36 protein-coding genes are annotated in these 40,979 nt (G+C 66.6%); 16 read left to right on the top strand and 20 right to left on the bottom strand.

Going from position 1 to position 40,979, the window contains the following annotated elements; genetic code table 11:
* Positions 1–186: 186 nt before the first annotated feature.
* From VJS38_RS18410 to VJS38_RS18375, 8 genes are all read right to left on the bottom strand, one after another.
* Positions 187–717 carry an aromatic-ring-hydroxylating dioxygenase subunit beta gene (locus VJS38_RS18410; RefSeq protein ID WP_324089608.1) on the bottom strand — a complete coding sequence of 177 codons (531 nt, stop codon included), beginning with the start codon at positions 715–717 and terminating at the stop codon, positions 187–189.
* The gene (locus tag VJS38_RS18405; RefSeq protein ID WP_324089607.1) at positions 710–2,086 is read right to left on the bottom strand and encodes an aromatic ring-hydroxylating oxygenase subunit alpha; all 1,377 of its coding nucleotides are present in this window, start codon (positions 2,084–2,086) and stop codon (positions 710–712) included. The genes VJS38_RS18410 and VJS38_RS18405 overlap by 8 nt, the downstream gene beginning before the upstream one ends.
* 120 nt (positions 2,087–2,206) lie before the next feature.
* Positions 2,207–3,496, bottom strand: coding sequence for an MFS transporter (locus VJS38_RS18400; protein ID WP_324089606.1), 1,290 nt, complete (start codon positions 3,494–3,496; stop codon positions 2,207–2,209).
* An 8-nt stretch (positions 3,497–3,504) separates the two neighbouring features.
* Positions 3,505–6,078 (bottom strand): TonB-dependent receptor, encoded by a 2,574-nt coding sequence (locus tag VJS38_RS18395; protein ID WP_324089605.1) that lies wholly within the window; start codon positions 6,076–6,078, stop codon positions 3,505–3,507.
* A 341-nt stretch (positions 6,079–6,419) separates the two neighbouring features.
* Positions 6,420–7,472, bottom strand: coding sequence for a FecR family protein (locus VJS38_RS18390; protein ID WP_324089604.1), 1,053 nt, complete (start codon positions 7,470–7,472; stop codon positions 6,420–6,422).
* Positions 7,469–8,017 (bottom strand): RNA polymerase sigma factor, encoded by a 549-nt coding sequence (locus VJS38_RS18385; RefSeq protein ID WP_324089603.1) that lies wholly within the window; start codon positions 8,015–8,017, stop codon positions 7,469–7,471. Before VJS38_RS18385 ends, VJS38_RS18390 begins: the two co-directional genes overlap by 4 nt.
* Before the next feature lie 184 nt (positions 8,018–8,201).
* On the bottom strand, positions 8,202–9,089 hold the full coding sequence (locus VJS38_RS18380) for an alpha/beta hydrolase (protein WP_324089602.1): 888 nt from the start codon (positions 9,087–9,089) through the stop codon (positions 8,202–8,204).
* A gap of 193 nt (positions 9,090–9,282) precedes the next feature.
* A complete protein-coding gene (locus VJS38_RS18375; protein ID WP_324089601.1) occupies positions 9,283–9,966 on the bottom strand; it encodes a helix-turn-helix domain-containing protein in 684 nt (227 codons plus the stop codon).
* 212 nt (positions 9,967–10,178) lie between these two features.
* Here VJS38_RS18375 and VJS38_RS18370 point away from each other — a divergent pair, with 212 nt between their 5' ends.
* The 6 genes from VJS38_RS18370 to VJS38_RS18345 are packed head-to-tail and all read left to right on the top strand — an operon-like array spanning position 10,179 to position 16,899.
* Complete coding sequence (locus tag VJS38_RS18370; RefSeq protein WP_324089600.1) at positions 10,179–11,771, top strand: hypothetical protein; 1,593 nt, start codon at positions 10,179–10,181, stop codon at positions 11,769–11,771.
* Between the two features lie 14 nt (positions 11,772–11,785).
* Positions 11,786–12,283: an SCO family protein gene (locus VJS38_RS18365; protein ID WP_324089599.1), complete on the top strand. Its 498-nt coding sequence runs from the start codon at positions 11,786–11,788 to the stop codon at positions 12,281–12,283.
* Entirely contained in the window at positions 12,284–12,814 is a 531-nt protein-coding gene (locus tag VJS38_RS18360; protein WP_324089598.1) for a hypothetical protein, read from the top strand.
* Positions 12,802–13,911, top strand: coding sequence for an NAD(P)-dependent alcohol dehydrogenase (locus tag VJS38_RS18355; protein ID WP_324089597.1), 1,110 nt, complete (start codon positions 12,802–12,804; stop codon positions 13,909–13,911). Before VJS38_RS18360 ends, VJS38_RS18355 begins: the two co-directional genes overlap by 13 nt.
* 4 nt (positions 13,912–13,915) lie before the next feature.
* Positions 13,916–15,442: a class I adenylate-forming enzyme family protein gene (locus tag VJS38_RS18350; protein ID WP_324089596.1), complete on the top strand. Its 1,527-nt coding sequence runs from the start codon at positions 13,916–13,918 to the stop codon at positions 15,440–15,442.
* A gap of 11 nt (positions 15,443–15,453) precedes the next feature.
* A complete protein-coding gene (locus VJS38_RS18345) occupies positions 15,454–16,899 on the top strand; it encodes an aldehyde dehydrogenase family protein (RefSeq protein WP_324089595.1) in 1,446 nt (481 codons plus the stop codon).
* Positions 16,900–16,960: 61 nt separating this feature from the next.
* On the opposite strand, the gene VJS38_RS18340 is transcribed toward VJS38_RS18345, so the two are convergent.
* Both VJS38_RS18340 and VJS38_RS18335 read right to left on the bottom strand, forming a co-directional pair.
* The gene (locus VJS38_RS18340) at positions 16,961–18,340 is read right to left on the bottom strand and encodes a hypothetical protein (protein WP_324089594.1); all 1,380 of its coding nucleotides are present in this window, start codon (positions 18,338–18,340) and stop codon (positions 16,961–16,963) included.
* A gap of 151 nt (positions 18,341–18,491) precedes the next feature.
* On the bottom strand, positions 18,492–19,244 hold the full coding sequence (locus tag VJS38_RS18335) for a class II aldolase/adducin family protein (protein ID WP_324089593.1): 753 nt from the start codon (positions 19,242–19,244) through the stop codon (positions 18,492–18,494).
* Positions 19,245–19,649: 405 nt separating this feature from the next.
* On the opposite strand from VJS38_RS18335, the gene VJS38_RS18330 reads away from it, so the two are divergent.
* The 4 genes from VJS38_RS18330 to VJS38_RS18315 all read left to right on the top strand — a co-directional run bounded on the left by VJS38_RS18330 (position 19,650) and on the right by VJS38_RS18315 (position 22,893).
* Positions 19,650–21,038, top strand: a complete 1,389-nt coding sequence (locus tag VJS38_RS18330) for a sensor histidine kinase (RefSeq protein ID WP_324089592.1) — start codon at positions 19,650–19,652, stop codon at positions 21,036–21,038.
* Positions 21,039–21,257: 219 nt separating this feature from the next.
* A complete protein-coding gene (locus VJS38_RS18325; protein WP_324089591.1) occupies positions 21,258–21,866 on the top strand; it encodes a sigma-70 family RNA polymerase sigma factor in 609 nt (202 codons plus the stop codon).
* 78 nt (positions 21,867–21,944) lie between these two features.
* A complete protein-coding gene (locus VJS38_RS18320) occupies positions 21,945–22,304 on the top strand; it encodes a response regulator (RefSeq protein ID WP_324089590.1) in 360 nt (119 codons plus the stop codon).
* 34 nt (positions 22,305–22,338) lie between these two features.
* Positions 22,339–22,893 (top strand): SOS response-associated peptidase, encoded by a 555-nt coding sequence (locus VJS38_RS18315; RefSeq protein ID WP_324089589.1) that lies wholly within the window; start codon positions 22,339–22,341, stop codon positions 22,891–22,893.
* A gap of 6 nt (positions 22,894–22,899) precedes the next feature.
* Here VJS38_RS18315 and VJS38_RS18310 read toward each other — a convergent pair whose 3' ends face one another.
* From VJS38_RS18310 to VJS38_RS18300, 3 genes are all read right to left on the bottom strand, one after another.
* On the bottom strand, positions 22,900–23,106 hold the full coding sequence (locus tag VJS38_RS18310; protein ID WP_324089588.1) for a DUF3126 family protein: 207 nt from the start codon (positions 23,104–23,106) through the stop codon (positions 22,900–22,902).
* An 80-nt stretch (positions 23,107–23,186) separates the two neighbouring features.
* Positions 23,187–24,017, bottom strand: a complete 831-nt coding sequence (cysE, locus tag VJS38_RS18305) for a serine O-acetyltransferase (protein ID WP_324089587.1) — start codon at positions 24,015–24,017, stop codon at positions 23,187–23,189.
* Positions 24,018–24,041: 24 nt separating this feature from the next.
* Complete coding sequence (locus VJS38_RS18300) at positions 24,042–24,656, bottom strand: NUDIX hydrolase (protein ID WP_324089586.1); 615 nt, start codon at positions 24,654–24,656, stop codon at positions 24,042–24,044.
* Between the two features lie 81 nt (positions 24,657–24,737).
* On the opposite strand from VJS38_RS18300, the gene VJS38_RS18295 reads away from it, so the two are divergent.
* The gene (locus tag VJS38_RS18295) at positions 24,738–25,349 is read left to right on the top strand and encodes a nitroreductase (RefSeq protein ID WP_324089585.1); all 612 of its coding nucleotides are present in this window, start codon (positions 24,738–24,740) and stop codon (positions 25,347–25,349) included.
* Positions 25,350–25,649: 300 nt separating this feature from the next.
* On the opposite strand, the gene queF is transcribed toward VJS38_RS18295, so the two are convergent.
* On the bottom strand, positions 25,650–26,105 hold the full coding sequence (gene queF, locus VJS38_RS18290) for a preQ(1) synthase (protein WP_324089584.1): 456 nt from the start codon (positions 26,103–26,105) through the stop codon (positions 25,650–25,652).
* A 269-nt stretch (positions 26,106–26,374) separates the two neighbouring features.
* Between queF and VJS38_RS18285 the strand changes: the two genes are divergently transcribed.
* On the top strand, positions 26,375–27,073 hold the full coding sequence (locus VJS38_RS18285; protein ID WP_324089583.1) for a TorF family putative porin: 699 nt from the start codon (positions 26,375–26,377) through the stop codon (positions 27,071–27,073).
* 213 nt (positions 27,074–27,286) lie between these two features.
* Positions 27,287–29,227, top strand: a complete 1,941-nt coding sequence (locus VJS38_RS18280) for a nucleoside-diphosphate sugar epimerase/dehydratase (protein WP_324089582.1) — start codon at positions 27,287–27,289, stop codon at positions 29,225–29,227.
* Between the two features lie 122 nt (positions 29,228–29,349).
* Here VJS38_RS18280 and VJS38_RS18275 read toward each other — a convergent pair whose 3' ends face one another.
* On the bottom strand, positions 29,350–31,194 hold the full coding sequence (locus VJS38_RS18275; protein WP_324089581.1) for a phosphoenolpyruvate carboxykinase (GTP): 1,845 nt from the start codon (positions 31,192–31,194) through the stop codon (positions 29,350–29,352).
* A gap of 235 nt (positions 31,195–31,429) precedes the next feature.
* On the opposite strand from VJS38_RS18275, the gene VJS38_RS18270 reads away from it, so the two are divergent.
* Positions 31,430–32,443 carry an NAD-dependent epimerase/dehydratase family protein gene (locus tag VJS38_RS18270; RefSeq protein WP_324089580.1) on the top strand — a complete coding sequence of 338 codons (1,014 nt, stop codon included), beginning with the start codon at positions 31,430–31,432 and terminating at the stop codon, positions 32,441–32,443.
* 74 nt (positions 32,444–32,517) lie between these two features.
* Positions 32,518–32,733, top strand: coding sequence for a hypothetical protein (locus VJS38_RS18265; RefSeq protein WP_324089579.1), 216 nt, complete (start codon positions 32,518–32,520; stop codon positions 32,731–32,733).
* A gap of 1 nt (position 32,734) precedes the next feature.
* Here VJS38_RS18265 and VJS38_RS18260 read toward each other — a convergent pair whose 3' ends face one another.
* The 4 genes from VJS38_RS18260 to parC form a co-directional block, all read right to left on the bottom strand.
* Positions 32,735–34,024, bottom strand: coding sequence for a nucleotide sugar dehydrogenase (locus tag VJS38_RS18260; protein WP_324089578.1), 1,290 nt, complete (start codon positions 34,022–34,024; stop codon positions 32,735–32,737).
* 115 nt (positions 34,025–34,139) lie between these two features.
* Complete coding sequence (locus tag VJS38_RS18255) at positions 34,140–34,991, bottom strand: flagellin (RefSeq protein WP_324089577.1); 852 nt, start codon at positions 34,989–34,991, stop codon at positions 34,140–34,142.
* A 299-nt stretch (positions 34,992–35,290) separates the two neighbouring features.
* The gene (locus VJS38_RS18250; protein WP_324089576.1) at positions 35,291–36,160 is read right to left on the bottom strand and encodes a DUF2189 domain-containing protein; all 870 of its coding nucleotides are present in this window, start codon (positions 36,158–36,160) and stop codon (positions 35,291–35,293) included.
* 287 nt (positions 36,161–36,447) lie between these two features.
* Complete coding sequence (gene parC / locus VJS38_RS18245; protein ID WP_324089575.1) at positions 36,448–38,688, bottom strand: DNA topoisomerase IV subunit A; 2,241 nt, start codon at positions 38,686–38,688, stop codon at positions 36,448–36,450.
* A 207-nt stretch (positions 38,689–38,895) separates the two neighbouring features.
* Here parC and VJS38_RS18240 point away from each other — a divergent pair, with 207 nt between their 5' ends.
* On the top strand, positions 38,896–39,837 hold the full coding sequence (locus VJS38_RS18240; protein WP_324089574.1) for a GNAT family N-acetyltransferase: 942 nt from the start codon (positions 38,896–38,898) through the stop codon (positions 39,835–39,837).
* A gap of 755 nt (positions 39,838–40,592) precedes the next feature.
* Here the strand turns inward: VJS38_RS18240 and recO are convergent.
* Positions 40,593–40,979 (bottom strand): DNA repair protein RecO (gene recO, locus VJS38_RS18235; RefSeq protein ID WP_324089573.1); only part of this gene is annotated, 387 nt, incomplete at its 5' end.

Genomic DNA, 40,979 nt, shown 5'->3' with positions numbered 1-40,979 from the left:
AGGCGATCGATCTGAGACCGCGGCGGCCTGTCCATCTGGTCGCCCAGACCAGGCGTATGGGTCAGGCCGAACGCCGCGACTATCCGCCCACCGGCTGCATCTGCCATTATCAAGATCCTCGATCAGTTACGATTTCATCTGGTTCGCTCTGCGCCTCGGTGGTTCAGGCGAGAGGCCGCCACGGCGTTACAGAAAGACGCCGAGATTGGGCGTCCGAAGCATGGTGTCCGCGAGCAACGCCCGACGCTTCAGAAGTTTCACTTCGGCTTTCGCAACTCGCAGCAGGTCGTAGCGTCGCACCGGAATCAGATCACCCGGCTCATTGTTGCTGCGCTGGCGATAGAGCATTAGCGCGCTGTCCACCTCGATGATCCGTGGATCGTCGGTGAGGCTCGCTAGCACGCTGCCCACGATCCGGACCGTGCGAGACGGCGGTGACTCCGACCAGCAATCGCCGCAGTTGAGCCGGTCGATGCGAACCTTGATGCGCCGCTTGGTGTCCGAAATGATGTGCCCGGCGCCGCGGGTCTCATCTTCGAACTTCGTCATCGCCAACCGGATCGGCACCTCGTAGAGCAGCTCGTCATCGAGAAGCTCGTACCATTGGTCGAACCTGCGTTCGTCAAGCAGCCGGGCTTCATGCGCCAGAAACTTGGAGGCGATCAGAAATGCGTCGGCTTCCGTCATCGGCTGATCTCTCACGATCGTGTCAGCCATTGTGCGATCCCCCGCCGTCCGCCCCGCGTATGTCCTTCACCCAACGACGCCAGAAGCCCTCCTGCATGTATTCGCCGTAGGTCGTGGTGAAATGCTGTCCCGGGCCTTTCCAGTCGGGGTCCGGATCGCTCCGCTTCTGCTTGTAGTGGAGCGGAATCGCGTCGCGTCGAGCCAAGGGACTGCGGGCGAAGCGGGCTATGCCCTCCCACAACACGGTGTCGTCCTCCTCGATCATCCCGCCCGCGCCGAAGCCGAACTGCCCGGCGATGTAGGACGTGCGTTGGTACTCTTCCGGCATGAAGGCGTACTCCAGCTGCCAGTGCCACATCTCCATCACGCCCGGCTCGAGGGGTTGCCACACCCGGACGTCGGTGTAGGCGCTCGGGGCCTCGCCCGGCGAGGCGGCGGAAGGGAAACGGACGAAGCTGAAATTCGGAAAGATGGTGCCGATGGTCGGCGGCACGGTCTTGAGCATGTGCAGTTGAACGTCGTCCAACCGCGACAAATCGAATTGCTCGCGAAGCTCCGGCGGATAGCCCCAGAATTCGAACTCCGGCCCAAACCACTCGGGGAACCGATGTCCGATAAAGCTGTGGCCGTTTTCGAAGAGAAAGCCGTCCGCCTTGTCGCCGTTGTTGCGAAGATCGCCGGCGGCAAAGCCGGACAGCGTCGCGGAATAGTGCGCAGTTCCGACATGATAGGAGTCGCCGCTGAAATTTTCCGCGCCGCTTTTCCAATCGGCTCGAATTATAAAGCGTTCCGGCGGCGCAAGCACACGCAATCCGTCCGGATGAAGTCCGAAGATCGCATCGAACATCCATCCGGCGCCGCCAAGATACGCCTTCAGATCAGGGCCGTCTTCGGAAAGGCAGGCAAAAATGAAGCCATAAACGCTTTCAACCCGCGGCGCCCGGATCAGCCCCCAGATCTTGCGGTCCGGGCGCTCGCCATAAGCCATGCTCAGTTCCGGCGCGCCCACGAAATCGCCGTTATTTTTGTACGTCCAACCGTGATAAGGGCAGCGAAAATGCGTGCTGTTGCCAGCGTCTTCCATGCAGACCGGGGTGCCCCGATGGCGGCAATGGTTCAGCAAGACGTTAAACGCGCCGTCGCTGGTGCGCGTGACGATGACCTGATCGAGACCGATCCGGCGGCTGACGAAGTCCCCCGATCGCGGAAGTTCGGTCTCATGGGCGACGAACACCCAGGAGCGGGTGAAGATACGCTCCATCTCCGCGCGGAACACCCGGTCATCCTGGAATGCATCTACCGGCATGTAACCCGCGTCGAGGCTTGCCTCGATGCGATCGCACAGGTTCTCGATGTAGCTCGCTTCGCTTTGCAGGGTGATCGGCTTGTATCCGTACATTTCACCTATCTCCAGAACTATTCCTGCTCGATGCCGCAGCTCTATCAATTAGAACGGCTGTAAATACGAAACGCTCGGCAGTTCACACCTGGTATTGAAGTCCACCCGCTAATCTTCCGGTCACGGCCCAGCCTCGACTTCGATTGTCCTCGCCGTCCCGCGAACGCGCCCGCCGTCGGCCTCGCCGCCATGGTCTCGCGCCTCGGCCGAGCCGAACTTGATCCCGGCGAGCAGCCAGAACGCCGCGCCGGCGTACAGGAGGTTCGCCACGGCAAGGGGCCGCACGCCATCGCCCGTCCGATCGAGCGCCATCAGCGGCAGGGCCGCCATCGGCGAGAAGAACTGACCGACGAAAAACGCGGTGCTCCAGCCCCCGCCGCTGGCGCCGCGGCGGTGCGCAGGTGCGATACGCAGGATCGCCGCCATGGTCAGCGGGCACAGCATGCCGCAACCGAGCTGATTGATAAACGCGCCGAACACGAGCGCCGGCGCCCCCGGCCAAAGCGCCGCCAGCAGCAGGCCAAGCCCCGACAAGGCCGTGCTGCCGCCCAGGAGGACAGCGAACGGCGCCGTCCGCAGGTGTCGGAAGCTGAACGATCCAATCGGATTGCCAAGACCCGCGAGGGCGATCAGCAGGCCGATCGTGCTAGAGGACGTGACGCCTCGCGCCTCGAGAAATCGGCCCAACTGAAGCGGAACGACGTAGAAGAACATCGACCCCACGAACGTCGCCGTAAGGATCGCCGCCAACGCCCGGCTTGGCGAGCGAGGCTGGCCGCTCCTCCTGGCGCTCGGCGCGACGGCGTCTTCCGCCCTGGCGGCTCGCGGCTCGAAAATCGTGGGAATTGCGGCCAGGAAGATGACGGCCGCAATCCCATAGGCCGCGAAGGGAGCCTTCCAGCTGATGCTTCCGAGGAAACCGCCGGTGATGTAGAACAGCGTGCCGGCGAAGGCCGCCACCGCCATCATCGAGGCGATCCATCGGTCCCGCGTAGCGCCGGAGAAATAGTCGGCGACCAGGGCGATGGTCGACGCCAGGATGATCGCCTCCATCATGCCCAGGCCGAAACGCGAGACTATGATCAGGTAAGGATTGTCCAGCCACAGCGGCGCCGCGCCAAGCAGCGCATAGATGAAAAGCGCTGTCAGGAAGCAGATACGTCGTCCGATGATGTCGAGGAGATAGCCTCCGACTGGCGAGAACAACGCAATAGCCAGCGCCGGCGCCGTCAGCACCAGAGGCGCAAGGCTGATCCCGCCAGGACCGGTTCCGACTTCCTGCGGCAGCCGTTGCGCCACCGGCGAAAGGAGAACGACGCCCATCACGGGAAGAGCGGACGCCACGAGGATCAGAAGACCCTGAGCGGCGCCAGCCTCCCGACGTGTGATTCCTGCGCGGGGAACCTTCATGCCGATCCTCAGAAGCTGTAGCGAACGCGAACGCCATAGGTGCGCGGCGGCGCCAGGAAACCGTTGATCGGGTACCCTGTCAGATTGGTCGACTGATAGGCGGTCTCCAACGTCTTCTTGTTCGTGACGTTGTTGACGAACCCGGTCACCTCCAAACCGTTCGGCGCCCGATAGGCGAGCGAAAGATCGAGTTTGGCGTACGCCGGCTGCGAGATCTCCGGAATGTTGAACTCATCGAAATAAGTTCGTGACGACCAGATCGCCTGGGCGGAGCCGATAACCGATCCGGAACCGACCGGAACGCTGTACTCCACGCCGCCGCTCACCGTGAACTCTGGCGACTGCGGCAGGCGATTGCCGGATAGATCCTGCAGCCCCAGGCTGAGGCGACCCTGGTCCGAATTGAAGAAGTCCGTGAACCGGGCGTGCAGCCAGGCGCCATTGAGGTTCAGGGTCAAATGCTCGATCGGGTTGTAGGTGGTCTCGACCTCAATCCCGTAAATCCTGGCCGACGCCGCATTGGTCAGAACAACGTTCTGCCCGTCGATCTTCGTCAGTTGTAGGTCAGAATAGTCATAATAGAAGCCGGCGATGTTCAGACGAAGCCGATTATCCGCCAGCTTGGTCTTCATGCCCGCCTCGTAGGCCCAGACCGTCTCCGGATTGACCGGAGGATTTTTGAGGACGACGCCGCCGCCGGCGACGGGAATAACCTGCGTGCCGCCCAGATTGAAGATGCCGGCCTTGAAGCCTTTTGAAATCGAAGCGTAGAGCAGCGTTTGCGGCGTGTATTGGAAGTTCACGCCGAACTTCGGCGTGAACGAGTTCCATCGCTTGGACGACTTAAATGGCGCGGCGAACGGAGGATTTGGATGCGTGAAGTCCGCGGCATCGAGGAAACGGATCGAGGTCACGAAATCGGTGTAGAGATCGTTATCCGTCTTCTTTTCGGTGCTGTATCTGCCGCCGACAATCAGCGTCAGCCGATCGGTCGCCCGATAGGACAGTTGGGCGAAGCCGGCGATCGCCGTGGTGCGCAGATCGCCGCCCGCTGCGTAATTTGCGCGCCAGTCGCCCGGCGACAGGGCGAAGGTGGTCGGGTCATACGCCAAAGGCGTCCAGAACGAACCTTTCAGATCCTCTACAAACAGATAGGCCCCGGCGGTGACGTCGACGCGCTCGCCGGAATGATTGAGGTTCAGCTCCTGCGTATATGTGTCGGAGCGTTCGTTATAGAAGATCTGGTTTAGGGGCAGACTGGCGCCGTCAAGGTCGCTGTTCAGACTGTACCTGACATGACGCCAGGCGCTGATCGACCGAAGGGTCGTCGCCCCCAACTCCAGCTTGGCGTCGACGGTGACGCCGCCGGCGTGGCGCTCGTAGCGCGGATCAATGTCGCTGGCGACGTCATAGTCGTCAAGAACGGCGACGCCGCCCAGCTGGATGCCGGCGACGGGCAGGCCGGACACGCCCGGCTCGCCGGTAAGGCCCCGCTGGGCGATAAGGTGGATTCCGTGGGCGGAGGATCGCTCGCGCCCGACATCGCCGATCACCGTCACGGTGAAGTTGCTCGTCGGCTGTAGCGCGACCGTCAGGCGCCCCGCGCGGGTTTGGGCGTCATCGACATCCCGGCCCGAGATGATGTTCTTGCCGTAGCCGTCGCGATCCTCGCCGAAGAAGGCGAGACGCACCCCGACCTGATTGTTCACAGGGCCGCCGACGCCGCCTTCGACGATCAAGTTGTTGTAGTTGCCGATCGTCATCTGGCCGAAACCGGTCCATTCGTTCGTCGGACGCTTGGTGTAGATATTGATGAGCCCGCCGGTGGCGTTACGCCCGTAGAGCGTGCCTTGCGGTCCGCGCAGCACTTCGATGCGTTCCACATCGTAGAAGTTGCCGATCTGTCCCGCCGGACGGGCTATATAGACGTCGTTCAGGTTGTAGGCGACGCTGCCTTCGGCGCCGGTCGACAAATTGCTGTAGCCAATTCCGCGTATGGCCAGCTTCGCGGAGCCGAACGCCTCGCCGAAGTCGAAGTTCGGGACCAAGTCGGCGAGCTTGGAGATGTCATTCACGCCGCTGGCGGCAAGTCGCTCTCCAGTCAAGGCGGTGATCGCGATCGGCACCTTCTGCACGTTCATCGAACGCTTTTCCGCCGTTACGATGACATCGCTGAGCTGGTAGGCCTCGGACGAGCTCGGCGCAGGCGCGGCGTCCCGTGGAGCGGCCGGCGCGACGGCCGCCGGCTCGCGCATGGCCACCAACCGGACATTGCGCGGCTTGATCACCAAAGTGTGCTCGCCAGACCATTCCGCCGCCAGCGGGCTTGATCCAAGGAGCGTTTCAAGCGCGGCCGCCGCCGGCAACTTGCCGAACACGTTGTGCGAGCGGTAACCCCGGACGTCCGATGGATTTAAGACGAGCTGGACACCGGCCTGTTGCGAAAATGCGAGCAGGCCTGTCGAAAGATCCTGTTCCGGAATACTGAACGACTTCCGCGCGCTGCTCCATTGCGCGGGCGCGGCGTGCGCATATGCCGGAAGACCGGCCAGAGCGATTGCGGCTGCCGAGTATAAGGACAAGCCGCAGGATAATCCGACCCCATTACTACGTTTTGGTCCGAGCGACCCCCTCGAACGCCGCAGCACCCTTTTCATATTCGGCTCTCCCGCAGGCACCCTTGTTTTTTTGGGTATAAGGCTTCAACGAATGCGCGGGTGGATTTGGGAATGAAATCTATATTTTTTCTGCTTTGCGTATAAATGGCCGCTACATGGGCCGCGCTTGAGAATAGCGGCTACTGGCAATAGGCGGGTCGCGCGAGACCAACCGCAAGTAGAACGAGCGTTTACACGGCGCCGTCACGGACGTGTAATCAGCGCGTCAGGGCTTCCGAACGCAGACCGTTCTTGCTCGATCCAACTTACGCGCCTGCTGTGGTGTTCGCCCGCGGAGAAACGCTGGCCCGACGAAGCGGCTGGTGACGGGCCTTGAGTTTAATGACGGCAGGGTCCTGGATTACCTCGACCCTCCCTATGCTCGCCAACCCATTAAGCCACTCGACGATGCCGTCTGTGTTCACCGATCCCGTAATCGGCATCAACCCGATCTCGCTATCCTCGATGACAATAGGCTTGGGCGAATAGCGATTAAGATCTGCGACGACAGCTGCGAGCGGTTGCTCGAAAAAGTTCAGCTTGTTGCGTTCCCAGCCCAGCACGACGGGCAGTTCGACCTGCCGCACAGGCCCCATGCCCCCGTTGCGGAAATAGCTGACTTGCATGGCTTGTCCCAGCCGCGTCCGGATTTCCGAGCGAGCACCTTCCGAAACCACGTCGACGACGCCGCGGACCACGGTGACTGTTGTTCCTCCGATGTCGCGATGCACGTTGAACGCCGTTCCGACCGCGGTCGCCGATCCGCTATCCGTCGTTACGACGAAGGGACGTCGCTGGTTGTGCGCCACCGCAAAGAGCGCCTCGCCGCGCGTCAATGCGACTTGCCTGCTCTTTCTGTTGAAGGAGATGGATATCGCACTCCCTCCGGCCAGTTTGACGCTCGAACCGTCAGGCAATGATACGCTGCGGATCTCGCCAACCCGGCTCGCATATCGGGCTTGCGCGATGGGCTCGTCGGGGCGCCACGAGAATTGGCCGGTCAACAGGGCTGTGACCGCCGCGAAGACAAGCGCGATGCTCGCTGCAACGGCCGCAACAGGAAACCAGCCCCGCCGGTCGCCCGGCGACGCCCCAACGCCGACCTTGGCCGCTGGACCAGGAAACATCGCGTCGTGCGAGGGGTCCGACCGGGCGCTGTCGCAGGCAAGGAGAAATCGATCGGCGCGATTGAAGGCGGCCTCGCTTTCGGGCGTCGCATCGATCCAGGCGAGAGCTTCGAGAATGTCCTCGGGCGAGGTGTCCGGATCGCGAAGCATGAGCGCCCAGCGGGCGGCTTCAGTGTCGATTGAAGGCCTCATTCCCAGCCCTCCAGTTGTTCGAAGCGGATTGCGCAGTGAGCTACGGCTTTAAGGACATATTTTCTGGCCATGCTCTCCGTAACGCCCAACTGATCGGCAATCTGTAGGTAACTTTGGTGGTGGAAATAATAGCTGACAAAGGCGCTTCGGCACTTGGCGGGCAGCTCATCCACGAGTTTGGCGACCAAGGCGAGATCTTGTTTCGCGGAGAGGACACGCTCGGCTCCTGCCGCCTGGTCCTCAATAGTCGCCGCCTCGTCCCATTCGCCGCCGGCATCGAGAGATGTTCTGCCTTTCCGCGTCCGCTGCCGCAGGTGGTCGAATGCGAGGTTGCGGGCGGTGACGAATATCAGCGCCTCCAGATTTTCATTGTTCAGAGAATCCCGCCGCTTCCATAACCGCAGAAAGGTCAATTGAGCCAAGTCCTGCGCTTCAACTTCCGAGCGCAGGCGAATTCGCAAAAACTGCAATAGACGCCCTTGCTGCTCCCTGAACACGGTCTCAAGATCGGCGGCGAGCGACCGCGAACCCGGGAACGCCACCACGCGCCCCGTCTCATTCCCTCGGTCCGGTCGTCCGTTGCCCATTCGCGTTCCTCATCGGTAGAACGATCATCGCCGCCGGTTTGGGAACGTCGCCGCAAATTGGGTGAAGCTCGCGCCGGAGCCGGCGATGCCGGCCCGCGAACCGTCTCAGCCGGGACCGACCAGCCTGAAGCGAGGGGGTCGTTCAGCCGAGGTGGGGGGATCCCGTGCGCAGGAATGCTTGCGCGTGCCGGAGCCAGGGATGCTGATCCTCGACGCAGCGCGAGCTGGTGGCGAAGTGGTCGTGCCCGGCATAGATCTCATGGACCGTCGGCGCTCCGACGTCCCGCAGCCGCGCGCTGAAGATCCTCGACTCTTCGGCCAGCGACCAAAGATCCGCCTCGCCGGCCGACACGTGAAACGGCGGGGCGTCCGCCGTGATCCGGGCCAGCGGACTGACGAGCGGGATGTCCGCGTCACGCGGGGCGAAGGTGCGCCGCATCGCCAGCGCCTTCGCGTCGGCCGGATCGTTTTCGTCATACCGCATGTCGAGCGGGGCGCTGACGATGAGCGCGCCCTTGATCGCATTGCCAGGCGATCCGTACCGCGCCAGCCACCGGCGATCGAGCGCGACCAGGGCCGCGAGATTGCCGCCCGCCGAGTGGCCGCCGATCAGCATGCGGTCGGGATCGCCGCCGAAACGCGCGATATTCCGCTGCGTCCAATCCACCGCCGCCGCGGTGTCTTCGACCGGCGCCGGAAAGGGGTGCTCCGGGGCAAGCCGGTAAGAGACGGAGACGAACACCGCCGGCGTGCTGACGATGGCGGGCGCCATGAACCCCATCCATTCCTTGTAGCCGCCGATAAAGGCGCCGCCGTGAAGGAAGATCAGCACCGGAAGCGGTCGCGAGGCCTCGAGAGGCGCGTAGACATCTACCCGCTGATAGTAATCTGGACCATAGGCCAGGTCCCCGAAGAACTTGACGGATCCGCTTTCGGCAGCCTCGCGGGATCGCTGTAGAACGGTCCGCGCATACACCTTCGCAACCTCGAATATCGGTTCGGGTCGGGGGGGCAGATCATCGAACGACATACCGGTCCTTTGCGTGATGCGAGACAAGCCCGAGCGCGCACGACGACGCTCGGACGTCCATCGACCCGGCCCCGCCGAGGCGGCGGCTCCCTTGTCGCGCGCGCCGGCGAGGAAGGGACGTCCAATCCAACGCTGCCGCGGAAAATGTGCATGTGCAACTAATTCCTGTGGACGCCGCGCGATGCGCGATGACCTAGGCGCTGGACGAAAACGTCTTCATCAAAGTCGAACGACCGGTAAGGTCCGCTGCTGAGGGAAGCGGTGCGTACGCCACGTGAGCGGCGTCGTCCGACGTAAGTCCCAGCGCCATCAGCAACATGCGGGTCGTCTCTTCCGGATAATTCGAGCTTCGACCTGCTGTGAGCACCGCTTTCATGGCCGAAATCGTCGCGCCGACGATCATGTCCCGCGCGGCCTCAAGGCAGGCGATGCGAAAGCATCCCTGCTCAATGCCAAGGTTTAGATCGACCATGGGATATGACCCGAGTTCATGCTTGCCGATCTGCTCGGTGCCGGCCAGGGCTATCACCAACCAGCCCCATGCCGGATCCGTCGCGGCTCGACGGATCGTGAGCCTTGCAGAGATGCTGAAACGCTCTGCGGCGGATGAGACGGTCTCCTGCGCATCCTGGATGGATCTGAAGGGATCGTGGCCCACCTTGTCCCACAGATCGTTGAGCAGGTCCTCCCGCGAGCACCAATAGTTGTAGAAGGTGCCGCGGGCGACGCCGGCCTCGGCGATCAACGCCTCGATGGTGGCGCCGACCTCGCCGCGCTGCGCGATGACCCGCGCAGCCGTGTCGAGCAGGTGCGCACGCGTCTTCTCGCGCCTGGCGCGTCCGATCTCCGCGCGTCGCTCTCTGGTCGGCCCGCTCACCGCGCCTCCTATAGCCCGAACCTGCGCATGTCGATGCGCATGAAGTTGATGACACCTACCTGAATCTCGGATTGACGGAAGTCGTCCATTTTAATAGCCATACCAGCATGTGCTGCCGGTTCAGGCGATTGCGGCCTCCAAAAGGTTCGCAGCGGCTGGGTCTGATAAAATGACGTTCGGCGAAAAGCATTATTTAAGGTGAGGAAGCGCGCATGAGCGTAGCTGCAGACGTCGGGTCAAGCGCATTCCCGAATATCGGCACTGCCGCGCTTCCGCGCCTGGATGATCGGCAAGTCGGCGCGATCAACCATATCCGCAATCTTTCTCGCCTGCCGCCAAACGACTGGTCCCATATGATGGGACGCGCGCCAATGCAGGAAGATTATAGCGCGTATAGATATCAACTTGCGTATATGTATTACGCGTCGGCCCTTGCGTACAAGCACAGGCTCCCCGCAGCCCCCGGCTTGTTCAAGGACACCAGCAATCGCCTTATAGAAAAAATGCTCCTGCCGGAGGTCTGGCTCTACTGGCGCAATGCGAGCCAGGGCAAGGGCCCTTTCACCTTGGACCTTCCCGCGCTTGGCGTTGAAACAAACCCGGTCATCCGGGACAACATCATGTACAGCGGCTATCTTCAGACGATGGCCTTGATGCACCACTTGCTGTTCGATGACGCAAGGTACGCCCAGCCAGGATCGTTGACGTTCGAATTTCGGCCGTTTCTTAGTATTCTGGATCAGAGCGCAGATTATACGTACGACGAAAAATCTCTGAACGAACGCATATACTGGAACATGGTTGAAAACGGCTACCTCGGGGTAGCCTGCGAACCGGGGTGCGTATTCCAAATCTGCAACCAAATTCCGATTCTGGGATTCCGGCTGCATGACGTTCTCTATGGAGGGGAAATCGCGCGCGAAGTGACCGAAGGATATCTTGCCGCGTGGAGCGATTTCGGCGGCGTGATCGGGCCGGATGGGCATTACACGACGCTGGTGGTCACCTCGAACCGCACCCCGATCCCCGGGTCATATTCGGGCCCCTGGAGCGACGCCTGGTGCGGCATGTTGATGAACATGTGGAATGGAGAGGCGGTGAAGGCGAACTACGAACGCCTTCGAGACGCTTGGATCGTAGATGGCCCGTCCGGAACGAAATCCGTCAGGCTTCCGCCGGCGCCGGAAGGCGCGGGCGCCCTACCAGAGGGGTCGACCGCCGACCTCGGGTGGATGTCGGCATGGGCGTCCGAGATGGGCGATCGCGAAACCCTCGACGGACTGCTTGCGCACGCTGACCGCTTCATGAAGCCGCGCTGGTTGGACGGCGGCTACTACTATCCTCGGTGCGACACCAGCCGTGACTCCTTCGGCAACCTCACCATCATGGACCCGACGACCGGGAACGCCCTGCTAAATTACGCTCGGCTGAACGTTCCCAACGGCCTGCGCAAGCTCTACGAAAATCCGCGCGGCGCCTTGGCCTTGAAAGAGCCGGTCATCACCGGGATCTCGAACGACGCGGCCCTTCGCTGCGCGATGTTCCTTCCGGACTCGAACGCCTTGGTGTTCACGCCGACCGCGGGATGCGAGGAGGCGGACACCAGCATCTTCCGCATCGAAAACATCGCCGACCGCGGAGCCTGGTCGCTTTCAATCGACGGCCAAACGGTGGCGACAGGTGACGAGCGAACCTGTCAAGCCACGGGGCCCGTGCCCGTCAGGGTGGAGAACGGCGCCATCTCCATCGAGGCGCCGCTTTCGAGCGAGCCGAACATCGTGGTCGCCTGGCGTCAACAACACTAATGAAGAGTGCGGTCGTGGCCGAACCGGAATGCGTATTCGACCTCATCGATTTTAACGGCGCGCCTGCCACGCCCGCGACGTATGCCGGCCGGCATTTGCTCGTCTTCTTCGGCTTCACCCATTGCAAGGTGGTGTGTCCGCGAGCGCTGTCTCGCATCAGCATCGCGCTGGACCTTCTCGGTCCCGACGCCGAGAAGATCCAGCCGATCTACATCACGGTCGACCCTGCTCGCGACACGCCGGCGGTGATGAAGGCATTTCTCAGCGAGCGCTACCCGCGGTTCATCGGCCTGACCGGCGGCGCCGAAGCCGTGGAGCAGGCGCGCAAGGCGTTCAAGGTCTTCGCGTCCATACGGCGCGACCCGAAAGACCCGGACGACTACGATGTGCCGCATAGCGCCTTGACCTATTTGATCGGACCGAACGGCGCGTACCTGGCGCATTTCCTCGACGTGATCGCCGCCCCGGAGCTGGCGGAGAGAATTCACTCGATCTTGAACGCAGGCGCCTAGGTGCGCGACGCGGCCACCGCAGGCGCGCCATATTGGGCGCCGGTCCTCAGCCTGGCGCTCTGCACGGCGTCGATGACGGTCGGATACGCCGTCGATGCGGCCCGCCTTGGTTATACGCCAGGGACTATCTGCGCCAACTCCATGCTGACATGCATGGCGGCCCACGTCCGCCTCTTGCCGGCGACTCACTTGCTGAGCCTCGTCGCCGCCCTCGCCTGTGCGGCCCGCTGCGGCGCGCGCGCACAGTCGAAAGCCCTGGCCCTCAAGTACGCCGTCGAAGCCGCCGCCGGCCTTGCCGGTATGATGCTCGCCGATCCGCTTGCTCAAGCGGCAGGCCTGAGCATCCAAGCGATTTTCGGCTTGCTGCTCATGATTGTTGGGATGACCTGCGGCGTCATGGGCGTTCGCCTCGCGGCCGCCCTGGCGTCCGCCGCATATCGCTTTCTCGCGCCAGCCGCCGGAGATCTGCCAAGCGCAATGGTCGGGCGCGCGCTCTTCAATGCTATCGGGAGGAATCCATGCTCACCATGAGCGCCGCCGTCGTGCGGAAAAAATCTGGGCCGTTCGTCGTGGAGACGATTGGCCTGGAAGCGCCACGAGACGATGAGGTCCTCGTCCGCATCGCCGGCGTCGGCATGTGCCACACCGATTTGGTCGTGCGGGACCAATACTTTCCGACGCCGCTTCCGGCTGTGCTCGGCCATGAAGGTTCCGGCGTCGTTGAACAAATCGGCTCGAAGGTCACCAAGGTCGCCGTCGGCGATCACGTCGTGCTGACCTTCGCGAGCTGTGGTGTTTGCGCCAATTGTCAGCGTGGTCTCTTCGGCTATTGCCCCGACCTGTATGGCCGCAATTTCGCGGGCGCACGCCCGGACGGAAGCAGCCCTTGTTGCGATGCTCATGGACAGCGTCTCAGCGCCTACTTCTTCGCCCAATCTTCATTCGCCGAATTCGCGCTCGCCACCCAGCGCAATATTGTGAAGATCCCTAAGGACGTCCCGCTCGACATCATGGGGCCGCTCGGATGCGGCATCCAAACCGGGGCGGGGGCGGTGATCAATGCGCTCAAGCCGTCGGCGGGTTCGAGCATCGCCGTGTTCGGCGCAGGTTCGGTCGGGCTGGCGGCTGTCATGGCGGCCCGCGTGGTCGGCTGCACGACGATCATCGCCGTAGACCTTAATGATCAGCGCCTCGCGTTCGCCCGCGAGCTGGGCGCCACGCACACGATCAACGGCGCCAAGGACGACGTCATCGAGAGCATTCGCGCCGCAACCGGCGGCGAGGGCGTGCAGTATTCGCTTGAAGCCACCGGGCTTCCGAAGGTCGCGCGTCAGGCTGTCGACAGCCTGCGACTGACGGGGGTGTGCGGCGTGATCGGCGTTTCGCCCCTCGGGACGGAATTGTCCCTTGATATGAACGGCATCCTGTTCGGCCGCACGGTGCGCGGCATTATCGAGGGCGATAGCGTTCCGGACGTGTTCATCCCGCAACTCGTGGAACTGTGGCGGCAGGGTCGTTTCCCCTTCGACAAGCTCATCAGGTTCTTCCCGATGAGCGAGATAGAAGCGGCGGCGAAGGCCTCCGAGCGCGGGGACGTGCTTAAGGCCGTCTTGCGTCCCGGCGCCTGACGACATGATTGGCGCCTTGACAGAACAGGCGGCGCAACGCTTTGGCGCAGCCACGGCCGTAATCGCGGGCGACGAACAACTCACGTTTGCGGACGTGAACGCTCGGACAGCGAGCTTTGCAGGAGGGCTGCAAGCCATCGGTGTCGATGTCGGGCAGCGCGTCGTGCTGCACCTCCCGAACGGTTGGCGCTGGATTGTCGCATACTATGCCATCGCTCGGCTCGGGGCGGTCGTTGTGCCCGCCAACTTCCTGCTCAGCCCCGAGGAGGTCGCCTACATCACCGCGAATTCCCAGGCGGCGGCGGTCATATCTACGACGGAACGTTGCGCGGCGATCGCCGACAAGCTCACGGGATCATCGGCGCCCAGCTTGATCGCCACCGGCCCGGCCCGCGCCGGCATGACGTCGTTTGAGGACGTGCTGCAGGGGCCGCCGGCCCCCGTCCGGCCGCGCCTGCCGGCCGACCTATTGGCGATCGGCTACACGTCCGGAACCACGGGCCGGCCGAAAGGCGCGATGCTGTCCAATCGGGCGGTGCTGATGAGCGCCGCGCTCACCGCGACCATGCATCAGCGCCAGGAGCGGGAAGTCGTCGTCAGCGCCCTCCCCCTTCCCCACGTCTACGGCAACATCGTCATGCACTGCGCCTTTCTCTGCGGCATGACCTTGGTGGTGATGGAACGGTTCCAGGCGGATGTCGCCCTGCAGCTCATCGCCCGGTTCCGGGCGACCCTCTTCGAGGGGGTCCCGACCATGTACTACTACCTGCTCAACGAGCCAGCTCTCTTCCAGACGGACCTATCGTCCCTTCGGCGCTGCACCGTAGGCGGCCAGACGATGCCCAGCAGCACGATCGCGGCTGTCGAGGCCGCGTTCGGATGCCCGCTCCTCGAACTTTGGGGCATGACCGAGGTCGCCGGCCCCGCGATCTCCCATTCGCCGCACCTGCCCAAGCGGCACGGCGCCATCGGCCTGCCGTTTCCCGGCATGGAAGCGCGAGTGGTGGACATCGACGACGCAGAGACCGAGGTCCCCACGGGCGAGCCGGGGGAGCTTCTGGTTCGAGGCCCGTTGGTGACGGACGGCTATTTCGACGACCCTGACGCCACCCGCGCCGCCTTTGCCGCGGGTGGCTGGCTCCGCACCGGCGACGTCGTGTGTCGCGACGCGGACGGCTACCTGTTCGTGCTCGACCGCAAGAAGGACATGATCATCACCGCGGGATACAATGTATACCCGGCCGAGCTGGAGCAGGTCATCGCCCAGCACCCCGCCGTCGCCATGGCCGCTGTCGCCGCCGTGCATGACGCGGCCAAGGGCGAGTTGGCGAAGGCCTTCGTGGTGCTCACGCCCGGCGCGGTGCTCAGTGCGGATGAGCTGATCGATCACTGCCGAGGCTCGCTGGCGAGCTATAAGGTTCCTCGCCTCGTCGAATTCGTCGACGATCTTCCAAAGACGAGCACCGGTAAAATCCTGCGGCGTGCGCTGAGAAATACGCCCGCGCCCCCGGAAGACTGCCTCCAAAGCTGAAGGACACGTCCATGACTGTGGATTTCTTCTCCAACTATACCATGACGATCGACGGACGCGCCGCGACGGCCTCGAATTTCATCGAGGCCGTCAACCCCGCGACCGAGGACGTCATCGCCCGCGCACCGGATGCTAGCCGCGCACAGCTCGACGAGGCCGTGGCCGCCGCCAAGCGCGCATTCCCCGCGTGGCGCGCGCGTCCGGTCGAGGAGCGCCAGGCCATAGTCGCGGCGATCGGCGACCGTATCGCAGCGCACGCCGAAGACTTCAAACGCCTGCTGACCCTCGAGCAGGGCAAGGCTCGGGCCGGCGCTGAGTGGGAGATCGGCGGTTCCGTAATCTGGTGCCACGAGATCGCCAAGCAGCGTCTCGATCCAGAGATCGTCGAGAAGCAGGCGGGCCGTTATGTCGAGGTCCGCAAGGTCCCGCTTGGCGTGGTCGGGGGCATCACGCCCTGGAATTTTCCAATGCTGCTGGCGATTTGGAAGATTGCGCCGGCGCTGGTGGCCGGCAACACGATGGTGTTGAAGCCGTCGCCCTATACGCCGCTTTGCACATTGAAGCTCGGCGAGATTCTGCGCGACGTTGTTCCTCCCGGCGTGCTGAACATTGTCTCGGGCGGCAATGATCTGGGGGCTTGGATGACCACGCATCCGGACATCAAGAAGATCTCGTTCACGGGATCCACGGCCACCGGCCGCAAGATCATGGAGAGCGCGTCCGGCACCCTCAAGCGCATCACCCTGGAGTTGGGCGGCAATGATCCGGCGATCGTCATGCCGGATGTTGACGTCGAGGCGGTCGCCAAAGAGCTCTTTTGGGCGGCGTTCCAGAACAGCGCACAGTTCTGCGTGGCGGCGAAGCGGCTCTATGTTCACCGCGACGTCTATGACCGCCTCAGCGAGGCGCTGGTCGCCTACGCCCGCACTGTCAAGGTCGGCGACGGCGCCGAACAGGGGACCGACCTGGGTCCGATCCAGAACCGGATGCAGTTCGAGAAGCTGAAAGACCTCCTTTCGGACGCCAAGAGCCAGGGTCTGAAGTTCCTCCTCGGTGGCGAGATCCCCGAGGGCAAGGGCTTCTACGTGCCGGTCACCATCATCGACAACCCGCCCGAAGATTCCCGGGTCGTTGTGGAAGAAGCGTTTGGCCCTGTCCTGCCGTTGCTGAAGTTTGATGACGTCGAAGACGTGATCCGTCGCGCGAATGCCACGGAATACGGCCTGGCTGGTTCAGTGTGGTCGAAGGATGCGGCCGCCGCGCGCAAGATCGCCGAACGGATTGAAGCGGGCACCGTGTGGATTAATGAGGTGCATACGTTCTCGCCGCACATCGCCTTCGGCGGACATAACCAGTCCGGGATCGGCATTGAGAACGCGCTCGAAGGCCTGAGCGAGTACACGAATTCTCAGACCCTCGTGGTTCGCGACGAGCTGAACCGTACCGTGCCGGCCTGAGCCCACTGTCGGCGTATCGACGATCAGCAGAAGGCGGGATGGCAGGGCGCTGATGCGCTCCTCAACCTTCCCGTCTTCCGCGCTGCACGGACGGATCGATCGCGACGTAGAGCGAGCCTGTGATCGCCGCCAGATCGAGCGCATAGAGGTAGCGATAGTCACAGGCGATCGAGAGCACGAAGAAGGTCGCGGTGAACATCAATCCGCCGGCCATCAGGGCCGCGATCGGCATGTCTTCGGCGCGCCGCCTGAAGAGCAGGAACACCATCACCGCTCCGGCCAGCACAGCGTAGCTGAGATGGGAGTAGAGCGGCGTCGCATACCACGCGTGCGCATAGGTCCACAGGCGCGGGCCTTGCAGATAGGGGCCATCCCGCAGGCCGAGCTTGCGTTCGACGTCCGGCAGGCCGCTGACGCCAAGGTGGAGGGGCGCGCAAGCAGATAGCTCCGGCGTCAGGAACACCCAGCGGAACACCTCCAGCCGGCGCCGTGCGTAGCCGAAGGGATCTGCGCCCATGAGGTCGCGCCAGGCGGCCAGCATCAACGGCCGTTTGAATTGCCAAACGGACGCCATCGCGGGCTCGCGGTCGAAAAAGTCGACCCGCTGGGGTGAATAGACCTTGGGCGCGGCGGCGCGCAGCGCCTGAACCGCGGTCGGGCTGGACGCCTCCAGCCGGGGCAGCGGCCGCCCTGGGCGATCCGCCAGCGCCCCGGCCACGTCGTAGTGCGCAAGCAGCTCGAAGCCGACGGAGAGGGACGGCTGTCCCGGCGGCTCGTGCACGGGATCGAGGGCCGCGAACGTCAAGGCGATCGCCAGCGTAACGGCGAGGCCGCCGGCGCCCCAGGCGATCGCGCGTAGCCAGCCGCCGTTGCGGGCCGTCCAGGCCAGGGCCAGGGCCGCGGCGACGATGACGACGCCGCCGTTCTGCCGCACCAGGGCCGCGAACGCCAGGCTGAGGGCCGCAAGCGCCAGAAGCCCCAGGCGCGGCGCCGGTCTTTCCCACAGCCGGGCCGCAGCGGCGAGGGCGACGAAACCGGCGACGGTCAGGTTGGCGAACAGGACATCGCGCCAGAGGATGCCCTGCATGATCAGGATGTGCGGCACGGCCAGCCAGAACGCCAGCAACAGGGGCCCGGCCCACGATGTCCGCGCGGTCAGCCTGGGCAGCGTCCACCATGCCAGAACCAGCACGAACAGGCTGGCGGCGGCGTAGAGCCCGGTTCCAGGCGCGATGGCGTCGAAGAAGCCCAGGATCGCGCTGAACATGCGCGGCCCCCAGCTCATCCGCACATGGGTGCGTCCCTCCCACAGGGCCGTCGTCGTGTCGAAGGGGATGTGGCCGGGGAAGTTGAGGCCCGCGATCAGGACGAAACCCAGGACGAGCAGGCTCGTCCAAGCAGCCTTGACCGACAGGGCCGCTGGCGCCGCCGTCCAGCGCATGTCCGTCCGTGCGGCCGCCGATTGAAGTCCGTCGCCGTTCACAAGCACAAGCGCCCCCACGCCTATGAGTTTTGTGGTATGGATAATTCAACCACAGCGCAAGGCGCCGTTCCGCTGGACCTCGGCCCACTTTTCAGAGGGCGGCGGCGCCTCAGCCCTCCCCGCTCCAACCCGGATCGATCCGGTCGAGCCTGCGCAGCAGCGCCGGCCAGGCCAGGTCGCGGGAGATGGAGGAATTTCGGCTCATCTGCAGCTGGGTCATGCGCTCGACCGCCTCGGGACCGATCGGGTTCAGCGGCCGGTCCATGGCCAACGCGCGGACCTGGATCCTGCAGGCGCTCTCCAGGAAGTACATGGTGGTGAAGGCGTCGGCGATGGTGGCCCCGAGCGTCAGCGTCCCGTGGTTGCGCAGCACCAGGACGTTCTTGTCGCCGAGATCGGCGACCAGCCGCTCACGCTCGTCCAGACGCAGCGCGATCCCTTCGAACTCGTGGTAGGCGATCTCGCCCGCCAACAGCAGCGCCGTCTGGCTGAGCGGCAGGAGCCCCTCCTTCAGCGCGGAGACCGCGATCCCGTCGGGCGTGTGCAGGTGCATGGCGCAGACGACGTCATGGCGCGCGGCATGGATCGCGCTGTGGATCACGAACCCCGCCAGGTTGACCGACCAGGGCGTCGGCTCCAGCACCTTGCCCTCCATGTCGACCTTCACCAGGTCGGCCGGGCGGATCTCCTCGAAGAGCATCCCGAAGGGATTGATCAGGAAGGCCTCCTCCTGCGGCAGGCGCACCGAGATGTGGGTCGCCACCAGGTCGTCCCAGCCGTAGAGCGCCGTCAGCCGATAGGCGGCCGCCAGGTCGCGGCGCAGCTCGGCCTCGGCGGGCGAGCGGATCGAGGAAGCGTTCATGCGATCCTCCCTGTCTTGGCCCGGACTGTACGCTCCGCAAGCGGTCCAGGGAACGCCGTTCGGCCCGCAGGGACAAGCCCCGCGGGGCGGCGGGCCGGTGCCTTGCCTTCCAACGTCCGACCGGCGAGCGCCGACGTCCGCTGACGGATTATCCGCCTCCGCCGCCGTGAGCGGCGCAGGTCGCGGCCGGCGCGTCCCATCGTCAGCATTAACACCGATCAGTCGATCACGCCGCAGTTACGGCATCGACCAAATCCAGAGCTCTGCTTTTCAGCGATTCGGCCGCCGCATGAGATGCTCAATTGATAAATGCATGGCGAAAACCTTCGCCATACCAGGAAAAGCTGGTGGCGAGCCGGAGCGGACGCGGCCTAGACTGCACTGCGATTTGCCGCTGAGCACAGGATGCCGCGCAGACATTTCCTCCGGTTCGCCCAGCTTCCCGCGTGGGCGCTTCGCCTGGTCGGACCGCTTTGCGCCATCGCCTTCGTCGGCCTGGCGAGCGCGTTACGGATCGGGTTCGGTCGGCTGCTTCCCGGTCTGACGGTCTTCAACCTCTATTATCCGGCGATCCTCGGCGCCGCCTTGATCGGCGGCGAGCTGGCGGCGGCGATCGCCCTGATCCTGAGCGCCGCCTTCAGCTGGCTCATGCTGCGCAACGCCCGCGGGCTCCTGGCGCCGATGGAGACAGTAGTCCTCAACATCGCGATCTACGTCGTGGCCGGCGCCTTCGTCGGCGCGGTGGGCGCTCAACTGCGCCGGCTGTTGCGCCGCCGGCGGCGCGACATCGTCCGGCTCGCCGACCGCGAGGCGCGATACCGCGCCCTGTTCGACGGGGTCTCCGAGGGCTTCGCCCTGGTGGCGGGCGTCTGGAGCGAGGACGGCAAGCTCGTCGACTTTACGGTCGAGGAAGCCAACCCCGCCCTGCTGATCATGCTGGGCATCGACATGCAGATCGTCGGTCGGCTGCACAGCGAGATCCGCGGCGCGCCGCCGCCGGAATATGTCGCGGCCGCCGCCCAGGCCTTTCGCGGCGGCGCCGCGCGACTGGAGTTCTATGCCCGCCACGCGCGCCGCTGGCTCGACATCCGGATCACCCGGCTGAACCCCAACCGGCTCGCGCTGATCGTGGTCGACATTACGGAGCGCAAGGCGACCGAGAGCCGTCAGAACGAGATGTTCGACGAGCTGAACCATCGGGTGAAGAACAACCTGGCCGCCGTCTCGGCGATGCTGACGATGCAGGCCCGGGTCGCCGACGATCCGCGGGTCGCCGAGCAGCTGCGCAAGGCGGTCGACCGGATCGAGACCATCAGCGACGTGCACGCCAGCCTCTATCGGGTCAGCAGCAAGGACGAGGTGGACTTCGCGGCCTATCTGCGCCGCCTCTGCGATCGGCTGTCGGCGAGTCTGGTCGAGAGCGACCGGCTGCGGATCGAGGTCGACGCCGACCCGACCATGACGCCGCTGGACGAGGCCGTCTCGCTGGGCCTGGTCGTCAACGAGCTCGTCACCAACGCGTCCAAGCACGCCTACCCGCCCCCCGCCAAAGGGGTCATCCAGGTCCAGCTGCGCAACGCTCCGGGCGAGCTGGTGCTGAAGGTCAGCGACCAGGGCGCGGGCCTGCCGGAGGCCGCGCCGGCCAGCGGGATCGGCATGCGGCTGGTGCGCTCGCTGGTCCGCCAGTGCGGCGGCGAGCTCCACATCGCTCCCCCGCCGGGCGCGACCTTCACGGTGCGGCTGCGGGAGCACGGCGCGCCGAACGGCGACCCGGCGCAGAACCGGCTGCTCTGAAGCCAGAGCCGCTGACGGAGCGGGCGATCCGGCCGCGTCGCACGAAGACCCATCGAAAGTGGTCGATGACCGTTCGATCGCGCCATGGACGCAACATTTGAGGGCGTCCGAACCGCAGATCGGGAGCCACCATTGCGGCACGCGCTCCAGGCGCGGCGGACGGGAACCAAGCTCCACCGTCCCCGTTGACCGCCTGGGCGGAACCCGAGGGTGGCATTCATGGCGAACCGTCAGTCCACGCGTTTCGAGGATGATCTCCTGACTGCGGCCCCGTTCCTGCGCGCCTTCGCGCGAACGCTCTGCCACGATCCGGAGCAGGCCGAGGACCTGGCCCAGGAAGCCTTGCTGAAGGCCTGGCAATGCCGCGACCAGTTCCAGCCCGGCACCAACCTCAGGGCCTGGCTGGCGACCATCCTGCGCAACCGCTTCTACTCGCTCGGGCGGCGGCGCAAATGGCAGGCGGACTACGATCAGGAGATCATCGAGCGCACCCTGGTCGCGCCGGACGACCAGCATTCCACCGTCGAGCTGGAGGATGTGCGCCGGGCGCTCGCCATGCTGCCGGACTTCCAACGCGAGGCGCTGATCCTGGTCGGCGCCGGGGGCATGTCCTACGAGGAGGTGGCGCAGATCGCCGGCTGCCCGCTGGGCACGATCAAGAGCCGCGTGCGTCGTGGCCGCGACGAGCTGCAGGCGATCCTGTTCGGCGGGAAGCTGCCGGCGCCGGAACGCGCCTGCGCCGAACGCCCGGACGCGCGCACTTCGGCGCCGCTCGCCGCCCTGGTGGCGGATTTCGATCGGCTGAGCGGCTCAGCCCAGGCCGCGTGATCAAATCGCCAATGGCTAAGCTTGCTTTCGACCGGCTTGCGCTTTAGCCCCTGCCCGCCAGAGCGGCGGGAGCAAGCCATGGGACAGATCCTGCTCGTCGAGGACGAGACTTTCATCGCCGAGATGATCCAGGACGCGCTGGAAGAGCGCGGCCTGGCAGTGAAGAGCGCGCATACCGACCGCAGCGCCTACGCCCTGCTCGAGGGCGAGGCCCGCAGCTTCGAGGTGCTGATCGCCGACGTCAATCTGGGCCCCGGCACCACCGGCTTCGACGTCGCCCGCCGCGCGCGCGCGCTGCATCCCGACCTGAAGGTGGTCTATATCAGCGGCCACGCCGCCCACCTGCAGAAGCAGGGGGTCGAGGGCTCGGTGATGTTTCCCAAGCCCTTCTATCCGGACGAGCTGGCCGACCAGATCGTCGCGCTGATGGAACACTGACGGCGCCGGCGGAGGGGAACCGCGCAGGCCCGCCATGTGCAACGAATACCGCTTCAAGCAGTCGCTGGACCGCATCGCCCAGGAGTTCGCGGCGCTCAAGCTGCCTCTGCACTGGGCGGGCGGCGCGCCGAATCTGGAGCCGCGCGACTCGATCCGCCCCACCGATCCCGCGCCGATCCTGACAGTCTCGCCGGAAGGGGCGGAGCTCAAGCAGCTGCGCTGGGGCTTCGCCCAGCCCGGCCGACCGCCGGTGATCAACTTCCGCTCCGAGGGCCGGCGCTTCACGAACGGGCGCTGCCTGATCCCGGCCGACGGCTTCTACGAGTTCACCGGGGGGAAGTCGCCGAAGTCGAAGTGGCTGTTCACTCGCGCCGACGAGCGCGAGCTGTTCTGCATCGCCGGCCTCGTGCGCGACGACCGCTTCACCATGCTGACCTGCGCGCCCGGCCCCGACATCGCGCCCTATCACGACCGGCAGATCGTGATCCTGCACCGCCGCTTCTGGGCAGACTGGCTCGGCCCGCCCGAGACCCAGCCGCCGCTGGGGCCCCTGCCGGCCGGCAGCCTGAAGGTCGAGCAGGTGCGGTGAAGCTTCCTAGGGCAGGTCCTCGGCGAGGATCGCCATCTCGAACATGAAGGAGCCGTCTTCGTCCTCGTCCTGGAAGACGACCCCGACGAATTCCTCGCCGACATAGACCTCGGCGGAATCCTTCTGCTTGGGGCGCGGCGTCAGCTTGATGCGCGCGTTGGCGAAGGTCCCGCGGAGATGCGTTTCGATCTTGCGGATGGTCTTCTCGTCCACGCGGGAGCTCCTGAAGCTGCTACTCGGCCGGAACCTAACCGTGCCGCGCGCCCCGCCAAAGTGGAATCCGCGCGAAATCCTCAGATGACGTAGTCGTACACAGCCTCGGCCAGGGTGTGGTCCATGCTCTTGGCCGGGTCCGCGCAGGTCGGGCAGTTGACCAGCCGCGCGGGCACGCCGGCCGCGGTGCAGCCGGGCGGCACCGGCTTCAGCACCACCGAGCCGGAGGCGACCTTGGCGTAGTCGCCGATGGTGATGTTGCCGAGCACCTTGGCGCCGGCGCCCAGCAGCACCCCCTTGCCGATCTTCGGGTGGCGGTCGCCGCGCTCCGCCCCCGTGCCGCCGAGCGTGACGCCCTGCAGCATGGAGACGCCGTCGCCGATCACCGCCGTCTCGCCGATGACGATGCCGGTGCCGTGGTCGACGAAGACCCCGCGGCCGATCCGAGTCGCCGGGTGGATGTCCACCTGGAACAGCTCGCTCATCCGGCTCTGCATGTAGAAGGCGATGGTGTCGCGGCCCTGGTTCCACAGCCAGTGCGACACCCGCTGGGTCTGCAGGGCCAGGAAGCCCTTGAAGAACAGGAAGGGCTGCAGATAGCCCTTGCAGGCCGGGTCGCGCTCGAACACCGCCCGCAGATCGTCCTCGGCGATCGCCACCAGCGTCGGGTCGCTGGCGTAGGCTTCCTGCGCCACCTCGCGCAGGGTCATGGCCCGCAGCTCCTGGTCGCCCAGCTTGCGCGCCAGCTGGTAGGACAGCGCGTCGGCCATGCTCTTGTGGTTGAGGATCACCGTCGCGAGCAGGCTCGCCAGCGCGGATTCGTCGCGCGCCGCCGCCAGCGCCTCGCTATGCAGGGCCGCCCAGACCGGCGGGGCCCCATCGGCGTCGATCAGTTCGAAGCGTTGGCTCACGTCGGATCTCCAGTATGACGCGCCTCAGCCTAGCATGGCGCGGGTCAGCGCGTCAGGCAGGGCGCCCTCCCGCGCCATATGGTAGACGCGCAGCAGCATCGCCACCGTCAACACATCTTCCATGTGGCCGGCCAGCGCCGCGTCGAGCGCCTCGCGGAAGGGAACCCGGGCCAGCACGATCTCCTCGGTCTCATCGCTCGCGTAGCCGCCGTCGCTCGGCGAGAGGCCGAGCGCCAGGTAGCCGATGGCGCGCTCGTCGGTCACCGAGTTGGAGAGCTGCATCTGCAGGACCCGGCGCCATTCGCGCGCCTGAAGCCCGGTCTCCTCGGCCAGCTCGCGCCGGGCGCCCTCAAGCGGATCCTCGCCGTGCGGCGAGCCGCCCTCCGGCAGCTCCCAGCTGTAGTCGCCGAGCGGGAAGCGGTGCTGGCCCACCAGGGTCACCGTCCCGTCGTCGTGCAGCGGAACGACGGCGATGGCGAGGTTCTTGAAGCTGACCAGGCCGTACTGCGCCGGGCGGCCCGTGGGCGCGGTCGGTTCGTGGTGGCTCACCCGGATCCAGGGGTTCTCGTAGACCAGGCGCTCGGCGCCGCGCGTCCAGGGCCTGCCATGCGGCCGCAGCCAGCCTGGCTTTTGCGACATGTTCCAACTCGCCTTGCGGAATGGTCCGTCGACCCCATAAAGGGCCAAGGTTGTCCGGTCTTGTAGCAAAGAGAGTCCCGCGTGTCCGACGCCCTCCCCTCGCCGCCCGAACTCGGAACGCCGCTGCCCGTCGAGGCCGCGCCGGAAGTGCTGGCCTTCCTCGCCCGTCGCCGCTCTGCCTCGGCGATGACGCTGGCCGCCCCCGCTCCGTCCGAGACGCAGGTCGCCGAGTTGATCCGGCTCGCCGCGCGGGTGCCCGACCACGGCAAGCTGGCGCCGTGGCGGTTCATCGTCCTTGCGGGCGAGGCCAAGGCCGCCTTCGCCGAAAGCCTCGACCATCTGGCGGCGGAGCGCGGCGACTCGGCCGCGGCGGCCAAGCTCGGCAAGCTGAAGACCCCGCCACTGGCGATCGCCGTGATCGCCTCGCCGAAGCCCGGCGCCATCCCCGAGTGGGAGCAGCTGCTGTCGGCGGGCGCGGCCTGCACCACCCTGACCTACGCTGCGCTCGCCATGGGGTACGGGGCGAACTGGATCACCGACTGGTACGCCTACGACGCCCGGGCCTGCGCCCTGCTCGGCTTGAGCAGCAGCGAGAAGGTGGCGGGCTTCATCTTGATCGGCACGCCGCGCGAGCCGCCGCTGGAGCGGGAGCGCCCGGACCCGGCCGCCCTCACCGCCCGCAGTCCCGGCTGACTGGAGGCCGGCTCCGCAAGGAAGCCGTCTTCCGAAAACACGACGGCCGAACGACGCGTCGCGTCGCTCGGCCTGAGGTGACACGCCCGAGGAGAGTTGGGCGGGAGTTGATATAGAACTTATTTACGGTTCTGGAAAGCCCGCCCGCGGCGGACGCGAGGTCGCAGGGGTTTCCTCGCGTTACACGTGAAATCTCCGAAAGCACTACCTGCAAATCAACCGCCGAAGAGCCGCGGCAATGCCGACGCTTCGATTGGCGACGTTGCTTCGCCGTTAACCAATTCACCTTGAACGGAGCATTCAACCGCGCCCGCGATAAGGCGCGACCCCTTGATCCGGCAGCCAAAGACCATCCGGCGCCGGGCCCGTCTGCCAGAAGACGTCGATCGGGATCCCGCCCCGGGGATACCAGTAGCCGCCGATCCTCAGCCACCGGGGGGCGAGCTCCTGGGCCAGCCGGCGGCCGATCGCCACGGTGCAGTCCTCGTGGAATGCGCCATGGTTGCGGAACGAGGCCAGGTAGAGCTTGAGCGACTTGGACTCCACCAGCCAGCCGTCCGGAACATAGTCGATGACCAGGTGCGCGAAGTCCGGCTGGCCGGTCACCGGACAGAGCGAGGTGAATTCGGGAACTGTGAAACGCGCCAGGTAAAGGGCGTCCGGATGCGGGTTGGGCACGCGCTCCAGCACCGCCTCCTCGGGGCTGGCGAAGCCGCGGACCTCGCGCCCCAACTGAGTGAGATGGGTCTCTTCCATGCGGCCGCTTTACTCCGGCGCAAGGGGTGGAACAACGGCGAGCGGGTCCGACCGATTCCTCGCCAGCACGCCCGATCGGGGTCCTTCCCCGCCCCATCAACCAATGCTCAAGGAATGGGCGCCAGCTTCGCTTTATCGGCGAATTTTCGGGCGCCTGCCGAAAGGGCGGGCAGATGCGGCGACGCTGCGTTGATCCAAGCGCCACCGCCAGGAGGATGCCGCCAGGTCGCGCGGGGGAATCACGCCGGCCGAAAAACAAGGGGATAAGAATGAAGTCGCTGAAACTCTCGCTGCTGGCCGCCGTGGGCGCTCTCGCCTTCGCCGGCGCCGCTCACGCCGACGACGCCGGCCGACCGCTCGGCCTGGTGTTCAACGCCGGCGGCGCGACGGACTACATCTTCCGCGGCGTCAGCCAGACGCAGAACCAGCCCCAGGTGTTCGCCGGCGCCGACGTGACGATTGGCAAGATCGGCTACGCCGGCACCTGGTGGTCGAACATCGACTTCGGCGATTCGGCCGACACCGAATACGACCTGTACTTCGGCGTGAAGCCGACGCTCGGCCCGGTGACCTTCGACTTCGGCGCCATCCGCTACGGCTACCTGAAGGACCACAACGACTGGAGCTACTGGGAAGTGAAGGCGGCCGGCTCCGTCCCGGTCGGCCCGGCCACGATCGGCGCGGCCTTCTACTACTCGCCAAACACCACCGGTCCGGGCAATATCAACTCCTACTACTATGAGCTGAACGGCAGCGTGCCGATCCCGAACTCGAAGTTCTCGGTCAGCGGCGCCGTCGGCTACCAGCAGTACGAGGGCCCGGGCGACTACACGACCTGGAACCTCGGCGTCGGCTATGCGGTGACCGACAAGATCGGGCTCGACTTCCGCTACTGGGACACCAACGAGCACGACTTCGGCAAGATCTACAAGGCGCGCTTCGTCGCCGGCATCAAGGCGACCTTCTAGGACGCGCAAAAACCGCGACCTGAAAGTCACAGGCAGGGCCGGCGCGGTAACGCGGCGGCCTTTGTCAATTGCGTCCCTGCCGCGCACTTCCTAAGGTCCAGAAAGCCTCGGCTAAAGTTAATCGAAGCAAGGGAACGCCTCTTCGATTTGCTGGCGTCCTGGCGCACTCCGAGGGCTGTTCGCGGAGTTCCAAGAGTGAACGGAGTGCGGTCCATGCAGCGGATGGCTTTTCGGGCCCAGACCATCCTGCTCGACGCCCTGATCGCCGCCAGCGCTTTCGCCGCCGCCTACCTGATCGCTCCGCCCCGGCTGCACGGCCTGGCCCCCAACGGCCTGCCCTCGCTGACCCTGATCCAGCTGGTGGTGCTCTACGCGGCGCTCGCGGCGGGCTTCTCGCTGCTGTTCCGCCGCGAGCTCTCGCCCTGGCGCTACACCTCCATTCCCGACGCCGGCGTGCTGGCGCGAATCGCCGTGCTCACCGTCGGCGTCTTCCTGGTCTGGGTCTTCGTGCTCGACCGCGCCCGCAGCCTGCCGCGCCCGACGCTGTTCCTCGCGCCGCTGCTGCAGATGACCGGCTCGATGGGCGTGCGCATCATGCGCCGCGCGCTGCACGAGCACGCGCTCGGCTCCTTCGCCCCGTTCAACACGCTCAGCGACCGCGCCAGCCAGGCCCCGCCGCTGCTGCTGATCGGCCCGCCGGCCGCGGCCGACACCTATCTGCGCGACGTCGCCCGCAGCCATGACCGCACCTATTCGCCGGTCGGCATCGTCGCCGCCGAGCCGCGCGACGTCGGTCACCAAGTCCGCGGCGTCTGCATCATCGACAGCCTCGACAACCTCGAGGCCGCCCTGGCCGACCTGCGCCGCTGGAACCGCTATCCCCGCGCGATCCTGTTCCTCGAGGAGCCGACGCGGCTGAAGGGCCTCACCGCCGACCTGCTCGGGCGGCTGAAGAACGACGGCATCCGCCTCCTGCGCCTGCCGTCCATCGTCGAGCTGTCGCAGCACGACGGCGTCACCCTGGTGCCGATGCGCGACATCAACATCGAGGAGCTCCTGGCGCGCGATCCGATCCAGCTCGACCGGCGCGCCGTCGCTGGCCTGGTGCGCGGCCGGCGGGTGCTGGTCACCGGCGCGGGCGGCTCCATCGGCGCCGAGCTCTGCCGCCAGGCCGCGGCGTTCGAGTGCGCCCACATCACCCTGCTCGACTATTCCGAGACGGCGCTGTTCGAGATCGAGCGCGAGATGGCCGAGACCAATCCGCAGCTTTCGCGCCGCGCCCTGCTCTGCGACGTGCGAAACGCCACCCGCCTGACCCAGCTCTTCCAGGACGAGCAGCCGCATCTGGTGTTCCACGCCGCGGCGCTGAAGCACGTCTCGATGGTCGAGCGCCATCCCTGTGAAGGGGTGCTGACCAACGTCATCGGCACCTGGAACGTCGCTGAGGCCGCCCGCACCTGCGGGGCGCACCAGATGGTGCTGATCTCCACCGACAAGGCGGTCGACCCGACCAACGTCATGGGCGCGACCAAACGCCTGGCCGAATCGGTCATCGCCGCCCAGCAGAGCTCGGGCGGCGGCACGCGGTTCGCCGCGGTGCGGTTCGGCAACGTCCTGGGCTCGGCGGGCTCGGTCGTGCCGATCTTCAAGTCGCAGATCGAGCGCGGCGGCCCGGTCACCGTCACCCATCCGGAGATGGAACGGTTCTTCATGACCATCCCGGAGGCGGCGCAGCTGGTGTTGCACGCCACCGCCACCAACACCGAGGGCGACGGGCGCGACGCGCGGCTGTTCCTGCTGGAGATGGGCGCGCCGGTGCGCATCCTCGACCTCGCCCGGCAGATGATCGCGCTCTCGGGCCGCACGCCGGGCCGCGACATCGAGATCGAGATCACCGGCCTGCGCCCCGGCGAAAAGCTGACCGAGGCCCTGCTGGACGAGACCGAGCGCTCGGTCCCCTGCGCGCCGAAGGTGATGGAGGTCATCTCCGCCGCCGCCATGCGGGTGACGCCGGGCCACCTGACCGAGCTGCAGCGGCTGGCCGACCAGGGCGCGACCGACGACGTGCGCCGCGCCCTCTTCGGCCTGGTCGCCCAGATCCGCGGCGAGAAGCCCGGCGCGGCCCCCACGCTGCGGGTGGTGGCGAACCGGTAGGCGGGCTGAGAACCGCTTTTCCGACGGCGCCCTTCCCTCTCCCCCACTCGCTCCGCGCCGCGGACACGAAAAAAGCCGCGGGGTCGCCGCGGCCTTTCCGTTCCGATCTGGAGCGCTGAACCCTACTCGGCCGCGGCCATCGCCGGGCTGGCCTGCAGCCGCTTCACCAGCGCCTCGTACTGCTCCCACAGCGCCTTGGGCAGGCGGTCGCCGAAGGTCTCGTAGAACGGCGGGATCAGGGCGGCTTCCTGGCGCCAGATCTGCGGATCGACGCTCAGCAGCAGCGCCATCTGCTCGTCGGTGAGGCTGAGGCCCGAAATGTCCAGTTCGCCGGCCTTCGGCAGGCGGCCGATCGGCGTCTCGACGCCCTCCGCGCGGCCTTCCAGGCGGTCGACGATCCACTTCAGCACGCGGGAATTGTCGCCATATCCCGGCCAGACGAACTTGCCGCGCTCGTCCTTGCGGAACCAGTTGACGAAGTAGATGCGGGGCAGCTTCGCCGCATCGCCCTTGGCGCCCATCTTCAGCCAGTGGCCGAAATAGTCGCCCATGTTGTAGCCGCAGAACGGCAGCATGGCGAACGGGTCGCGGCGCAGCTCGCCGATGGCGTTCTCGGCCGCGGCCGTGCCTTCGGAGGCGACGTTCGAGGCCATGAAGACGCCGTGCGCCCAGTCGTGCGCCTCGCGCACGAGGGGCACCGCAGTGGCGCGCCGGCCGCCGAACAGGATGGCCGAGATCGGCACGCCGGCGGGGTCTTCCCATTCGGCGGCGGCCACCGGGCACTGCGAGGCCGGCACGGTGAAGCGGGCGTTCGGATGCGCGGCGGGCTCGGGGCTCGCCGGCGTCCAGTCGCGGCCGCGCCAGTCGATCAGGTGCGCGGGCGCTTCGGCGGTCAACCCTTCCCACCACACGTCGCCGTCGTCGGTCAGGGCCACGTTGGTGAAGATCGTATTGCCATACAGGGCGTCGATGGCGTTCTTGTTGGTCTCCACGCCGGTGCCCGGCGCCACGCCGAAGAAGCCGGCCTCCGGATTGACCGCATAGAGCCGGCCGTCGTCGCCGAAGCGCATCCAGCAGATGTCGTCGCCGATGGTCTCGGCCTTCCAGCCCGCCAGGGTCGGCTGCAGCATGGCCATGTTGGTCTTGCCGCAGGCGCTGGGGAAGGCGGCGGCGACGTAATGCGACCTGCCCTCCGGCGAGGTCAGCTTCAGGATCAGCATGTGCTCGGCGAGCCAGCCCTCGTCGCGGGCCATGACCGAGGCGATGCGCAGCGCGAAACACTTCTTGCCCAGCAGCGCGTTGCCGCCGTAGCCCGAGCCGTAGGACCAGATCTCCCGGGTCTCCGGGAAGTGGACGATGTACTTGGTCTCGTTGCACGGCCAGGCCACGTCCGCCTGGCCCGCGGCCAGCGGATAGCCGACGGTGTGGACGGCCGGCACAAAAAAGCCGTCCTCGCCGAGCTGGTCGAGGGCGGCTTGGCCCATGCGGGTCATGATCCGCATCGAGACGGCCACGTAGGCCGAATCGGTGATCTCCACGCCGATGGCGCTGATTTTCGAGCCGAGCGGGCCCATGCAGAACGGCACCACGTACATGGTGCGGCCGTTCATGGCGCCTTTGAACAGCCCGTTCAGGGTGGCCCGCATCTCCGCGGGTTCCTGCCAGTTGTTCGTCGGCCCGGCGTCCACCTGTTTCTCGGAACAGATGTAGGTCCGGCTCTCGACCCGGGCGACGTCGCTGGGGTCGGAGGCGGCGTAGAACGAGTTCGGCCGCTTGGCCGGGTTCAGGCGCTTCAGCGTGCCAGCGTCGACCAGCTCCTGCGTCAGCCGGTTCCATTCATCCTCGGAGCCGTCGCACCATACGACGCGCGCCGGCTGCGTGAGCTCGGCGATCGTCCGTACCCATTCGATAAGTTTCTGATTTTTCGTCGGCGCGGGCGTCAGGCCCGGCACGTTAGGTTGCGACATCAATTAACTCCGTAGTCCCGTGGGACAGTGCGACGCCCGCCGCCCGCACGGTCAAAATCGAACACCTGACTGACGCCGAAGCGCGCCCTTGCATGCCGCGAGCCAAGATCCGTGGCTACGCCGTCAACGCGCCACGGAGCTGATTGGATCAGCAGCCTCATTCACTTACGCTCGACCGAGCGTGCCCGCTCGCGTACCCCATGCGGCCGCCCACGTCACTATTCTTGGAGGCAATATGACCGTCCTGGTCACAGGATCTGCGGGTTTTATCGGCTTCCACCTGAGCCGGCGTCTGCTGGAATGCGGAGATCCGGTCATCGGCGTCGACAATCTCAACGCCTACTACGACCCGGCCCTGAAGGCGGCGAGGCTCGCATTGCTGGAGGGCTACGAGGGCTACCGCCACGCCCGGCTGGACCTGGCCGACCGCGAGGGCATGGGCGCCCTGTTCGCCGAGACGCGGCCGACGGTGGTGGTCAACCTCGCCGCCCAGGCCGGCGTCCGCTACAGCCTGGAGAAGCCCGAAGCCTATGTGGACGCCAACGTGGTCGGCTTCCTGAACGTGCTGGAGGGCTGCCGCGCGGTGCAGCCCAAGCATCTGGTCTACGCCTCGACGAGCTCGGTCTACGGGGCCAACGGCAAGTTGCCGTTCAACGTCCACGACAGCGCCACCCACCCGATCACCCTCTATGCGGCGACCAAGCTGGCCAACGAGACCATGGCGCACAGCTATTCCCACCTGTTCTCGATCCCGGCGACGGGCTTCCGGTTTTTCACCGTCTACGGACCTTGGGGGCGGCCGGACATGGCGCTCTTCAAGTTCACCGACGCGATCCTGAAAGGCCGCCCGATCGACGTCTACGGCGAGGGGAAGATGCAGCGCGACTTCACCTATGTCGACGACATCGTCGACGGGCTGATGGCGGCGATCGCCCGGCCGGCGCAGATCGACCCGTCCTGGGATCCCGAGAAGCCGGACCCGGCCACCAGCGGCGTCGCCCCCTGGCGGATCCTCAACCTCGGCGCCTCGCGGCGCGTCGAGCTGATGCGCTACATCGAGGTCCTGGAGGAGAAGCTGGGGCGCAAGGCCGAACTCAACCTGATGCCGATGCAGGCCGGCGACGTCGCCCGTACCGAGGCCGACACCGAGGCCACCCGTGCGGCGCTGGATTATGCCCCAGCCACCTCGATCGAAATCGGCGTCGGCCACTTTGTTGACTGGTATCTTAACTACTATGGCCACAATTGATGCGGCAGTAGGCCGCACGGCCTGCGGCTGTAGGCCAACTGGCGCCGGCGACTTGAAATCACCACGATTTACGCATGCACGATCCCAGCGAAGCGACGTCGGCGACTCATTTCCCCGCGCGGAAGCCGCGAAGCGCCGGCGGATTCCGTCTGGCGGCGCGCGCGCCGGGGCCGGAGACGCCCGACCGCCGCGATCGCGCCGGCGCGCGCACGGGCATGATCATCCTGCTGGCGGGCGGCGCGGGCTTCTGGGGCCTGGTGGCGGTCGTCGCGGCCCACCTGCTGCACTGACCTAAAGGCGCCAGTCGGCCGCGTCCCTCGGCAAGAGCCCTTTCACGTCGAACACCGCTGCGTCCGGCCGCCCCAGCGCGCGGATCTTTTCCGGCCCCAGCTCGGCGAACTGACGGTGCGCCACCGCGACCACGACCGCGTCGTAGGCGCCCTTCGCCGGGGTCTCGATCAATTCGATCCCGTACTCGCGGCGAGCGTCGCCCGCCGGGATCCAGGGATCCCAGACCTCGACCGTCGCCTGGTAGTCGGCGAGCTCGCGGACGATGTCGATCACCCGCGTGTTGCGCAGGTCCGGCGTGTTCTCCTTGAAGGCCAGGCCCATCACCAGCACCCGCGCGCCCTTCACCGGCGAGCCGCGGCGGACCAGCTGCTTGATCAGCTCGCGGGCGATGTAGCCGCCCATGTCGTCGTTGATCCGCCGTCCGGCGAGGATCACCTCGGGGTGATAGCCCAGCGCCTCGGCCTTGTGGGTCAGGTAGTAGGGGTCGACGCCGATGCAGTGGCCGCCGACCAGGCCCGGCCGGAAGTTCAGGAAGTTCCACTTGGTGCCGGCGGCGGCGAGCACCTCGGCGGTGTCGATCCCCAGCCGGTGGAAGATCAAGGCGAACTCGTTGATCAGGGCGATGTTCAGGTCACGCTGGGTGTTCTCGATCACCTTGGCCGCCTCGGCGACCTTGATCGAGCTGGCCCGGTGGGTGCCGGCGGCGACGATCCCGGCGTAGAGCGCGTCGACGAAGTCGGCGGCCTCGCGCGTCGAGCCGGCGGTCACCTTGACGATGTTGGCCAGCCGGTGCTGCAAATCGCCGGGGTTGGCCCGCTCGGGACTGTAGCCGGCGTAGAAGTCGCGATTGAAGGCAAGGCCCGAGACCGCTTCCACCACCGGCACGCAGTCGTCCTCGGTGGCGCCGGGATAGACGGTGCTCTCGTAGATCACCACCCCGCCCGCCTGGATCGCCCGCCCGACGGTGCGGCTGGCGGCGATGAGGGCGCTCAGGTCGGGCCGCTTGTGGGCGTCGATCGGCGTCGGCACCGTGACGACGAAGACGTTGCAGCCGGCAAGGTCGGCCTCGTCGGCGCTGACTGTCAGGCCGCGCGCCGCCGCCAGCTCCTCGGCGGAGACCTCCAGCGTGCGGTCGCGCCCGGCGCGCAACTCCGCCACCCGCCCGGGATCGAGGTCGAAGCCGACCACCTCGTGCTGTGCGGCGAAGGCCAGGGCCAGCGGCAGCCCGACATAGCCCAGCCCCAGCACGGCGATCTTCGCTGGCGTCCGGGTGAAGGGGTTCTGCAGCATCGGGGTCTCGGCGGCGGCTCTTGGGGGCGGCCGCTGACTAGCATGCTTCGGGGCGAACAGGCGAACGCCGGCGGAGCCTGAGCTCCGCCGGCGCAGCGGCTTGCGCCCGTCAGGCTTAGCGGAACAGCGACATCAGGGGCGACGTCGACTGGTTGGCGATCGACAGCGCCTGGATGCCCAGCTGCTGCTTGGTCTGCAACGCCTGCAGCTTGGCGCTTTCCTTGGCGAGGTCGGCGTCCACCAGGTTGCCGACGCCGGCGTCCAGGCTATCCTGCAGCTTGCCGACGAAGGTGAGGTGCGAGGCGAGCGACTTCGAGCCGGTGCCCAGCTTGGAAAGCGCGCTGGAGACGTTGACGATCGCGCTGTTCACCGTGGCGATCATGTTATGCGCCGCCGTCGCCGTGCCGATCGTGGCGGTCGCGCTGATGCCCGAAGCCCCGCCCAGGGTGACCGAACCCAGCGACAGGTCCTGCGCCGCCACCGTGATGAACTGGGTGCCGTCGGCGTTGGCCAAGGCCATGACGGTGGTCGCGTTGGAGGCGGTCGCCTTGATCATGTTAGCGCCGTTGAAATCGGCGTTGTCCACGGCCTTCTGGATCTGGTCGCGCAGCGACTTGAAGTCGTCGTTCAGCGCGATCCGGCTGTTGGTGTCGAGCGTGGTGTCCGAGGCGGCCAGCGCTTTCGACTTCATCTGCAGCAGCAGGTCGGAGACCGTCTCGCCGGCCGACAAGGCGACGTCGACGGTGGACGAGCCGCGCTGCAGCGAGTCCTTGACGGCGTTCAGCGACTGGGAGGTGGCCCGCTGGTTCTGGGCGATGGCCCAGATGGCGCCGTCGTCCTTGGCCGAGGCGACCTTCATGCCCGTATTGATGCGCGTCTGGGTTGTCGAAAGGTCGGCCTGGGTGGCGCTGAGGTTCTGGAGCGCGGCCATGGCGCTCACGTTGGTGTTCACGCTATTCATCGGCACTGGGAAAACTTCCTTCGTTCGAGGGGCTGGTCAGCGTTTTGCCGACCCGGGGCCTTTTGCCCGGACGAAGACGACGCAAGCCCCGCGCCACCCGGCAAAAACGGAAAGGGCTCGGGTTTTTCCGAGCCCCAACTTGCCGCGCGGCAAAGTCTGCCGAGTCGAAACAGCCCGTCGGCAAGAGATGCCGACCAAGCGCCGCTGCGGCCTCGAGCCGCCGACGAAAACGGCCGGCGGCGGAAAGCCGGCCGGCCGTCAAAGCATTGCTGCAATCAGGACTTGCAGCGCGAGCCCGACAAGGCTCAGCCGCCGTCCACCAGCCGCCGATAGAGATGCCAGGAGGCGTGGCCGAAGAGCGGCATGACGAAGATCAGGCCTGCGAGGGCCGGGATCGAGCCGGCGATCAGGGCGGCGGCGATAATGAATCCCCACACCGCCATCGTCACCGGATTGGTCGCGACCGCGCGCATGGAGGTGCGAATGGCCTCGCCGACGCTGACGTCGCGGTCGAGCAGCAGCGGGAACGAGATCGCGCTGATGGCGAAGGTGAAGGCCGCGAACAGGAAGCCCACGCCCATGCCGATGACGATCATCGCCCAGCCGGGGCCGGTGGTGAAGACGTCGCGCAGGAAGCTCGCCAGCGAGGCCGGCGGCTGCGGGCCGAGCGTCGCGGCGTAGATGCCCCAGGCCGCCGCCAGCCAGGCCAGGAAGATCAGGCCGAGGATCGCCCCCATGCCCAGGATTGAGCTCAACGCCGGCGACTTGCGAACCTCGAACGGCGTCGACCAGTGCGCCTCCTGTCCCGCCTCCAGCCGCCGGCTGACCTCGTAAAGGCCGACCGCAGCCAGCGGCCCCAAGAGCGCGAAGCCGGAAAGCAGCGGCAGGACCAGGGGCAGCATGTTCAGGTTGAAGGCCAGCCGACCGATCACCAGCCCGGCGATCGGATAGATCAAGGCGATGAAGATCACGTCGGACCGGGCGACGCCGAGGTCGTGGAGCCCCTCGCGCAGGGAGGCCCACAGATCCCCGAGGGCGATTCGACGGACCCGCGGCGGCGCGGCCGTGTGCAGGCGCGGCGGCGCGAGGACGGCTCTACGGATGTCCGTCGCGGCCCAGCTGAACCGCTCGAAGATGTATTCGAGGGGATTTTCGACGTGGTTTGGCGCCGGCATGCTCTTCCTCCCGAGCCTTGGCGTTCGGGTGGCGGTCATAGCGCCGGCCGACAGGTCTCGGCCGACGGCGGCCACAACCCTTCAGGAGCAGGACGGTAACACGACTCCTCGGCTGCGCGACAGGGGGCAGGAGCAGCCATTCCGAATGTCGCTGGAGGGTGGAAGCCACCCCTTATTTGCCGCTCGTCCCCGCGAAAGCGGGGATCCAGGCTTTTTTGGGAAACCAAGAAGGCGTCAGCCGCACAGAAACAAGAGAACGGACCTTCGGTTTGCCAGGCGCCGCCGCCCTATTTCGGCCGGAACCGCTTGCTGGCCGGGAACCCCTTGGGCGCGAGCTTGCCGGCGCCGGCTCTGCGGCCGAGCCATTCGCGCCACTCCGGCCAGGCGCGGGTGCGCCCGTCGGCGGTGGTCCAGGCCGCCCCGTCCTCGCCCTTGAACACCAGGGCGTCGCGCAGGCCGCCTTCGCGATAGGCCTGCAGCTTGACGCCCTTGCCGCGCGGCATCTCCGGCAGCTCGTCGGTCGGGAAGATCAGGATCTTGCCGTTGTCGCCGATCACCGCCAGGTGGTCGCCGCTCAGCGGCAGCGAGACGGCCGCCCCTTTGGCGCCGGCGTTCAGCACCTGCTTGCCGGCCCTACGGAAAGCGATCGCCTCGTCCTCGGGCAGGACGAAGCCGTAGCCCTCCTTCGAGGCCAGCACGCGCTTGGCCCCCGGCCGGTGCACGAAGACGTCGACGAGTTCGACCTTGTCGTCGAGGTCGATCATCAGCCGCAGCGGCTCGCCGTGGCCGCGCCCGCCCGGCAGCTTGTCGCAGCCCAGGGTGAAGAAGCGCCCGTCGGAGGCGAAGATCAAAAGCTTGTCGGTGGTCTCGGCCGGGACCAGGAAGGCCAGCTTGTCGCCTTCCTTGAACTTCAGCTCCGAGGGGTCCTCGACCCGGCCCTTGGACGCGCGGATCCAGCCGCGCTCGGAAAGGATCACGGTAATCGGCTCGCGCACGATCATCGCCTCGATGGCCGCCTCGGCGTCGACCTGGGGCGCGTCGGCGAACACCGAGCGGCGGACGTTCAGCTCGCCCAGCGCCGCCTTCACGTGGCGAAGGCCCTTGCCCACCAGCTTCCACTGGGCGGCCTCGGAGCCGAGCATCTTGAGGATGCCGTCGCGCTCTTCGGCGAGCTCGGCGTGCTCGCGGCGGATCTCCATCTCCTCGAGCTTGGCCAGTTGGCGCAGGCGGGTGTTAAGGATGGCGTCGGCCTGGATCTCCGAAAGCGCGAAGGTCTCGATCAGCTTTTCCTTCGGCTTGTCCTCGTAGCGGACGATGCGGATTACCTCGTCGAGGTTGAGGTAGGCGATCATCAGCCCGTCGAGGATGTGCAGCCGGGCCTCGATCTTCTCCAGCCGGTGGCGGGCGCGCCGGACCAGCACCTCGCGCCGGTGATCGAGGAACGCCTTCAACACCCCCTTCAGGCCCATCACGCCGGGCGTGCCCTTGGCGTCGAGGACGTTGATGTTGACCGAGAAGCGGGTCTCCAGGTCGGAGAGCTTGAACAGGCTCTCCATCAGCACTTCGGGTTCGACGTTGCGATTCTTGGGTTCGAGGACGAGCCGCACGTCCTCGGCGGACTCGTCGCGCACGTCGCCCAGCAACGGCGCCTTCTTGTTCTCGATCAGCTCGGCGAGCTGCTCGACCAGGTCGGCCTTCTTCACCTGGTACGGGATCTGGGTGACGACGATCTGGTACACGCCGCGGCCCTGGTCCTCCTTGCTCCAGGCAGCGCGCATCCGCACCCCGCCGCGGCCGGTCTCATAGGTGTCGAGCAGGGAGGCCCGCGGCTCGACGATCACTCCGCCGGTCGGAAAGTCCGGCCCCTGGACGTGGGTCATCAGCGCCTCGGTCGAGGCGTCGGGCTGGTCCAGCAGCAGCAGGCAGGCGTCGATCAGCTCGCCGGCGTTGTGCGGCGGGATCGAGGTCGCCATGCCGACCGCGATGCCGGTGGTGCCGTTGGCCAAGAGGTTCGGGAAGCCGGTCGGCAGGACCACCGGCTCCTCGTCCTGGCCGTCGTAGGTCGGCTTGAAGTCGACGGCGTCCTCGTCGATGCCGTCCAGCAGCAGCATCGCCGCCTCGGTCAGCCGCGCCTCTGTGTAGCGCATGGCTGCGGCGTTATCGCCGTCGATGTTGCCGAAGTTCCCCTGCCCGTCCGCCAGCGGATAGCGCTGGGCGAAGTGCTGGGCCATGCGCACCAGGGTGTCGTAGATCGCCTGGTCCCCGTGCGGATGGTAGCCGCCCATCACCTCGCCCACGACCTTCGCACATTTGCGCGGCGCGGAGTCGGGGTTCAGCCGCATTTCGCGCATGGCGTAGAGCACGCGCCGCTGCACCGGCTTCAGGCCGTCGCGCACGTCCGGCAGCGCCCGGTCGGTGATGACGCTCAGCGCATAAGCCAGGTAGCGCCGCGACAGCGCTTCCGACAGCGGCTCGTTGATGATGCGGTCGCCGTCCCCGTCGGACGGCGGAGGGGTATGCACGGTCATGGGCAGAATCACAGGCGGTTTGGCCGGACAGGTTAGCCGGTTTGCAGGCCCTGCGTCCCTGCGACTCGCGCATCCAGTGCTTGCTAATTGTTTCCGTGGGGAGTTGTCCCAGACTCGCCTCGCCCGCATTGCGCCCATGCTGGGTGGAAGGGTGAGCGCATGGGTTTTTCTGGTTATGTTACGCCTATCGACCAGAGAAAGCCCGGCATGGACATTGACATCCGCCCCCTCCGCCAGCAGGACCTGCCGCAGGCCGACCGCATCTTCCGCCTCGCATTCGGAACCTTCCTCGGACTGCCCGACCCGCTCGCGTTCGCGGGCGACGCCGACCTGGTGACGACGCGATGGCGCGCTCGCCCGGACGCGGCGCTCGGGGCCTATGTGGACGATCAGCTGGTCGGCTCGAACTTCGCCGCGGACTGGGGCGGTTTCGGCTACTTCGGCCCCCTGACGGTGCGGCCGGACCTCTGGGACCGCGGCGTCGCCCGGCGGCTGCTCGCCGCGACGATGGAGCTCTTCGAGTCCTGGCGAACGCCGCAGCTCGGCCTGTTCACCTTTCCGCACAGCCCCAAACACCTAGGGCTCTACGGCAAGTACGGCTTTCACAAGCATGACCTCACGCCGGTGATGTCCAAGCCGGTCCAGGCGCAAACAAGCGGAGCGGCCTGGTCGGCCTACTCGGCCCTCGCGCCCGAGGCCCGCGCGGCGAGCCTTAGCGCCTGCCGCGCCCTCGCCGATGCGGTGAGCTCGGGGCTGGACCTGAGCGGGGAGATCCGCGCCGTTGCAGAACTCGGACTCGGCGACACGGTGCTCGTTCACGACGGCGCCGATCTCGCGGGCTTTGCGGTCTGTCACGTCGGCGCGGGCAGCGAGGCCGGCTCAGGAGCCCTCTACGTCAAGTTCGGGGCGGCGCGGCCGGGCGGAGACGCGGCTCGCAACTTCGATCGCCTGCTCTCAGCCTGCGAGGCGTTCGCCCACACGCGCGGCGCCGAGAAGATGGTCGCCGGGGTCAACGCCGCACGCAAGGACGCCTGCCGCGCGATGACCGAGCGCGGCTTCAGCACGGTCCAGGAGGGCGTGGCCATGCAGCGCCCCAACCAGCCCGGACACAACCGCCCCGACTGCTTCGTCATCGACGACTGGCGCTGATCGGTTCCGATAACCACGCTCCTTCGGCGATCCTTAGGGCTGGGGTCCCACGCTGACCCGCTGGCTGGCGGCTCTCCGCCGTGACCTCCAGGGACGCGATGCTCACCCAGAACTTCCGCACCAGCGCCCAGAGCGCGCTGATCTCCTCGATCATGGCGGTCTCGACCTTCGCGCTGGTGATCGGGCCCGACGGCGTCCGCTACGGCGCGCTGGCGGCCCTCCTGGTGCTGGCGCCGGCGGCCATGCTGTCGTTCCGCATCGGCTCGGTGAAGGCGCCCGACGTCGATCCGGCGACCCTCAAGACCCTGGAGGTGACGCCGGCGCCGCGCGTCGACCAGGCGGTGATCGCCGCGGCCTGGCTGGGCGTGGCCGGCGCGCTGGTCGTGGGCCTTGCCGCTATCGACCGCTTCGGCCTCCCGGGCGGCCTGCCGCTCAGGCTCGCGGGCATTGCTGCCGCCGGGTTCATGGCGTTCGGCGCGAGCCCGGTGATCGCCGCCCTGCTTCGGCCCTGGCCGATGGTCGAGATCGGCCAGGCCGGGCTGAAGCTTACGGCCACACGCCTGATCCGCTGGAAGGACATCGACGAGGCGCGGGTCACGAGCCTCGGCGTCCACCGCCTGGTGATCCGGCTGAAGCCCTCGCCGCGCGATCCGGGCGGCCCGCCGCAGATCGTCCGCGTGCGCCTGCCGGCCGTGCTTGAACCCTGGATGCGCGACGCCGCCGCGACCCTGATCGAGCGCAACCTGGCCGCCGCGTCAGAGACGCCCCGCCTCGGCGAGGCGGTCGACAAGCCAAAGGCGCGCCGGCGGCAGGGGGCGATTAAGCGGATTGAAGATAAACGCTTCCAGGAAGTGCCCCGTGAGGGCGAGGCCCGCGCCCACGTCGCCGGGAACTAGGCCGGCCTGCGCCCCCAGGAGGAAGGGCGGAAGCTTGAGCATCCGGTCCTTGTAAGGCTCGCCGGCCTCGCGGCTGACGGCGCGCCCGGTCCGGGGGCTCACATAGATCAGGTCGTCGAGCGTCCCCGTCGCGGCGCACTTCGAAAGGTCCAGGCCGAAGCCCAGATCCTGCAGCAGGCCCGCCTCGAAGCGCACGAAGACCGCCGGCCAGACCTCCGGATGCGCGAGCGCGCGCGTGAACGCCTC

The organism is Phenylobacterium sp. (genome assembly GCF_035276905.1).
GTDB lineage: Bacteria > Pseudomonadota > Alphaproteobacteria > Caulobacterales > Caulobacteraceae > Phenylobacterium.
This window is presented reverse-complemented; position numbering and strand designations above follow the sequence as displayed.

What these genes read in the sequence shown, in the direction of transcription:
- VJS38_RS18410 (WP_324089608.1), bottom strand. Translation starts at nt 717, where the DNA reads ATGGCTGACACGATCGTGAGAGATCAGCCGATGACGGAAGCCGACGCA.
- VJS38_RS18405 (WP_324089607.1), bottom strand. Translation starts at nt 2,086, where the DNA reads ATGTACGGATACAAGCCGATCACCCTGCAAAGCGAAGCGAGCTACATC.
- VJS38_RS18400 (WP_324089606.1), bottom strand. Translation starts at nt 3,496, where the DNA reads ATGAAGGTTCCCCGCGCAGGAATCACACGTCGGGAGGCTGGCGCCGCT.
- VJS38_RS18390 (WP_324089604.1), bottom strand. Translation starts at nt 7,472, where the DNA reads ATGAGGCCTTCAATCGACACTGAAGCCGCCCGCTGGGCGCTCATGCTT.
- VJS38_RS18380 (WP_324089602.1), bottom strand. Translation starts at nt 9,089, where the DNA reads ATGTCGTTCGATGATCTGCCCCCCCGACCCGAACCGATATTCGAGGTT.
- VJS38_RS18370 (WP_324089600.1), top strand. Translation starts at nt 10,179, where the DNA reads ATGAGCGTAGCTGCAGACGTCGGGTCAAGCGCATTCCCGAATATCGGC.
- VJS38_RS18355 (WP_324089597.1), top strand. Translation starts at nt 12,802, where the DNA reads ATGCTCACCATGAGCGCCGCCGTCGTGCGGAAAAAATCTGGGCCGTTC.
- VJS38_RS18350 (WP_324089596.1), top strand. Translation starts at nt 13,916, where the DNA reads ATGATTGGCGCCTTGACAGAACAGGCGGCGCAACGCTTTGGCGCAGCC.
- VJS38_RS18345 (WP_324089595.1), top strand. Translation starts at nt 15,454, where the DNA reads ATGACTGTGGATTTCTTCTCCAACTATACCATGACGATCGACGGACGC.
- VJS38_RS18340 (WP_324089594.1), bottom strand. Translation starts at nt 18,340, where the DNA reads ATGCGCTGGACGGCGGCGCCAGCGGCCCTGTCGGTCAAGGCTGCTTGG.
- VJS38_RS18335 (WP_324089593.1), bottom strand. Translation starts at nt 19,244, where the DNA reads ATGAACGCTTCCTCGATCCGCTCGCCCGCCGAGGCCGAGCTGCGCCGC.
- VJS38_RS18330 (WP_324089592.1), top strand. Translation starts at nt 19,650, where the DNA reads ATGCCGCGCAGACATTTCCTCCGGTTCGCCCAGCTTCCCGCGTGGGCG.
- VJS38_RS18325 (WP_324089591.1), top strand. Translation starts at nt 21,258, where the DNA reads ATGGCGAACCGTCAGTCCACGCGTTTCGAGGATGATCTCCTGACTGCG.
- VJS38_RS18320 (WP_324089590.1), top strand. Translation starts at nt 21,945, where the DNA reads ATGGGACAGATCCTGCTCGTCGAGGACGAGACTTTCATCGCCGAGATG.
- VJS38_RS18315 (WP_324089589.1), top strand. Translation starts at nt 22,339, where the DNA reads ATGTGCAACGAATACCGCTTCAAGCAGTCGCTGGACCGCATCGCCCAG.
- VJS38_RS18300 (WP_324089586.1), bottom strand. Translation starts at nt 24,656, where the DNA reads ATGTCGCAAAAGCCAGGCTGGCTGCGGCCGCATGGCAGGCCCTGGACG.
- queF (WP_324089584.1), bottom strand. Translation starts at nt 26,105, where the DNA reads ATGGAAGAGACCCATCTCACTCAGTTGGGGCGCGAGGTCCGCGGCTTC.
- VJS38_RS18285 (WP_324089583.1), top strand. Translation starts at nt 26,375, where the DNA reads ATGAAGTCGCTGAAACTCTCGCTGCTGGCCGCCGTGGGCGCTCTCGCC.
- VJS38_RS18280 (WP_324089582.1), top strand. Translation starts at nt 27,287, where the DNA reads ATGCAGCGGATGGCTTTTCGGGCCCAGACCATCCTGCTCGACGCCCTG.
- VJS38_RS18275 (WP_324089581.1), bottom strand. Translation starts at nt 31,194, where the DNA reads ATGTCGCAACCTAACGTGCCGGGCCTGACGCCCGCGCCGACGAAAAAT.
- VJS38_RS18270 (WP_324089580.1), top strand. Translation starts at nt 31,430, where the DNA reads ATGACCGTCCTGGTCACAGGATCTGCGGGTTTTATCGGCTTCCACCTG.
- VJS38_RS18265 (WP_324089579.1), top strand. Translation starts at nt 32,518, where the DNA reads ATGCACGATCCCAGCGAAGCGACGTCGGCGACTCATTTCCCCGCGCGG.
- VJS38_RS18260 (WP_324089578.1), bottom strand. Translation starts at nt 34,024, where the DNA reads ATGCTGCAGAACCCCTTCACCCGGACGCCAGCGAAGATCGCCGTGCTG.
- VJS38_RS18250 (WP_324089576.1), bottom strand. Translation starts at nt 36,160, where the DNA reads ATGCCGGCGCCAAACCACGTCGAAAATCCCCTCGAATACATCTTCGAG.
- parC (WP_324089575.1), bottom strand. Translation starts at nt 38,688, where the DNA reads ATGACCGTGCATACCCCTCCGCCGTCCGACGGGGACGGCGACCGCATC.
- VJS38_RS18240 (WP_324089574.1), top strand. Translation starts at nt 38,896, where the DNA reads ATGGACATTGACATCCGCCCCCTCCGCCAGCAGGACCTGCCGCAGGCC.